The sequence below is a fragment of the Halomonas urmiana genome (assembly GCF_005780185.1).
GTDB lineage: Bacteria > Pseudomonadota > Gammaproteobacteria > Pseudomonadales > Halomonadaceae > Halomonas > Halomonas urmiana.
On the sequence record NZ_VBUI01000003.1, the window covers coordinates 112,363 to 168,027 of the forward strand.

Genomic DNA, 55,665 nt, shown 5'->3' on the forward strand with positions numbered 1-55,665 from the left:
GGCGATGTCGACCTGACCGCGGCCCTGGCCTATCACCACAGTCCCACCCTGCACAGTGCTTTCGGCGTCGACCTGATCGCCCCGACTGGTGACTATGAAGCCGGAAAACTGGCTAACATTGGTCGCAACTACTGGACGGTGCAGGGCGTCTATGCCGCCTCTCGGATCGATCCGGCTGGCCTCAATTGGGACATCAAACTGATGTACGACTACAACTTCGAGAACGAGGATACCGACTACCGTTCTGGCCAGGAGCTGCATGCAGACTATGCCCTCGGTTACGGCATCCATCCGAACTGGGTGGTGGGTGTCGGCGGTTATGCGTACAAGCAGATCACCGGCGATCGGCTCAACGGCGTGGATATCGGCAACGAGGGGCAGGCCTTCTCCATCGGCCCGTCCATCAAGCTGGACGCCGGCCAGGGCGCCTTCGTGGCGCTGAAGTACGAGCGGGAGTTCTTCGTCGAGAACCGCCCGGAGGGCGACGCCTGGTGGATCAAGGCGGCCTGGCCGCTCTAACGCCGAGTAGCAGGAGGGAATCACAAGGGCACGGGCTGTCGTAGATGGCTCGTGCCCTTTCTCGTTGGAGGGCATGAAAATGCCAGCTGAGGTGCCTGTGGCGGGTGCCGGGTGGCTCACATCAGTGCTGGATCGCCACACCCCGGCTGGTGAAGCGACCGATGGCCTGTGAGGGCCGTTCGCCGAAGCGCTTCTGGTAGTCCTTGGAGAAGCGGCCGAGCTGCAGGAAGCCACAGTCCATGGCGATGCTGGAAACGCTTTCCCTCGGGCCGGCATGCTCCAGGCGACGCTTCACCCAGTCGAAGCGCAGGTTGCGGAAGTAGGCAATGGGCGCGTTGCCGAAGTGGGCATGGAAGTCCTGGTAGAGGCGTTCCCGGGAGATGCCGGAGGCCCTCTCGAGATCCTCGAGGGTGAGCGGCTGGTCGAGGGATTCACGCATCAGGGCGTCGAGCTGGTCGAGGTAGCCCGGACGCTCCTGTTGCCGGCCGAGCAGCTCGCCCGAATAGTTGTGGGGCTGGGCGTAGAGCAGGCTGGTGATCAGGCTGTTCTCGAAGTTGCCCCACACTTCCGGCAGGTCGCACAGCGAGCCCTCCGCGCCGAGCAGGTCCTGCAGGTGGGCGACGGTCTTCCACCAGTCGCCGAGATGGCCCTCGAGCGGCATGCGCGGATCGAAGATCACCGGGGCCGTCACCCTGCGGCCGAGCAGCTGGCCGAGGCGGTGATGCACGGCCTCGCGGGACAGCCGCGCCAGCTGCTTGCGGCAGTCCTCGCCGATGTTCAGGTGCAGCGGCTGATTCGGGGAGATGATCGCCCCTACCCGGGTGTCCGAGGCGAATTCCTGTCGCGCGTATTCGATGTGCTGTTCGCCGGACAGCGGCAGGCTGATGCTGTAGCTGTGGGCCAGGTCGTCGACCCGGATGTTGACCCGGGTCGCGTACTCGATGATACCGAGGGCCACGTTGCCGAGCGCGGTGCCCTCGTGACGGAAGGCCAGCTCATGCGGCCGCGGGACTTCGAGCTCGTGGGGGCCGTTGATGCCACGCATCCAGCGACAGGCGTCGTCGGGCTCATGGATCAGGGTGGCGATCCGCTGGCGAGGCGAAGTTTGGGGCGCCAGTGTCATACAGTCTCCTCGCCTCCGGGGCCTGGCCGCTAGTCATGGCTTCTCGTTGGATATGTCGGGCCCAGCAGCGGAGGCTGATTTGTTCGCTTTGCGGTATAAAGTGCGTATTGCGAACTTTGTTGTGGAAGTATAGCACCTTTATGCCATATCTCGACTATCCAGGGGCGAGGTGTCAGCGGCCTTTCGCCAGTGTTGCGACCAAAGTCTAGCCGCCTCGGGCCGGCCTGGCAGGCGGGAGGCGGGAAGGCGCCGAAAAAGTGCATAGCGTTGGCCGAAGAAGCGAATAGTGGCGAGGCGGGAACCTGCCTAAGTTGGGTCACACCACGACAAGCAACAAGACGGTGATGACCGATGACGGCACAACGCTCTATCCCCGAGTGGCAGCAATTCGTCGAGAACTGTCTCGATTTCCGCCCCGATGACGGCGCCTACCGGATGGCCCGGGAGATGTTCACCGACGAGGCCCTGTTCGACCTGGAGATGGAACTGATCTTCGAGAAGCAGTGGATCTTCGCCTGCCACGAGAGCCAGATCCCGAACAACAACGACTTCATTACCATGCAGGCCGGTCGCCAGCCGATGATCATCGCGCGCGACGGCAAGGGTGAGCTGCGGGCCCTGGCCAACACCTGCCAGCACCGTGGCGCGACCCTGGTGCGCACCGAGTGCGGCAACCAGTCCACCTACACCTGCCCCTTCCACGCCTGGTGCTACAAGTCCGACGGACGCCTAGTGAAGGTCAAGGCGCCGAGCGAGTACCCGGCGGACTTCGACAAGTCGAGCCGCGGCCTCAAGCAGGCCCGCATCGAGAGCTACCGTGGCTTCGTGTTCATCAGCCTGGATGCCGAGGGCACCGATAGCCTCGAGGACTTCCTCGGCGACACCCGGCTGTTTTTCGACATGATGGTCGAGCAGGCCGAGGACGGTGAGCTGGAGGTGCTGCCGGGCAAGTCCACCTACACCTTCAACGGCAACTGGAAGCTGCAGAACGAGAACGGCCTGGACGGCTATCACGTCAGCACCGTGCACTACAACTACGTCTCCACCGTGAAGCACCGCCGCGAGCTCGAGGCGCAGAAGCACGGCGACAACGGCGACACCCTCGACTACAGCAAGCTCGGCGCCGGCGACAAGGACACCGACGACGGCTGGTTCTCCTTCGCCAACGGCCACAGCCTGCTGTTCAGCGACATGCCCAACCCCCAGGTGCGTCCCGGCTACGCCACCGTGATGCCGCGCATGCTCGAGAAGCACCCCCGGGAGCGCGCCGAGTGGACCATGCATCGCCTGCGCAACCTGAACATCTACCCGAGCCTGTTCTTCATGGACCAGATCAGCTCGCAGCTGCGCATCGTGCGCCCGGTCGCCTGGAACAAGACCGAGGTCATCAGCCTGTGTCTGGGCGTGAAGGGCGAATCCGACGCCGACCGCGAGAACCGCATCCGCCAGTTCGAGGACTTCTTCAACGTCTCCGGCATGGGCACCCCCGACGACCTGGTGGAGTTCCGAGAGCAGCAGCGCGGTTTCCGGGCGCGCGCCTCCCGTTGGAGCGACATCTCCCGAGGGCATCAGGACTGGCAGTACGGCGAGACTCACAACAGCCAGGTGCTCGGCATCAAGCCGGTGATCACCGGCACCGAGTTCACCCACGAGGGCCTCTACGTCAATCAGCACGGTACCTGGCAGCGGTTGCTGCTCGAGGGCCTCGAAAAGAAAGCACTCAAGCTCCAGGAGGTGTAAGCCATGACTCTTCAGCAATCCATCGAGCAGTTCATGTACCGCCTGGCCGAGCTCTGCGATGACCGCGACTGGGACGGCTATCTCGACCAGTTCGCGCCGGAGTGCGAGTTTCACATCCCGCAGTGGAAGAACGAGGATGAGATCACCCGCGACCCCAAGCGCGAGATGTCGCTGATGTACTACGCCGACCGCACCGGCATCGAGGACCGCGTCTTTCGCCTGCGCACCGGCAAGTCCGCGGCCTCCACGCCGCTGCCGCGCACCCTGCACCTGATCGACAACGTGCGCTGCACCGAGCAGGGCGATGGCATCGTCCAGGTGCGGGTCAACTGGGTGACCCACTTCTACCGCTTCGGCGAGAGCGGCCACTTCTTCGGCACCGCCGATTACACCCTGCGTGGCGAGGGCGATGGCTGGAAGGTTTTGCGCAAGCACAGCGTGCTGCTCAACGACAAGATCGATTCCGTGCTGGATTTCTACCACGTCTGAGTTTCGCTGGAGGGCGAGTCATGCATAACACCGCCGCCATCGTCTTTCGCGACGGCACCACGCGCTTCGTCAAGGTCGACGACAACGAGCTGCTGATGGACGCCGCCCAGCGTCACGGGGTCAACCTGCCGGTGGACTGCCGGGAGGGTGTCTGCGGCACCTGCCGTTGCCTGCGCGAGGCCGGCGAGGTCGACGTCGAATACATCGACGAGGAGGCGCTGACCGAGGACGAGGTCGAGCAAGGTCACGTGCTGGCCTGTCAGACGCGCCTGCGCTCCAACCACGCCTCCTTCTACTTCGACGTGGACTCCGGCGTGTGCAGCGTGGCCACCGAGGTCCACGAGGCCACCGTGAGCGCCGTGGAGCAGGTATCCGACGCCGCCGCCATCCTCGAGATCACCCTCGACGACCCCGCCCAGGCCCTGCAGTACCTGCCCGGGCAGTATGCGCGCCTCGAGGTGCCGGGTTCCGATGAATGGCGGGCCTACTCCTTCGCCACCTCGTCGGTGAAGGACGGCCAACTGCGCTTCCTGATTCGCCTGCTGCCCAGCGGGGTGATGAGCGACTACCTGCGCGAGCGCGCCAAGCCGGGCGATGCGATCTCCCTGGAAGCCCCGTTGGGCGCCTTCTACCTGCGCGAGGTGGAACGTCCCCTGTTGATGGTGGCCGGCGGCACCGGACTCTCGGCCTTCCTCGGCATGCTGGAGCGGCTCGAGGAGTCGGGCGAGACCGGCCAGCCGATTCGGCTGTGCTACGGCGTGACCGAGGAAGCCGACCTCAGCGAGCTCGATCGCCTGGATCGCTTCACCGAGGTGCTGCCCGACTTCGCCTACGAGACCATCGTGATGAATCCCTCCGAGGCCTGGCAGGGCAGGAAGGGTGTGGTCTGCGACCTGTTCGACCGGGAATTCCTGGCCCAGCCCTTCGACACCTACCTGTGCGGGCCGCCGCCGATGATCGAGGCCTCGAAGCAGTGGCTCGAGGAGCGCGAGGTCGGCGAGCACCGGGTGTTCTTCGAGAAGTTCGTCTCGAGCTGATGGCCACCGCCGGGTGGCGTCCCGCCCGGCCCCAGCGACTTTCATTGCATGCAAGCGGCGCCCCGAGGCGAGCCGCCTGGAGACACTCATGTCCGACATCCTGATCCACGAGGTCGAGACCCTGCTGGTCGACCTGCCGACCATTCGACCGCACAAGCTGTCGATGACCACCATGGCCTGCCAGACGATGGTCATCATTCGCCTGCGGTTGTCCGATGGCACCGAGGGTCTCGGCGAGGCCACCACCATCGGCGGCCTGGCCTACGGCCCGGAGAGTCCCGAGGGCATCAAGCAGACCATCGACACCTACCTGGCGCCGCTGCTGATCGGCCAGCCGTGTCACAACCTCAACGCCCTGCGCGCCCGCCTTGACCGCCATGCCCGCGGCAACAGCTTCGCCAAGTCGGGGCTCGAGACCGCCTTGCTCGACGCCGAGGGCAAGCGCCGTGGCTTGTCGGTGGCCGAGCTTTTGGGCGGCGCCCGCCAGACGCACCTGCCGGTGCTGTGGACCCTGGCCAGCGGCGATACCCGGAAGGACATCGACGAGGCCTTCCAGCGCCTCGAGGAGCGCCGCCACTGCGACTTCAAGCTCAAGATCGGTGCCAACCCGGTGGACCAGGACGTGCGCCATGTGGCGGCGATCAAGGCGGCGCTGGGCGACCGGGCGAGCGTGCGGGTCGACGTCAACCAGGCCTGGGATGAGGCCACCGCGGCCCGCGGCATCGACGCCCTTGAGGCCGCCGGCATCGATCTCATCGAGCAGCCGATTCCGGCCCGGGAGTTCGCCGGCCTGACCCGGCTGGCGCAACGCTTCGTGGTGCCGATGCTGGCCGACGAGGCGGTCCACGATGCCCGCGACGGCTTCACCCTGGCCGCCGGCGGCTTCGGCGATGCCTTCGCGCTGAAGATCGCCAAGGCCGGTGGGCCGCGCAGCGTGCTGGCGCTGGCCCACGTGGCCCGGGCCGCCGGCATCGGCCTGTACGGCGGCACCATGCTCGAGGGCACCATCGGCACTGCCGCCTCCCTGCATGCCTGGGCGACCCTCGGCGAACTGACCTGGGGCACCGAGATGTTCGGCCCGCTGCTGCTCAAGGACGACATCGTCGTTAAGCCGCTGCACTACCACGAATTCGGCGTCGACCTGCCGGCCGGCCCCGGGCTCGGCATCAGCCTCGACGAGGACAAGCTCGACCATTACCGGCGCCGCGACTGAGCCGCGCCCAGCTTCCCAAGGAGACCCCCATGCTCTTCCAGGTGGAAATGACCGTGAAACTGCCGCCGGAGATGCCGGTCGAGCGGGCCGCCGAGATCAAGGCGAGCGAGAAGGCCTACGCCCAGGACCTGCAGCGCGCCGGCAAGTGGCGCCACCTGTGGCGGGTGGCCGGCAGCTACTCGAACGTCAGCATCTTCGACGTCGAGGACAACGCCGAGCTGCAGGATCTGGTCTCCAATCTGCCGCTGTTCCCCTACATGGAAATCAGCGTCAAGCCGCTGTGCCGCCACCCGTCGTCGATCCGCGACGACGATTCCTGATTCACGGAGGACGCCGGGCACGCGTGCCGGCCGTCACACAGACGACAACAACCGAGGAAATGACCATGACCGTGAAGATTTTCGACACGCCCGAGGTTCAGGACTTCCTGAAGGCCGTCAGCGGCTTCGACCAGGACGGCGGCAACGAGCGCGCCAAGCAGATCCTGCATCGCCTGCTCTCCGACCTGTATCGGCTGATCGACGACTTCGATGTCAGCCCCGAGGAGTTCTGGAGCAGCGTCAGCGTGCTCAACGCGCTGGGCCAGGGCACCCAGTTCGGCCTGCTGGCCCCGGGGCTCGGTTTCGATCACTACCTGGACATGCGCCTGGACGCCGCCGACGCCGAGGCCGGCCGCACCGGCGGCACGCCGCGCACCATCGAGGGCCCGCTGTACGTGGCCGGCGCCCCCGAGCTCCAGGGCAGCGGGCGCATGGACGACGGCAGCGACACCGACGGCGAGGCGATGTGGCTGACCGGCCAGGTGCGCGACACCGACGGCCAGCCGGTCGCCGGGGCCAAGGTCGAGATCTGGCACGCCGACTCCAAGGGCGGCTACTCCTTCTTCGACCCGTCCCAGAGCGAATACAACCTGCGCCGCTCGATCATCACCGACGCCGAGGGCCGCTACGCGGTGCGTAGCATCGTGCCCTCCGGCTACGGCGTGCCGGAAGGCGCGCCCACCGATCAGGTCCTCAAGGCCCTGGGCCGCCACGGCCAGCGCCCGGCGCATATCCACTACTTCGTCTCGGCGCCGGGGCATCAGCACCTGACCACCCAGATCAACCTGGCCGGCGATCCCTACACCTTCGACGACTTCGCCTTCGCCACCCGCGAGGAGCTGGTGGTGGAAGGGCGGCGCATCGAGGATGCTGCCGCCATCGCGGCACGCGGCTTCGAGGGGCCGTTCACCGAGGTGGTGTTCGACGTCGCGCTGTCGGCGACCGCTGAAGCGGAGCTTCAGCAGCGCCACAAGCGCCCGCGGGCCAAGGAAGACGCGCAGGACCAGGCCAGCCAGCAGGCCGCTACCGCCAGGGTGTAACGCCCCGCATTGATGGCCGGCCCCTCGGGGCCGGCGGCATCCCGCCAGACGACAACAACAGAGGCATCCCCATGAACAAGCTCAAGACCCTGATGACGGCCGCCGTGGCGGCGTCGCTTTCCGTCACCGCTTTCACCGCCCAGGCGCGCGACTTCCGGCTCGGCCTGATCACGCCGCAGTCGCACATCTGGGCCCAGGAGGCCCAGGGGTTCGCGGATGACCTGGCCGAGCGTTCCGACGGCGAGCACAGCGTCAGCATCTTCCCCGCCCAGCAGCTCGGCACCGAGGCGCAGATGGTCCAGCAGCTCCAGGCAGGCTCCCTGGACATGGCCTTCCTGACCATCGCCGAGATCTCCAACCGTATCCCCGACTTCGGCGCCCTCTACGCGCCCTTCCTGGTGGAGGACATCGATCAGGCCGCGGCGCTGCTGCGCTCCAATACTGCCGCCGAGCTGCTCGAGCAGATGCCGGCCCGCACTGGCCTGGTGGGCGTGGGCTACGGCATGGCCGGCATGCGCCAGATCCTCAGCCGCGAGCCCATCGAGTCCGCCGAGGACCTGAGCGGGCTCAAGGTGCGCATCACGCCCTTCGACCCGATCCGCGACTTCTACGCCGCCGCCGGGGCCGCGCCCACGCCGCTGCCGCTGCCCGCGGTCTACGATGCCCTGGCCAACGGCCAGGTCGATGCCATCGACATGGATTACGATTCCATTCGGTTGCTGAAATTCTACGAGCAGGCCGAGAACCTGGTGGTCTCCAACCACATGATGTTCCCCATGGTGGCGGTGGTCTCCGGGCGCGTCTGGGCGCAGCTCGACGGGGCGGATCGCGAGCTGATCCGAGCCAGCATGGCCGAGCACGCCGACAACGTCATGGCCCGCTTCCAGGAACATCACGCCGCCTGGGGCGAGGACCTGCGCCAGCAGGACATCACCGTCACCGAGATTGATCCCGCCTTCTTCGCCGAGGCCACCGAGAAGTGGGAAGGCGTCTGGGCGCCCAAGGCTCCGTCGCTGGCCGCGCTTCGCGAGACGGCCGCCGAGCTGGCCGACTGACCCCCCATCCACCTGCCATCGCCCCGGCCCGGCGCCGGGGCGTCCGGAGGCCGTCATGTTCAAACGACTCTCGTCCGACATTGCCCGCTGCGAGGGGGCCATCGCGGCGGGACTGGCGGCGCTGGTCACCCTGCTGATCCTGCTCAACATCGCCACCCGCGCCCTCGGCCATGCCCTCTACTGGACCGACGAGCTGGCCATCCACGCCATGATCTGGATGACCTTCTTCACCACCTCGGCGACGCTCAAGCGCCGCGAGGGCGTCGCCGTGACCCTGCTGCTCGATGCCCTGCCGGCGGGCCTGCGGCGATTGCTGGCGCTGGCTGTGGATGCGCTGGTGCTGTTCTTCGCGCTGTTCCTGGCCGCGCTCTGCTGGCGCTGGTACGACCCGGCGACCCTGTGGGCCAGCGGCTTCGATATCCAGGCCTTCCAGGGAGAGACCTTCAACTTCATGTACTCCGAGACCTCACGCACGCTGGGCATTCCCAAGTTCTGGGTGTGGCTGTGCCTGCCCATCTTCGCCGTCTCGCTCGCCCTGCATGCCGTGGTCAATCTGGGCGAGGGGCTCAGGAACCTGGCCGCCGCGCCGAGGAGGTACGCATGACGCTCGTCGTCTTCGCCGCGCTGCTGCTGGGTGCGGTGCCCATCGCCTTGGTGCTGGCGCTCACCGCCGCCTGGTACATCGCCGACTCCGGCAACACCCTGCTGTTCGCCTCCTATCCCCAGCAGCTGTACGGGGCCATCGAGAACTATGGCCTGCTGGCGATTCCGCTGTTCATGCTCGCCGGCGAGCTGATGAACGAGGGCGGGCTGACCCGGCGGTTGATCGACCTGGCGCGGATCCTGGTCGGCGGCTTCCGCGGCGGGCTGGTCTACATCAACCTGGTGGCCAACATGATGATGGCGGCCATCGTCGGCTCGGCGGCCTCGCAGATCGCCATCATGTCCCGGGCCATGGTCCCGGCCATGGAAGAGGAGGGCTATGACAAGCCCTTCGCCGCGGCGATCACCGCCGCCGGCGGGCTGCTGTCGCCGATCATTCCGCCGTCGATGCTGTTCGTGCTCTACGGGGTGATGGCCCAGGTGCCGATCGCCGACATGTTCATCGCCGGGATCCTGCCGGGGCTCATGATGGGCGGGCTGTTCTTCCTGGCCATCGCCGCGGTGGGCCTGGTGCAGCAGTATCCGCGCGGCCAGTGGCCGAGCCGCGCCCAGGCCCGGCGCTTCCTGCTGATGGGCCTGCCGGCGATGAGCATCCCGCTGATCATCATCGGTGGCATCCTCGCCGGGCTGGCCACGCCCACCGAGTCGGCGGCGCTGGCCTCCCTGGCGGCGCTGCTGATCGGCCGCTACGTCTATCGCGACCTGACCTTCGCCAGGCTGCCGGAGATCCTCAAGCGGACCGCCTTCAATGCCGGCCTGGTGATCATGCTGATCGCCGCCGCCGGGGTGTTTGGCTGGGTGATCGTCTACGAGGAGCTGCCGCAGATGGCCGCCGCCTGGATCGCCGGGATGACCGACGATCCCTTCGCCTTCCTGCTGCTGGTGGTGGGCATCCTGTTGCTGGTGGGGATGATCGTCGACGGCATCGCCGCGCTGATCCTGGTGGTGCCGATCCTGCTGCCGATCGCCCAGCAGCAGTTCGACATCAGCGCCTACCAGTTCGGGGTAGTGGTCTGCCTGACCCTGGTGCTGGGCCTGCTGACGCCGCCGGTGGGGGCGGGGCTGTACATCGGTTCGTCGATGACCGGGGTGCCGCCGATGCGGATCTTCCGTGCGCTGTGGCCCTTCCTGTTGATGAGCCTGTTGGCGCTGGTGCTGCTGGCCTGGCAGCCCTGGCTGACCCTGGCGCTGATCGGATGACCGCCATGACGATGACGACCCTTGGGGCCGTGGCGGCCCTGGACGACGACTCTCCGGCGGCCAGGGCGGCCGCCTATCGCGATGCGGCGGTGGTGCTGCTCGGACGCCTCAAGGCCGCACGGTGCTCGCCGGCCGGCATGGCGCGGCTGACCGTGACCTCGCCGGGGGGCCGGCTGGTTCCCCGTGACCCGGCCTGCGACCGGCGTTGGCGAGAGGTCTTCGGTGGCTTCAAACCGGCGGAGTTCACGATCGAGTCGGCGTCGGCGCCGCGGGTGACGTTGGCCTTGGCACTGCATCAGGGGACGACAGCGCCGCCGCGTGACGAGCCGATGTGGCGCGGTATGACCGCGGCCGAGATCGACGCGGCCTACAGCGCCCGGGCGGCCGTGCCCGAGCATCTGGCGATCTTCGAGCGCTGGCGGGACGCGGGGGAGCGTGTCCTGGCGTCGCGAGACGCGCACCGGGACCTGCCTTATGGCGAGGCGCCGCTGCAGCGCTTCGACTTCTTTCCCGTGCCGCGGCCGAACGCGCCGCTGCTGGTATTCATCCACGGCGGCTACTGGCAGGCCATGGACAAGGCCGAGCACGCGTCGCTGATCGAGGGCCATCTCAACGCCGGCTGGGCGGTGGCGCTGCTCAACTACCGGCTGTGCCCGGAGGCGACGATCGCCGACCAGGTCGAGGACGCGCGGCTGGCGTTGCGCCACCTCTGGCACGGCGCCGAGCGGTATGGCGTCGACCGGTCGCGGATCCAGGTCTGCGGGCACAGCGCCGGGGGGTACCTGGGGGCCTGCCTGGCCAGCACCGACTGGCCGGCCCTGGACCCGGCCATGCCCGTTGCGCCCCTGCACTCCGCGCTGCTGGTCAGCGGGCTGTTCGAGCTCGAGCCGATGCGCCACATGAGCTTCGGTCCTCTGCTCGGCCTGCCGGACGCCGAGACGGCCCGGGCGTTGAGCCCGATGTTCGCGACCCCCAACCCCGGGATGCGCCTGCACCTGACCGTGGGGGAGCGGGAAAGCGAGGAATTCCACTGGCAGTCCCGGGAACTGGCCCGCCGCTGGGGGGCCCGTCTCGAGGCTATCGAGGTCTCGAGCGTGCCTGGTACCCATCACTTCTCGGTTATGGAGAGCCTCGCCAAGGGGGGCCTGCTCGAGGCGTCGCTGGCCATCGGCTAGGTGTGATCTCTCGGTAGGTCGTTCATCCGGAACCTACCCGGACAATTGGAGGTGCGACCCAAACCAACCTCCAAGAGGCCCGGATGAACACCCATAAGAATGTCCGTCTCACACCGCATGGTCGAGCCCTGTTGGTCCAACGAGTCGTCGAGGGAGGGCTTCGGCCAACGGAGGTCGCCCAGGCTCAAGCATCAGTATGAGAACGGTCTGCACGTGGCCACTTCGCTACCGGGAGGAAGGTGCTGCGGGGCTCCAGAACCGCTTCTCTTGCTCAGGCCGCTGTCCTCATGTGACCGCGGACGAGCTTCGCTAGCAGGCCATCGGGCGCCGCCGGTAGCACCAGCTTGCCGAGCAGGTGGGTAGATGCACCACCTGGTGGAAATGCGACATGTCGAAGGCTTCGATCTCAGGCTTGATGTCATACTTCAGCATCTCGTCGGCGAGCCACCCCACCAGCTGCAGCGAGTTCTCATACACTTGAATAGGGGGCGTTGGCGCCGGCCGCGAGCTGGCCATGTCGGGCTTGAGCGGCAGTATGGCGCCAAGGAACTCGCTTGGCGTGCCTGGTTAGTGTCAAGGGTGCGATCGCGGCCCGATCATCGTCGTCGACACTGAGGTGCCGTTTGCAGCCGGGAAGGACACCCTGGTCATCGGCCAGCCGTTGGGCCGGCCGTGGAAAGGGGGCAAGTGCTTGTCAGGCGGATGACGGGAATGCGGTCAGCAGCGTCTCGGCGAACCGCGCCGGGACCTCCACGGAGGGCACGTGGCCGACGCCCTCGAGGATCTCCAGGGGCGCCCCGTCGAGCTCGGCGGCGAGTGCCTCGAGGCTGGCCGGCGGGGTCGCCAGGTCCTCGCTGCCGCCCAGCAGCTGCACCGTGACGCCCTTGCCCGCCAGCTTGCCGGTGAAGGCGTGGCGCCCGAGCATCTTGCAGAGCCGGGCATAGGATTCGTCGTCGCCGCGGCCCATCTGGGTGCACCAGCCCGCCTTCAGGGCCGGCTCGGCCTCGAAGCAGGCCGGGGCGAACCAGCGCGGCACGATTTCGGCAGATATGGCCGCTAGCCCTTCCTCGCGCACCCGGGCGGCGCGGGTGGTCCACAGCTCGGCATTGCCGATCACCGCCCCGGTGTTGGTCAGGGTCGCGGACAGCAGGCGATCGCCGTGCTCGGCCACCAGTTGCTGCCCGACCACGCCGCCGATGGAGGTGCCGACGAAGTGGAAACGCTCGGCGCCGGCCCGGTCGGCCAGGGCCAGGGCCTCGGCGGCGAGCGCGGCGGGGGTGATCTCGCCGCCGTCGGCGGGCCAGGCCTCGCTGGCCCCGTGACCCGGCAGGTCCCAGGTGAGCACCCGGTAGGACGGCAGCAGCGCGGGCAGCAGCTCGTCCCAGACCGCCTGGGTCATGCCCAGCGGATGCGCCAGGATCACCAGGGGCCGGGTTGCGTCGCCCAGCAGGCGATAAGCCACGGCGCGGCCGTCGATGTTCAGAAATGCCATGTATGACTTCCCTCTTTCGTCTTGTCTCTTCGACCTGGGGCTCAGGCCCTCTCGATCAGCGTGGCGATGCCTTGCCCCACGCCGACGCACATGGTGCACAGGGCATAGCGCTTGCCGCTCTGCTGCAGTTCATGGGCCGCGGTCAGCAGCAGGCGGGCGCCGGACATGCCCAGCGGGTGGCCCAGGGCGATGGCGCCGCCGTTGGGGTTGACCCGCGGGTCGTCGTCCTCGAGCCCCAGGTCGCGCATGCAGGCCAGCGCCTGGGCGGCGAAGGCCTCGTTGAGCTCGATGACGTCGACCTCGTCGAGGGGCACGCCGGTGCGCTCGAGCAGCCGCTTCACCGCCGGCACCGGGCCATAGCCCATGATGGCGGGCTCCACGCCGGCGGTGGCCATGCCGAGGATCTTCGCCATGGGCGTGAGGCCATGGCGCTGCACCGCCGCCTGGCTGGCCACCAGCATCGCCGCCGCGCCGTCGTTGACCCCGGAGGCGTTGCCGGCGGTGACGCTGCCGCCCTCGCGGAAGGGCGTGGACAGCTTGGCGAGTTTCTCGAGGCTGGTCTCGCGCAGGTGCTCGTCCTGGTCGAAGAGCAGCGGCTCCTGCTTGCGCCGCGGGATCTCGATGACCGTGATCTCGCGGGCGAAGCGGCCGGCCTGCTGGGCGGCGGCGGCCTTCTGCTGGGAGCGCAGGGCGAAGGCGTCCTGGTCCTCCCGGGCGATGGCGAAGCGCTCGGCCACGTTCTCAGCGGTCTCCGGCATGGAGTCCACGCCGTAGGCCTTCTTCATCTGCGGATTGACGAAGCGCCAGCCGATGGTGGTGTCCTCGATCTTCTGCCCGCGGGAGAAGGCGGTCTCGGCCTTGCCCATCACGAAGGGCGCGCGGGACATGGACTCCACGCCGCCGGCCAGCGCCAGGTCCATCTCGCCGGCCTTGATGGCGCGGAAGGCGGTGCCCACCGCATCCATCCCGGAGCCGCACAGGCGGTTCAGGGTGGTGCCGGGCACCGAGGTCGGCAGGCCCGCCAGCAGGGCGGACATGCGAGCCACGTTCCGGTTGTCCTCGCCGGCCTGGTTGGCGCAGCCCATGAAGACTTCCTCGATGGCGGCCGGATCGAGATCGGGGGCCTCGGCCAGCACCGCCTGGAAGATGGTGGCGGCGAAGTCGTCGGGGCGCACGCCGGCCAGGGTGCCGCCGAAGCGGCCCACGGCGGTGCGCCGGGGATGACACAGGTAGACGTCACTCATCGGGGGCTCCTCTTATTCGCCGGCGTGTTGACGGGCGGTACGTTCTTTCAGGTCGCGCAGGATCTCGAGCTCGTGGGCCGAGGGCTCGGGGGTGGTCTCGAGCGCGTCGGCGAAGCGGATCTCCCAGCCGGTGGCCTCCTGGACGTCCCGGGCGGTCACGCCGGGATGCATCGAGACGACCGTGAGCTCTTTGGTCTCGGGGTCGGGCTTCATCACGCACAGGTCGGTGATCACCCGGGTCGGGCCACGGCCGATGTTGGGCACGCCGTCGCGGCCCTTGCCGTCGCGACCGAAGCCCAGGGTGGTGACGAAGTCCACCTCGTCGACGAACGCCCGCTTGGAGTGCTTCAGGGTGATGAAGACCTCGCCGGCGTTGGTGGCGATCTCCGGGGCCCCGCCGCCGCCCGGCAGGCGCACCTTGGGCTCTCGATAGTCGCCGATCAGCGTGGTGTTGAGGTTGCAGTAGCGGTCGATCTGGGCGGTCCCCAGGAAGCCTACATTGATCTTTCCGCCCTGCAGCCAGTAGCGGAACATCTCGGGCACCGAGACGGTGGTCAGGGCCGTCTCGGCGAGCTCGCCGTCACCGATGGAGAGCGGCAGCACCTCGGGCTTGGTCTGCAGGGTGCCGGACTCGTAGATCAGCACCACGTCCGGGGCATGGGTCAGGCGCGCCAGGTTGGCGGCCTCGCTGGGCAGGCCGATGCCGACGAAGCAGGTGGTGCCGTTCTCCAGCGCCCGCGCTGCGGTCACCGTCATCATCTCGGCGGAGGTGTAGTCGTTACTCATCAGGCGTTCCCCCCTGCGTTCATGACGTTCTCATCGATCCACTTGGTGAAGGCGTCGCGATCCCGGGCGATGGCGTCCCACTCCTTGTAGAAGCGGTTGTTGCGCGGGTAGTAGCCATGCGCATAGGAGGGCAGCGAGCCTTTCTCGGCCACGGCGATGGCGTCGATGGCCCAGCCGGGGATCACGCAGGCATTGGGGTGATAGTCCGGCAGGGCGGTCAGGTCGTCGACGATCTCCTCGACGGTGACGATGCTCTGCTTCGCCGCCAGCACCGCTTCCTTCTGCACCCCGACGATGCCCTCTACCAGCACATTGCCGGCGCGGTCGGCCTTCTGGGCATGGACGATGGAGACGTCCGGGCGCACCGAGGGCACCGCGGCCAGGCGCTCGCCGGTGAAGGGGCAGTCGATGAACTTGATCTGATCGTTGACGCTGGGCAGCTCGCTGCCCACATAGCCGCGCAGCACGGCCAGCGGCAGGCCGGCGGCGCCGGCCTCGAAGGCGCAGGCCATGGCGGCGTGGCTGTGCTCGAGGATCTCGACCTTGTGGGGCCAGCCCTTCTCCACGGCGTCGCGCAGGCGATGCAGGGAGCCCACGCCCGGGTTGCCGCCCCAGGAGAAGATCACCTTCTTCGCGCACCCCGCGCCGATCAACTGGTCGTAGACCAGGTCGGGGGTCATGCGGATCAGGGTCAGGTCGCGCTTGCCCTGGCGGATCACCTCGTGGCCCGCGGCGAAGGGGATCAGGTGGGTGAAGCCCTCCATGGCGACGGTGGCGCCGTCCTGGACGTAGCGCGCGACCGCGTCATGCAGGCTGAGAAACTCGGCCATGATGGTGCACCTCTGTTGGGGGTGGACTCGGAGGCCGCTGCCCGCCGTGGACAACCGCCTGGATTGTTCGATTTGCGAACATCAATTTGTTATGCGAACAATTTAGCGCCGCCCGGGAGGTGGGTCAAAGTCGTTGGGTGGTATCGGTCATGCGATGCCTGGCCCAGGGAGACGCTAACCCTCCGGCGGGAAAGGGGGTTCGAGATCGCTCCAGTGTCGCGGAATGCGACTAAGGTCTAAGGTGGCAGGAGGCTTTTCGGGGCAGAGGGGTACGGATGTTCGCTTAGCGAACGGGTGTGATAGATTGAATCCCGGACGGCGTCGTCTCGGCGCTATCATCCGGCAGAGGGGAGGACGGGATGCAGGAAGAGGTATTGGGCCCGGACGACCGGGACTTCGTCACGGCACTGGCCAGTGGGCTGGAGGTGATCCTGGCCTTCGACGAGGAGCATCCGCGCATGACCCTCAGCGAGGTGGCGGCCCGCACGGGAATGAATCGGGCCCGTGCCCGGCGCTTTCTCCTGACGCTCCATTCCCTGGGCTATGTGCGCAAGACCCAGCGCCACTTCGAGCTGGCGCCCCGGGTGCTGCAGCTGGGGTATGCCTTCCTCTCGGCCAACGGCTACCAGAGCGTCATCCAGCAGGTGCTCGAGGACATCACCGCCGAGTGCGGCGAGTCGTCGTCGCTGGGCGTGCTGGACGGCGACGAGGTCACCTACGTGGCGCGCTCGGCGGCCAAGCACCGGCTGATGGCCATCAGCCTCGCGGTGGGGACTCGCTTGCCGGCCGCCCATACCTCCATGGGTCGGGTGCTGCTGGCCCAGTTGCCCGACGATGAGCTCGAGGCCTTCCTGGCGCGGGTGACCCTCGAGCGCTACACGGACAAGACCGTCACCGACACGGCGGCGCTGCGCGAGCGCATCCTCGAGGCGCGTCGGCAGGGCTATGCCGTCGCGGACCAGGAATTGGATTCCGGGCTGCGCTCCCTGGCGGTGCCGGCCTTCTACGCCACCGGCCGGCTCATCGGCGCCATCAACATCAGCACCAACGCCGCGCGCGTGGACTTCGACACCCTGCTCGGCGAGTACCTGCCGCTGCTGCAGGACAAGGCCCGCCAGATCCGCCAGCAGGTACGCTGACCGCCGCGACTCATTAACCAGGCAAGCGTTTATGCCGGGTTAATTGCGGCACAGGGACGTGCCGCCGCCGGCCGTCAGGTCGGCGCGGGCGACGATCAAAGAGATCAGGATGATCTCTTTGATTGCCAGCTTAATAGCTCGCCTCGACCTTCAGCGGGCCATTGGTCTTGAGGGTGTCCATAGCGACCTGGGTGGCGACGTCGCGCAGCCCCTCGAGGGGGCTCACGGCCTCGGAGAGGAAGCGCGACAGCGCGCCGAGGTCCTCGATCACCACCTTGAGGATGAAGTCGTGGTTGCCGGTGATGGCATGGCACTCGATGACCTCGTCCCGGGCCAGCAGGGCGGCCACGGCCTGCTGGGGCGTGTTCATGCGGTGCTTGTCCACGGAGACGAAGATGAAGGCGGTCACCGACAGGCCCAGGGACGCCGGGTCCAGCCGCAGCGAGTAGCCCTGGATGACACCCTCTCGCTCGAGGCGGGCGATGCGCCGCGAGCACTGGCTGGCCGAGAGGGCCACCGTCTCGGACAGGGTTCCCAGGGTGAGGCGGGCATCCTGCTGCAGGGCGTGCAGGATCTTCAGGTCGAAGCGGTCGAGGGAAAGCATTTTTCGTTTTACGCATAATGTATGCAAGATGTTTGCGCATACGCTGGCCGGTAGGAGCGCAAAACGCAACCCCGCCGCGCGCCTCTGCCTCTAGAATGCCGATATTCAACCCAATATCGGCATGGCCCCGGAGGCTTCAGATGGGCGTATCCCTCGACCACGCACGCGAACTCGATCGCCAGGACCCCCTGGCCGGCTTCAAGCCGCACTTCGCCCTCCCCGAGGGCGTGCTCTACCTCGACGGCAATTCCCTGGGCGCCCAGCCTGTGAGCGCCCGCGAGGCGGTCGCCGGCACCCTGGACCAGTGGCGCGACGAGCTGATCAAGGGCTGGAACCAGGGCTGGTTCGATGCCCCGGAACGGCTCGGCAACCTGCTGGCGCCGGTGATCGGCGCCGGCCAGGGCGAGGTGGTCGTCACCGACAACATCACCCTCAACATCTTCAAGCTGCTGGGCTATATCACCGGCCAGCGCACGGATGGCCGGCGGGTGGTGCTCAGCGAGGGCGGCAACTTCCCCACCGATGGCTACATCGCCCAGGGCTTCTGCCGCTTCGGCGACTTCGAGCATCGCTTCCTGCCCGAGGGAGCCGAGCTGGCCGACCACCTGGACGGTGTCGCCGTGGTGGTGCTGAGCCAGGTCAACTACCGCACCGGCCGGCTGCGCGACATGGCGGCGATCACCCGCCAGGTGCACGAGCGGGGCGCGGAGGTCATCTGGGACCTGGCCCACTCCGCCGGGGCCCTGCCGGTGGACCTCAACGCCTGCGGCGCCCGCTATGCCGTGGGCTGCACCTACAAGTACCTCAACGGCGGCCCCGGCGCGCCGGCCTTCCTGTACGCCCATCGCGACCATCAGGGCGGCGGCTGGCAGCCGCTCTCCGGCTGGCACGGCCATGCCGCGCCCTTCGCCTTCGAGGACGACTATGCGCCGGCCGGCGATATCACCCGCTTCCGCACCGGCACCCACTCGGCGCTGATCTACAGCGCGCTGGAGGCCTCGCTGACGATGTGGGCCGACGTCGACATGGCGGCCCTGCGCGAGAAGAGCCTGGCGATGACCGAACTGTTCCGAGACTGCCTGGCCGACCTGCTGCTCGTCCACGGCATCGAGGACATCACCCCGGCGGCGGGGGAGCGGGGCAGCCAGGTGTCGCTGGTGGATACCGAGAACGGCTTCGCCATCGTCCAGGCGCTGATCGCCCGGGGGGTGATCGGTGACTATCGGGAGCCCGGCCTGATGCGCTTCGGCTTCACGCCGCTCTACCTGAGCTTCGAGGACGTCTGGCAGGCGGCCCGTCACTTCCGTGAGATGCTGGAAAGCGGCGAGTATCGGGAACCGCGCTTCCACGTCCGTTCCGCGGTGACCTGAGCAGGAGCGCACGCCATGACCCTGCAGGGCCTGGATCGCGACTATTCCCCCAGCCTGTTCGCCCGTGACGCCGAGGCCACCCTGGCCCGCCAGGCCGCCGAGGGGCGAGCGCTGGCGGCCCGTCGGCGGCCGCTGGCGCTGGTCGACGACGACGAGCCGGCGGCCCGGCTGGAACTCTTCGTGCCCGAAGGCGCGGGGCCCTGGCCGCTGATGGCGTTCATCCACGGCGGCTACTGGCAAGAGCTCGACCATACCGCGACCGACTTCCTGGCCGAGCGCTACCTGAGCCGGGGCATGGCCTTCGCCTCACTGGGCTACGGGCTGGCGCCGGCGACCTCGATCGAGGCCATGGCGACGCAATGCCGGCGTGGCCTGGCGCTCGCCCTGGCGGCGCTGACGGACCGCGGCGGCGCCGGGCGAGTGACCCTGGGGGGCCACAGCGCCGGCGCCCAGCTGGCCTGCCGGGTGGCCGCCGCCGAGGCGGCCGGGCCGGGCGGGGTGGAGATCGCTTCGCTGCTGCTGGTCAGTGGCGTCTATGACCTGACGCCGCTGGTCGACACCTACGTCAACGCGCCGCTGGGCCTCGATCCGGCCCGGGCACGCTCGTTGAGCCCGCTGTTCGACGACCTGTCGCGGCTGCCGCCCCGGCGGGTGGTGATCGCCGAGCGGGATCCGCCCGCCTTCCGGCGCCAGGGCCGCGACTACCATGCCGCGGTGCAGGCCGCGGGCGGCGCCTCGACGCTCAAGGACCGGCCGGGCTGCGATCACTTCGACGTCCTCGACCATCTCTAGGCCGCCGGGAGGCGGCACACCACAACAACGACAGCGGAGTCGCGACACGACTCCTCGGGATCTCATCGTCATGACCAAGACAAGAGCGCAGTTCTCTTCCCGCTTCGGCTTCCTGATGGCCGCGGCCGGCGCCGCCGTGGGCCTGGGCAACGTCTGGAGCTTTCCCTCCATGGCCGCCAACAACGGTGGCGGGGCCTTCCTGCTGCTGTACCTGGTGATGGCCTTCATCCTCGCCTATCCGGCGCTGATGGCCGAACTGACTCTGGGGCGCTACGCCCAGAGCGGCATCATCGCCGCCATGAGCCGGGTCGGCGGGCCCGGCGGGGCCGGTCGCCTGGGGGCGGCCATCGGCGGGCTGGCCATCCTCACCGCCTGCCTGGGCCAGGCCTTCTACGCCATCGTCACCGGCTGGCTGATCGGCGACACCCTGATCCCGCTGCTCGACCTGCTGGGCCTGGAGGCCTGGGCGACGCGCCTCGACGGGGCCGGCTTCTGGAAGGACTGGGGGCTGGCCAGCCTGGCCATGCTGGTGACCGTCGGCGTGGTACTGGCCGGCGTCAACAAGGGCATCGAGCGTTGGTCCAAGCGCCTGATGCCGCTGCTGATCGTGCTGATGCTGGCGCTGATCGGGGTAGTCATGACCCTGCCCGGCGCCACCACCGGGCTCGCCGCCTACCTGGTGCCGGATGTCTCCCAGGTGTCCGGCCAGCTGGTGGTGGACGCCATGGGGCAGGCCTTCTTCTCGCTGTCCATCGGTGTCGGCGCCATGGTGATCTACGGCTCCTACCTGAGCCGTGAGGCCAGCCTGCCGAAGACCGGCGCCCAGGTGATGTTCATCGACATGGGCGTGGCCTTCATCGCCGGCCTGCTGATCGTGCCCTCGATGTTCGTGGCCGACGAGCTGGGCGTGGACATCTTCGACGCCGGCGGCCAGTTGCAGAGCTCCTCGACGCTGCTGTTCGACGTAATGCCGGCGATGTTCGCCCAGTTGGGCGGCCTGGGGGCCGGCCTGGAGATCCTGTTCTTCGCCCTGCTGGCGATCGCCGCCCTGACCTCCATGTTCCCGGTGCTGGAGGTGCCGGTGGCGACCATCGTCGAGACCGGCCGGGTCTCGCGGGGGCGGGCGACCCTGCTGATGGGGGCGGTGATTTTCGCGATCTCCACGCTGATCCTGATGAACTTCGAGGTGCTGTTCGGCTGGGCGATCACCGTCACCATCACCTACAACATGCCGCTGATCGGCGCCCTGGTGTGCCTCTACGTGGGCTGGCTGCTGTCCCGCAACGCCAAGCTGCAAGAGCTACGCCGGGGCTCACCGGAGATCGAGGACACCCTGTTTTGGAAGCTGTGGCCCTGGTACATCCGCTTCGTCTGCCCGGTGCTGCCCCTGGTGGTCCTCGTCAACAGCCTCTAGGAGGCCTGGCTCGCCGCGTCGGGGGAGGGGTTGTCCCGGGCGACGGTGGCTGCTTGACTGGCGAGGGCCGCGGGATCGCGGTCCTCGTCTGCCACCGGGAGTCTCTGCATGTCGCCACCCCTGACGCGCCACAATCGTCCCCGCCAGGTCCTCGACGCCGTTCAGGCGGCCAACGCCGCCCTGGACGAGGGCGACCGCCACGCCAAGTACGCCAAGCTGGCCGAGTCGCCCTATCGCTTCTTTCGCGGCACCAACCATCTCTACTGGCGGGACGTCTGGCACGACTGGCGTTTCGCGCTGTTCGGCGGCCTGCCGGAGACCCAGACCTGGCTACAGGGTGATGCTCATGCCTACAACTTCGGCGCCTATGGCCACCATGACGATGCCGTGCGCTACGGCATGGACGATTTCGACGACGCCATGATCGGCGACTACCAGTATGACCTGTGGCGCCTGGCCATCAGCCTGGTGCTGGATGCCCGGGAGAATACCGGCCTGTCCGGCAAGGGGATTCGCAAGGCGCTCAAGGCGCTGGTCACCAGCTACCATGACGAGCTGGCCGGCCACGTGGAGGGCGAGGTGCCCGGCGCGGTGACCCTGGCCACCGCCAGGGGGCCGCTCGAGCCCTTCATGAAGAAGGTGGGCAGGAAGAAGAGCCGGGCGAAGATGCTCGACAAGTGGACCGTCGTGACCGACGACGGCCGGCGCTTCGCCGAGCGCCCCGACAAGCTGGCGGCCCTGCCGGCGCACCTGGCCAGCCAGCTGCGCAAGGCCGTCGAGGAGGAGTATCGCCAGACCCTGGGCGGTGTTCGGCACGAGGTCGAGGAGGATCACTTTCGCGTCAAGGACATGACCCGGCGGCTCGATGCCGGCACGGGCTCGCTGGGCCTCGAACGCTTCTACGTGCTGATCGAGGGCGGTCAGGACCATGAGCACGACGACGTCATCCTCGACGTCAAGCAGCAGACTCCGCCGGAGGGCTGGGGGCTGATGGACGGCGCCGAGAAGCGCGCCTGGCGACGCGCCTTTCCCCACGAAGGGGTGCGCCACGCGGCGGCCTTCAAGGCCATCGCCGAGCACCCCGACCCCTACCTGGGCTGGCTGCACCTGGGCGATACGGTGTTCTCGGTGCGTGAGCGCTCGCCCTACAAGGAGGACTTCCCGACCCACAAGCTCGACGGCGCCAAGCCTTACCGCCAGCTGGTCAAGCAGTGGGGGCGCATCCTGGCCCGGGAACACCTGCGCGGCGCCCATGCCCTGAACCACGACGATCCCGGGTGCTTCGCGCGTTCCGTCGTTACCTGCGTCGAGGGTCGGCTCGAGCGCTGCGTGGACATGGTGACGACCCTGGCGGTCAGCTATGCCGACACCGTGCGCCAGGACTATCGCACCTTCCTGGCATGGCACGACGAGCCCACCTCATAAGCGGTTGGTGGCGCCTGTGGTGGGCGGGCCTTGGGACAACTTCGGTTGGCTGCATCTGGCCCTGGAGCGCCTCGTGCGCTCTGGGGCGCTGCAAGGTGGAGAACACGTCTTACGCGGATTGGTACAGGGCCACAGGGCTCGGCGATGGCCGGTCGGGCGGTTACCATCGAGGCACCTTCATCAGCGATCGGAGAAACGTCCATGAGCGACTACCTGCTGGACGAGCACGGCCTGAGCCCGGGCAAGATCTACCGGCTCTTCGCGGGCAGCATCTGCCCCCGGCCCATCGCCTGGGTCTCGACCCGGGACGCCGCAGGCAACGACAATCTGGCGCCGTTCTCCTTCTTCAACGTGGTGAGCGTGAATCCGCCGGTGCTGGGCTTCTCGCCGCTGCTCGACGGCGACGGCAACGCCAAGGACACCATCCACAACCTGGACGAAGTGGCGGAGTGCGTGGTGCACATCGGCGGCGAGGGGCTCGTGGAAGAACTGAATGCCACCAGCGCGGGCTTGCCTCGCGATGAGGACGAGTTCACCCATGCGGGGCTCGACAAGCACTCGATGCCGGGCGTGTCGGTGCCGCGGGTGGCGGGCGCACCGGTGGCCTTCGGCTGCCGCCTGCGCGAGATCATCCGCTTCGGCGATCAGCCCCTGGCCGGCAACTTGGTGCTCGCCGAGGTGGTGTCGATCCACGTCGACGATGCCCTCTGGGACGGCCGCCACGTCGACCGCGAGGGCCTCAGGCCCATCGGGCGCATGGCCGGCAACGACTATGCCCGCACCACGGATCTCTTCGTGGTGGAGCGTCCGGCCTCGGGCGGCGCCATGAGTCAGAAGCAAGGCGGCCGGTGAGCCGACGCATGGAGACCGAGCGTGTCGACCTCGATGCCCCAATCGGCGTGATCGCCGATACCCACGGCACCCTGCGCGACGAGGCGCTGGCGCTGCTCGAGGGCAGCGGGCTGATCCTGCATCTCGGTTACCCCGGCATTACCGTCATCACTTCGAGTGCGAGGCGAACTGCCGAAACGAGATACTAGACCGGTGCTTGCCGGGTTCGGTCACACGCTAACGCCTTGGCTTCGGCTTGAGCATTCATCGGGAGGTGGCGGTCAGTGCGCGCTGCGGCGCACAGCAAAGATGCCCTTCTCCCGGCACGGTGATGACTTGGCTCCCGGGGATAGCGAGGGCCGCCTCCACGAAGTTATGGGGTGGTACCGTTTTATCATCGGCGCCGAACAGGAACACTCTTTCCACCCCTTCGCGCCAATTGGCCTGAGCGGCCGGATTGAGCGAGTCGAACAATCGAGTGTGACCATGAAGATCGGCCCAGGCCTCTGTGTCCACCGGGGTTGCCAGGGCCAGAACTCGGTCCGCACGTGCGAGGTGCTCCGCCAAGAGCAACGCGAGCACGCCGCCACCGGAATGTCCCACCAGCGTCAGTGACTCGATCGTCTCATTGGCGTCCAACCAGGTTTCGGCAGCCTCGACCAGCGCGTCCAGTACCTCCTCAGAGTAGCGCGAGAACGTCCATAGCGCGGGATGACAGGGGGGAGTGGGCCCAAGGCCAAAATAGCAGGGGCGCCCCAGATAAAGGGCCGGCCCCGGGTCTTGGAGCATCCAACGACGCACCAGTGGATTTCGTGGAGTGGGATCCTCGGATACTCGTGTGCCGCCGGCTAGCCACGGGCGCCCGTCTCCCTCGAGGTAGAGTCTGGCACGCTGGCTCGTCGTGCGATGTGCGATGGCCAGCAGGTCAAACTCGCCGCCCTGGACGATGCTCACCCGAATGTCCGGGCGTGAAGCAAGGGAGTCACGGAGTTCGTCATGATATTGAGGCGTCAGGGTACAGCTCGATAACAGGGCGAGGCACCCCAGCCAGAAGAACAGGACCGGCAGCTTGGCTGCCGGCCCTGGTGCTTTCTCGGTCATTCGCGCAGCAACACTCAGAATTCTTGGCGGAACTGTAACTCTACGCCATATTCTGCATAGTCGCTGTGGCCGAACAGCGCCTCGCCGTTCATCGACAGAGTGCGATTCAGCCCCAGGCCTTTGGAGAGTCCCACGCCCAAGCGACCGTAATCATTGTCCGAATCCGGGGTCTCAACGTTGAAGACATTGTTGGGTGAGTTGACGAAGGCCGTAGCGACGGATGAGCCGGAGTTCTTGAACTCATGCTCCCAGGCTAGCGACAGCGTTCCGGTCAGGCTCTCGGTCATTTGATAGGCGGCACTGGCTCCCAGCTCGGAGGTCAGCGATTCGAGGCGGTTATCGCCGATGCGCAGTGCCGTGGCGGTGCCGCTTTCCTCGAATCCGTCAATCTCGACATGGATGTAGTTGAGATAGGCGAAGGGCTGAACCATCAGCCGGCGATTAAGGTTGTAGTCGCGAAGCAGGCCCAGTGAGGCGAAGGTCGCCTCGCCATCGGTATTGCCGTGAGCGGTACCGAAGCCCGTGTCGCGCTCGGTGTCGAAATCCACCCAGCTGTAGCCCAGGCTGGCCTCCAGGTACGTGTCGGGCATCAGAGTCCGGGAGCCATACAAGGTCAGACCGTAGGTGTCGCTGTCGGTGCCTCCGGAAGACTGGTCAAAATCGGCATCGCTGGTTGCGTAATTGAGCGAAGCCCCCAGCTGGGTCTTGTCATTGAGATAGCGATCGACACCCGCTACCAGTGAATAAGTGGAGGAGTCGAAACCGTTGGCTTCGGCGGTGGTGTCCTGGTCGCCATGGGTGTACTTACCACGGAGGAAGTAGCCCACTCCCCCAAGGTCACCGGAGGCGGCCCCACCCCGTAGCTCTCGCATCTTGGCGGTGGTGTCGGAGTTCAGCGCGATGTTGCCGTCGTAGTAGTCCATCAGGTTGATATCGGCTACGTTGGCGCCTGCCTGCCGCAGGAGCGCCAGGCGGTTACGCAAGGTGCTCATCACCGCCCGGCTGTTCTGCATCGCGGTCTGCAGCATCTGATTGACTTGGTACTGCGTCAGCTGGCGGTATTCCTCCGCAGTCTTCGTCTCGCCGGCCACTTCCTGCAGTTCTTCGCTCGATGAATTCGCCAGCGCGGCGCAGATCGATGCCACCTTGCCGCTGGCATTGCTACAATCGACCCCGATCACCGGCGCCGTGCCCTGTGTGATCTCGGCCACGAGGCTGGCGAGTTCACCGGTCAAGGCATTGAGAGCATCGGCATCGTCATAGACACTGCGGAGCGCATCGATGTCCATCACGGTCCCCCCCGAGGCCAGCGCCAGCTCGCTGTAATCCCCTTGGGTGGTGCCGTACCCCGTCGCTATTTTGTATCCCTGCACCTTGATGATGCGACCCTGATCGTCCCTGACATAGGCATGGCCGGTCTTGGGGTCCGCGCCCACCACGGCCACGGCTTCACGTCCCTTCAGGTCGGTAAACACCTGATCGACCACCGCATGGACCACGGTGTTGTTCTGAGCCAGCTGGTCCTGGATATAGGCCTTGTCCAGCTCAGTCATACCTTGCGGCAAGTGCCCGGTCTCCAGGCTGGTGGTGTCGTTATCGCGGTCCTCATCGGAGATCAGCATGATGGAGGAGCCGGCGCTACCGCGGAAGGTGAAATTGCGATAGGTGTAGTCGATGGCCCGGTAACCGTCTTCGGTACCCCCGCTGGTGTTCAGCTCTGCGGTCGCGGCGTCGAACTCGGAAGCATCCCCCCAGACATCGGCCGGGGTATTACCCAGCAGGAAGTGGCGGTAGAGCGCTGCCCCTGTTTCACGCCCGGCTTCATTGGTCGCCGAATCTGCGGAGGCACTGCCGCCGAAGCCGACCAGGCCATATTGGTTGAGGGTGACATTCTGTTCTTGGAGCAACTGGTCCAGGTTGCTGACGTAGGAGCCGATGAAGGCATGCTCGCCGGACATGGAGCCTGATTCATCGATCACCACGGCCATGTCAAGCGTGGCAGAGCCGGCTGCTTGGCCATGGGCCTGGCCGGCGATGGTGGCACCGATGGCGACGGCCAACCAAGAAGGCTTGAAGTGTTTCATTGTTGAGTTCCCTGTGATGTTCCCTGTTCAAATCCTTGACGGGGGCTGGTGCGCAGCTGGCCTGCGGCTGCTGCACCACCGGCGAGGCGGTCAGGCCGGCCGGATGTGCTTCGCTTGTGGTACGACTCTTTTTATTGCCCCCGCCCTGAAGCGGACATGGCGCGAACCTGAGGCAATGGTGAACTGGCTCTGCTCGACATCCATGTCAGTGAAGTCGTTTATTCAGCACAAGCGAAACTGGTTTAGCTTATATAGTCATGCTGCATAAAACCAATTAGCGAAGGTTGTTAAATACTTCACTTTTTGTAGGAAAAAGCAGACAGTCTATGCAAGAGATCCGCTCATATCGCACGCCCGCTATTAGGGAAATCGAACAAGGTGGGTCTCATGGCAGAGCAAGGCTCTCTACCCGGCTGGTCATGACGGGATCAGGTCGGGCAGCCTGCCTTGGCGGGAGTTATTGTGCTCATGGCGAGGAGGCAGACCTGGGCACCAGGTTGCGCAGATCCTTGGTCTTGTCGTCTGGGGATAGTCGCTCCAGGACCTCTCAGTACGGCCTTTACGAGATATCCACGGCCGCTGGGCAAGATCAGGCACGCCAGTTCGATGGGAACGTTCTCATGGAGTGCGTCACTTTTGTGTTTGACGCCCCGATCGGGGTGATCGCCGACACCCACGGCACGCTGCGCGACGAGGCGCTGGCGCTGCTCGAGGGCAGCGGGCTGATCCTGCACCTCGGCGACGTGGGCAGCCGGGACCGGGACGAGGCAATCCTCGCGCGGCTGGCCGAGCTGGCGCCGGTTTACGCCGTGCGCGGCAACGTCGATACCGCCGCCTGGGCCGAGCGGCTGCCCTGGCATCTGGACCTCGCGATCAACGGCTGGCGGCTGCACCTGGTGCACGATATCGCCGACTTCGACGTCGCCACCTCCTGCGATGCCGTGCTCCACGGCCACTCCCACAAGGCGCGCAACGAATGGCGCGACGGCCGGCTGCTGTTCAATCCCGGCGGTGCCGGCCGTCGCCGCTTCTCGCTGCCGCTGACCCTGGGGAAGCTGTGGGCCGACGAGCGGGCCCTGCGCGGCGCCACCCTGCATCTGCCGCTGTGATCCGCCTCCGGTGTCCCATCCCCGGCGTCTTTACCTAGACTGATGACAAACACGGCCGCTCCGGGGAGTGGATGCGATGGGCGCGATCATCGACCGCGACGCCTTCTCGGTGTCGGACTATCAGCGCTTCGGCAAACGCCTGCGGGACAGCGTCGAGGTGCTACGCGAGCTGCTCGCCCAGCCGGGCTTCGGGGCGGGGCTACCCAGCATCGGCGCCGAGCTGGAGGCCTACATCGTCGACGACCGGGGCCGAGTCGCGCTGCTCAATCAAGCCCTGGTCGAGGCCCTGCAAGACCCCCAGCTGCAGCTGGAGCTCAACCGCTTCAACATCGAGTACAACCTGGCGCCGCTGCCGCTCGCGGGCGGCCCGCTGCAGGCCCTGGAGCGCCAGCTGCTCGAGGCCCTGGCGCGGCTCGAGGCGGCCGCGGCGCCTCACCGGGCCCACGTGGTGCCGATCGGCATCCTCCCCACCCTGCGCCGGACGGACCTGGGGGAGCACGCCATGAGCGACCTGCCGCGCTATCGCGCCCTGGAGCAGGGCCTCAAGCGGCTGCGCGGCGCGCCCTTCGATGTCGAGATCCGCGGCGAGGACAGCGTGCGGGTCAGCAGCGACCATGTGGTCCTGGAGGGGGCCAACACCTCCTTCCAGCTCCATTTGCGGGTGCCCCCCGAGCGCTTCGCCGCGACCTTCAACACCGCCCAGGTCGTCACCCCGCTGGTGCTGGCGCTCTCCGCCAATTCACCGCTCTTCCTGCAGCGCCGGCTGTGGGACGAGACCCGCGTCGCCCTGTTCAAGCAGGCGGTGGACTGCCGGATGCGCGGTGCCGACCGCTGGCAGCAGCCGGGGCGGGTGAGCTTCGGCCAGGGCTGGGTGCGCGAGGGCGCCGGCGAGCTGTTCGCCGAGGCGGTGGCCCTCTACCCGCCGATCCTGCCGCTCACGTCCGACGCCCGTCCCGAGGATCCTCCGCCCGGCACCACGGCGCCGGGGCTTTCCGAGTTGCGGCTGCACATGGGCACCGTCTGGTCCTGGAACCGGGCGGTCTACGATCCCGCCGATGGCGGCCACCTGCGGGTAGAGATGCGCGCCCTGCCGTCGGGGCCGACCGCCGTGGACATGGTGGCCAACGTGGCCCTGCTGCTGGGGCTGGTGGCCGCCCTGCGCGACGACATCACCGAGTGGCTGAGCGCCATGCCGTTCCGCTATGCCGACTACAACTTCTATCGCGCCGCCCAGTCGGGGCTGGACGCCCGGCTGATGTGGCCGCATCGCAAGCACCATCGCCTGGAGGAGACGCCGGTGGTGACGCTGCTCGAACGGCTGCTGCCCGAGGTCCCGCGGGGGCTGCGTGCCCTGGGCGTGGCGGATGCCGACAGCCATCGCTACCTCGGAGTGATCGCCGAGCGCCTCCAGGCGCGGACCAGCCCTGCCCGCTGGCAGCGTCGGAAGCTGACGCATCTCGAAGCGCAGGGCCTGTCCCGCGGCAAGGCCTGTCATCGACTGCTCGACGCCTACCGCACGGCGGCGGCAACCAACCGGCCGGTGGCGCGCTGGCCGCAGGAGGAGTGAATGGAGGGACTGTCGCTGCCGGTCATCACCGATCCACCGGATGACCATCGCGAAGTCGAGGCCTGGCTCCAGACCCTCGGCGGGCCCGTCTGGCTCATGCTCGAGGGGGAGGATGACCGGTGCTGCCGGGTGGTCACCACCCTGCTGCACGGCAACGAACCCTCCGGCACCCTGGCGCTGCACCGCTGGCTGGTGGAGCGCCCTCGGCCCCGTACCCGGCTGGTGGTGTTGCTGGCCAACGTCCGGGGAGCGCTGTCGCATCCGGCCTTTACCCATCGCCATACCCCGGACGACCGGGATCTCAATCGCTGTTTCCAGCCCCCCTTCGACGGGCCGGCCGGGGAGCTTGCCTGGGCCATCATCCAGGACCTGGAGGCCTGGGCGCCGGAATGCATCATCGACCTCCACAACACCTCCGGCAACGGGCCCGGCTTCGCCGTGAGCACTCGTCGCCACCCGGTCATCGAGACCCTGACCGGGCGTTTATGCGAGCAGTTGGTCGTCACCGACCTGCGGCTGGGCAGCCTGATGGAGCTGCCGCTCTGGAGGCCGCGGCTGGCGGACTGTCCCGTCTTCACCCTCGAGTGCGGCGGCGCCCTGCAACCCGCCGCCCGTGACGTGGCCGAGGGTCTGTATCGGCTGCTCGCTGAGTGTCCGGACCTGACGGCCCTGCCCGCTGCTTCGGGGCTCGAGGTGCTGGTGCATCCGCTGCGGGTGGAACTGCGACCCGGGGCCAGCGTCGCCTACGACCGCTCGCCCTGTCCCGACGTGGACGTGACGCTCTGGGCGCGGATCGACGAGCACAACCGTGGCGTGACCACTCCGGCCGCCACCCTCGGCTGGCTGGGCCCCAGGGGCCTTTCCTGCCTGCAGGCGCGTGACGGGGAAGGCCGGGAGCATGTCGGGGAGCTGCTCTGCGTGCGGCAGGGACGGCTCCATGCTCGCCGCCCGCTGCGCCTGTTCATGGCCACCACCAACAGCGATATCGCCCGCAGCGATTGCCTCTTCTATGCGGTTCCTTTCGCGTAGGCGAGGCGACCATCGAGAGTCCCGGAGGCCCCTTTACCATGAGCGCCTCGACGCCCCTGACCACGCCGGACGGCCGCTACCCAGTGGTGCGCGGCCGCCTCTGGCGCTGCACGAATCCCGAACTGCCCGAGGCGCAGCGCCAGGCGTGGATGATGAGCCAGTCGCCTGACTGGCGAGCTGTCCAGGCTTGCCCCCCTCCTGGTGCCGTGGACTATGCTGGGAAGCAGGCCGCGGTATGGCCTTGATTGATCGTTGGAAATTCTCAGGAGGCATGCATGGCACACATGATTTCCTTCGCCAGGGGCGCCTCGTGCACCTTGACTGCTGCCTTGTTGCTGGCGGCGGGGCCCGTCCTGGCAAGTGAAGGGCACGATCTGACTTTCTCAGGGGACGGCACCTTCGTGGCCCCGCATGGAGGCCAGGCCATTCAGGTGGCGCTCTACGATGTGACGGCCGGGGAGGTCGTGGCTACCGACGTCGGCACGGTGTCGGCAGACGAGCCGCCGGCCTTTTCCTTCACCTTCACCGGGGCCCTGAAGGAGGACCGGCTCTATGATGTGCACTACTGGATCGACTCCAACTTCGGCGGCGGCAGCGAAGGCAGCTGCGATCCGGTCAACGTCGATCACCAGTGGCGCGTGGCGCTTACCGATATCAGCGAGTCGCTCACTGTCGAGGTGATCCACGATCCTGCCGAGCAGGCACCCGTCTGCACCAGTTTCGAATAACCCGCTGACTGCTCCTCGGGTCAATCAACTCAGCGCGAAGGGCACCTCGCCGGCTTCGTGGGCCAGTAGCCACTGCTTGCGGCCGAGGCCGCCGGCATAGCCGGTGAGGCGGCCGTCACTGCCGATTACCCGATGGCAGGGCACCACGATGGCCAGCGGGTTCTTGCCGTTGGCCGCCCCCACCGCGCGCTGGCCGCCGCGGCAGTGCAGCTGTTCGGCGATTTCGGCATAGCAGCGGGTCTCGCCGAAGGGAATGGTGGCAAGTGCCTGCCAGACGCGCCGCTGGAAGTTGGTTCCCTCGGGCGCGAGCGGCAGGTCGAAGGCGTGGCGGGTGCCGGCGAAGTACTCGTCGAGCTGGGCGCGGGCCTGCTCGGTGGCCGCGCCGGGACGGGCCGGCTCCTCGGCCTCCCTCACGAAGGCGATCTCGGTGAGGCCGTCGGCGCTGGCGCGCAGGCGGATCAGGCCGAGGGCGTCGGATTCCGGTGGGCGATAGTAGTCCAGGGCGTGGTCCGTCATCGTCGTGGCTCTCTGTTGAGGCGACCCGGGTCGCGGGGCGTGTCTTTTCAGTCTAGCCGCTGCTCCCCGCCGAACCGAATGAAAAAGGGCCCCGCCGGCAGCTGCCGGCGGGGCCCTTCGCGTGGCGGTGACGGGTCACACGAGCTCGCGGTGCTCGCGCTTGGCAGCCCGGCGGTCGCGCAGCACGGCGCGGCAGATCAGCACCAGCACGCCCAGGGTCAGGGCGGGCCAGACGAGCACATAGAAGCCGTAGAGCAGGGTCATGGTCGTTCTCCTCATGGCGACGCCGATGGCCGGCGCCACGGTGGATGGTGTCCGGCTCAGCGCTGGCCAGCCAGGGTGGCGGAGGTCGGCGCCGCAGCCTGGCCAGGTGCCGCCGCGGGCTCGGCGTGGGCCTGGTCGTAGTCGCCTACCCGCTCGCCGATGGTGGCGAAGTCGAAGCGCTCCTGGCGGCTCGCCAGGCTCATCACCACGCACACCAGGGTGCTGGTACCGTAGGCGGTCAGTGAGGCCAGCAGCACGGTGTACTCGCGCAGGAAGCCGGTGGCGAAGACCAGCATCGCCAGCAGGGCGAGGCCGCCGGCGAGAAAGCCCATCGCGCGGCCGAGGAAGCCGAAGGCCATCAGGCCGATGATCACGCCGCCGCCGATGCTCGCCAGCAGCTCGAAGAGCAGGCCGGTGGCGCCGTCGAGCGGCAGCCACTCGAAGCGCGCCAGGCAGAACATCACCATGGCCACCAGCACCGAGGTGGTGAAGGCGGCGTTGGTGATGCGATCCCAGAAGCAGCTGGCGATCACCGGGAAGACGATGGCGCCCCACAGCGCGCCGACGAAGACCAGCATCACCAGGATATCCAGCGAGAAGCTGGCGAAGACGATGCCCACCGCGGTGGCCACGATCATGGTCAGGCGGCCGACCAGCAGCATGCGCTGGGGGTTGGCCTTGCCTCGGGCGAGGTTCTTGCCGTAGACGTCGGCCATCATGATCGCCGACAGCGCCGAGAGATCGGAGTCGGCGGTGGAGGAGAGCGAGCCGATCACCAGGATGAAGAACAGCGCGATGAACACCGGCGGCAGGTAGCCCGAGACCATCTGCGGGATCAGGTTGTTCATGTCACCGTTCAGGGGCTCGATGCCCAGCGTCAGCGCCATCAGCCCGATCATGCCGAGGCCGATGACGATGGCGCCGTAGCCCACGGTGGCGGTGAGGAAGGTCGGCTTGATGTGCTCCTCGTTCACCGCGAACAGGCGCTGGGAGATGGTCTGGTTGCCGATGGCGTAGGCCAGCACGGCGACGAAGAAGGGCGCACCCTGGTGGAGGATGGCGTCCATCGAGAAGAAGTCGGCCTGCTCGACCGTCAGGTTGTCGAGGCCGGCGACCAGCTCGCTGGGGCCGCCCATGGCGAAGAACACCGCGGGAATGATCACCACGGCGATGGCCATCAGCGCCACCAGCTGGGCGAAGTCGGTCATCACCGAGGCGCGAAATCCCGACCACAGGGTGTAGAGCAGCACGCCGACGCCGGCGATGATCACTCCGGCCTGGAAGGAGAGCGGCGAGAGCACCGAGACCAGGGCGCCGGCGGCGGTGAAGTTGACCATCAGGCTGATCACGCTGCCGAGCACGTTGGAGAGCGCCAGGATCAGCTGGCTGGAGCTGCCGTGGCGGGCGTGGATCAGCTCGCCCAGGGTGTGAGCATTGGGGGCGAGCTTGCGGAAGCGCCGGCCGAACGGGTAGATGAAGAGGATCATCAGCGCCCCCCAGAGCCCGTAGTGGATGGGGCCCGAGACGCCGTAGGTGTAGCCGGAGGTGGCGGCGGCGTAGAAGGACGCGGCCCAGATCCAGGTGGCGGTCATGCTGGCCGCGCCGATGCCGAAGCCGATGCGGTGGTTCGAGACCATGAAGGCGTCGGCGTCTTCCTTCTTCTTGCGGATGCCGAGCGTGAGCAGGTAGGTGCCGCCATAGAAGGCGAGCATCAGCAGGATGACGGTCAGGGTCGAGAATTGATGGAGCGATGCGCTGTTCAAAAGCAGTCCCTCGGTGAGTGGAAAGGGCGCGTCACGGGGTGGCCGCGCAGGGGGCGGCTGCCCGACGCGATGGTCGGTCAGGGGAGGGGGGATCGCGCACGCGGCGTCGGTATCGGGCCTGAGGCCGATAGGGTCTGTATCAACGCGTCTAGATCAGCGCTCAAGGCAAGCGCGACTCAAACAGCGCGGTCTGTCAGCAGACGGTGCAGAGGCGCACGGGCCGTCGGTGGCGGCGCCGCGTGGCGTTACCCGGGGAAGGAGCGGGCTGGCGGCGGGCGGCGCGGCATGCAGCGGCCCTGTTCGGCGTAGTGGGGCGACATGGATTCCTTCTCTATCGATGGCGTCGGCGACGGACAGTCGAAAGTGCCGGCGATCCAGTCTGCGGTGAAGCGAGACCAGTCGGTCACGGAGGTGACCGCCTCGAAGGCGCGGTGGGGAGACCGCGTCGAGGCGACATTACCCTACTGGCCCGGCGAGAAGATGTCCAATCTGTCACGAGATGGCGGGCAATTGCGTCCAGCGTCTCGAAAAACGAGCAACGCCTCGCCGGGGCGAGGCGCGTGGCGCAAGCGGCGGCCCGTCCGGGCGCTCAGCGCGTCGAGGCCGTGACGCTTCCCCACAGCACCAGCCCGGCGGCCAGCGGCAGTCGCCAGTCCGGCGAAGTGACCCCGGCGATCACCAGGAAGAGGGTAGCCAGCACCGGCACGGCGTGGGCCAGGTTGCCCAGCCGATGCGCCTGCGGGTCGCCGAGGGCGCGGTCCCAGGCGAGCATGGCGATGCCGTAGGGGCCCAGGCCCAGGGCGGCGGTGGCCAGCAGCTCCCGTGACGAGGGCAGCTCGCTCACCCCTTCCAGCGCCAGGCTGGCGATGCCGGTCATGACGCTGGCGATCAGCAGCAGGTGCGGCATGCGCTCGCCGAAGCGGAAGCTCGGGACCTGGCTCGCCAGCGAGAAGAGGGCCCAGCACAGCGCCGTGCCGAAGGCCAGCAGGTAGCCGCCCCAGGCGCCGGAAACGCCGCTGCTCAGTGCCTGGGGCACCACCAGCAGGGCGGCGCCCGAGAAGGCCAGCAGCGCGCCGCCGAGGGTGGCCAGTGGCAGGCGCCGCAGCACCATCCAGCGGCTCGCCAGCAGGAAGATGACCGGCCAGGTGTAGGTGATCAGCGCGGCCTCGGCGGGCGGCGCCAGGGAGAAGGCGGCGAAGCAGGCGCCCACGGCCCCGGCCATCAGCAGCGCGCCGAGGAGGTTGATCGCCACGCCCTGGATCCGCGTGGGCATGGCCGCGCGCGGCCGCCGGCGGCGCGCCATGGGCAGGGTGCCCAGCGCGCCGGCCAGCAGCGCCATGGCCGAGAGGCGCAGCGGCGGCAGGTCGCCGGCGGCAATCATCAGCAGCGGCACCAGCGCCCAGAGGATGATGGCCAAGCCGGCGGCGCCGGCACCAGGCCAGGGAAAACGGGAAACGCCTAACGTATGGCCCAGCATGATCGCTACCTCCTTGCCCAGTGAGTGACGAGGGCATGCTATCCGGTCCATGCTCATCACAAAATCAATCCTTATTGATGCGACCTATCAAGGATGGTGATGTATATGCGCGCCCCGACCCTCGACCTCGGCCTGTTACGAACCCTGGTGGCGGTGGCCGATACCGGCAGCGTGACCGCTGCTGCGAGACGCCTGGCCTACACCCAATCCACCGTCAGCATGCAGCTGCAGCGCCTGGAGAGCGCGCTGGGCGTGACCCTGCACGAGCGCGAGGGGCGGCGGCTGCGCTTCACTGCCGAGGGCGAGCGGCTGCTCGGTCATGCCAGGAAACTGCTGCTGCTCAACGACGAGGCGCTCGCCGACATGCGCACGCGCCGGGTCACCGGCGATCTCAACCTAGGCATCCCCGAGGACTACGCCAGCCTGCTCACCTCGGTGTTCTCCTGGTTTCACCAGCTCTACCCCGAAGTGCGCCTGCAGGTGACCTGTGGCACCAGCGCCCACCTGATGGAGCAGGTGCGGGCCGACGAGCTGGATCTGGCGCTGGTGACCCGCCAGCGCCGCTCGCCGGGCGGTGAGTTCATCCGTCGCGAGCCGCTCGCTTGGGCGGTGGGCCTGCAGCACCAGCCTTCGCTGACCGACCCCCTGCCGCTGGCGCTCTACTCACTGGGCGCCGACCTGTTCAGGGAAGTGGCCGAGCAGTCGCTGGCCGCGGCGGGCCGCGACTGGCGAGTGGCCTACACCAGCCAGTCGATGGTCGGCCTGGGCCCGGTGGTGCAGGCGGGCCTCGCCATCGTGGTGGTAACGCGCAGCATGCTGACGCCCCAGCTGCGCGCCTTGGACGAGTCGAGCGGCCTGCCGGCGTTGCCGGCCGTGGAGCTGGCGCTGCACCGCGCCGCCCGGCGACCCACCGAGCCCGCCCGGCGCCTGGCCGAGCTGATCCGTGAGGAGCTCGCCCTGGGGGAGGGGTGAGGTGCAGGACAATGGCCGTGGCGGCGTTGACCTCCCTGCTCGAGGCGACACGGCGCGGCCAGGGGGGCGGTTAGTCGGGTCTGGACGTGGCGTTGTCGCCTAAACTCAGGGTGTCACTGGCCGTTCTCGACGGGGGCGGTATATGGGGTCGATCATCGAACGTGATGCCTTCACGGCAGCCGATTTCCGGCTGTTCAGCAGGCGCCTCAGGGCCAGCCTGGGCATCCTCCGGGAGTGGCTGGCCCAGCCGGGGGCCGGTACCGGCCCCGTGACGATTGGGGCGGAGCTGGAAAGCTATCTTGCCGATGATGGCGGCCGGGTGCTGAATATCAATCAGGCGCTCCTGGACGAGCTGCAGGATCCCCAGCTGCAGCTCGAGCTGAACCGCTTCAATATCGAGTACAACCTTGCTCCCCTGTCGCTCCAGGGGGGGCCGCTGCATGCCCTCGAGCAGCAGCTGCTGCAGGTGTTGGCGCGGTTGCAGGCAGCCGCCAAGCGCCACCAGGGGCGAGTTGTCCCCATCGGCATCCTGCCTACCCTGCGTGCCGAGGACCTCGGCGAACATGCCATGACCGATCTGCCGCGCTACCGGGCCCTCGAGCGAGAGCTCAAGCGCCTGCGCGGCGAGGATTTCAGCGTCGAGATCCATGGGGACGATACCATCAAGGTCAGCAGCTCCCACGTGGTGCTGGAGGGGGCCAATACCTCCTGCCAGCTCCACCTGCGCGTCTCTCCCGAGCGCTATGCCGATACCTTCAACGCCATCCAACTGGTCACCCCGCTGGTGCTGGCACTCAGTGCCAATTCGCCGCTGTTTCTGCAGCATCGCCTGTGGGAAGAGACCCGCATCGCCCTGTTCAAGCAGTCGGTGGACTGCCGCATGCGCAACCGTGGGCGCTGGCGTCAGCCGTCCCGCGTGGCCTTCGGCCAGGGCTGGGTGCGTCGCGGTGCCTGGGAGCTGTTCGCCGAGACGGTTGCCCTGTATCAGCCGATCATGCCCGTGAACAGCGAGGGGCCGTTCGGCGGCTGGCAGCCCGGCACCAGTGCCCCGGCCCTACCGGAGCTACGCCTGCATATGGGTACCGTCTGGCCCTGGAATCGGGCCGTCTACGATCCTGCCTTCGGCGGACACCTGCGGGTGGAGATGCGTGCCCTGCCTTCGGGGCCCACCGCCGTGGACATGGTGGCCAACACTGCCCTGATGCTCGGCCTGGTGGCCGGGCTGCGCGAGGACATCGAGAGTTGGTTGAGTGCCATGCCCTTCCGCTATGCCGAGTACAACTTCTACCGAGCCGCCCAGCATGGCCTGGCGGCGCGGCTGTTGTGGCCTCATCGCCGGCACCAACGGCTCGAGGAAACGCCCGTCGTGGCCTTGCTGGAGCGCTTGCTGCCCCATGCCCGCCAGGGCTTGCGGTGGCTGGGGGTGGAGGAGGCCGACAGCGCCCCCTATCTGTCGACGATCGAGCATCGCCTGGCGGCGCGCCTCAACGGTGCGCGCTGGCAGCGCGAGGTGATGCAGGGCTTCGAACGGCAGGGCCTCGGCCGGCTCGAGGCCTGCCACCGGATGCTGGCGCGCTATTGTGAGGCGTCGCTGGCCAACCGGCCGGTGTCCAGCTGGTCGAGGGAGGTGTGAATGGTTACGACGCGCTTGCCCGTTCTCCGCGACCCGCCGGTCGACCACGACGATGTGGGCACCTGGGTGGCATCCCTGGGCGGGCCCACCTGGATCGTCCTGTCGGGAGACGACGCGCGACGCTGCCGGGTGGTCACCACCCTGCTGCATGGCAACGAGCCCTCCGGGGTCATGGCGCTGCACCGCTGGCTGGCGACCCAGCCCCGTCCGCGCACGCGGCTGGCGGTACTGGTGGCCAATGTCGGTGCCGCCCTGACGCCGCCGCACTTCACCCACCGCAGCGTCCCTGGCGAGCGTGACCTCAACCGCTGCTTCCGGCCGCCCCATGCAGGGGTCTCCGGGGTGCTGGCCGCGGCGATCGCCGAGGATATCCAGGCCTGGGCGCCCGAGTGTGTCATCGACATGCACAACACCTCGGGCAATGGCCCGTCCTTTGCCGTCGCCACCGTACGTGACCCTTTTCTCGAACGGCTGGCGGGGCAGTTTTGCGACCGGCTGATCGTCACCGACTTCCGTCTCGGTAGCCTGATGGAGCTGCCCTTGGTCGTGCCGGCTCTCGCCCCTTGCCCGATGCTGACCCTGGAGTGTGGTGGTGCCCTGCAACCCGCGGCGCGGGAGGTGGCCGGTACCGTCTTCCGTCGACTGGCCGAGTGGTCGGACCTGACGGCGCTGGAGCCCCATCCCGACCTCGATGTGCTGGTCCACCCGTTGCGCGTGGAGCTCCGCCCCGGGGCCAGCATCGCCTATGCGCGCGAGCCCCAGCCCGGGGTGGACGTGACACTCTGGGCTCGCATCGACGAGCACAATCGCGGCCTGACGCTGCCGGACACCTTCCTCGGCTGGCTGGGGGAGGAGGGTCTGGCGTGTCTGCAGGCCTGCGATGCGCGGGGACAGGACCACCTCCACGAGCTGCTCTGCGAACGTCAGGGCCGGCTCTATCCCCGCTGCCCGATGCGCCTGTTCATGGCCACCACCAACGTCGAGATCGCCCGCAGCGATTGCCTGTTCTATAGCGTGCCGCTTTGAGCCTCGCCCGCGGTCGCTCGGCTCCCGGCCCCTTTGCCGCGCAGGGAATGTTGGCCGCCGTTCCCTGTCCCTGTAGGGTAAGCAGCCTGTCGGACTCGAAATCCGTGATACTCGCGACGACCGGTCAAGCCCGACAGGCTGCTAGGGCCCGACCACAGGAGGCGCCATGTTCCCCACCTTCACCCTGCGCTACGCCCGCCTGCCGGACCGCTTCTTCGTGCGCTTCGATCCTGTGCCGGTGGAAGCGCCGCGGCTCTTGGCCTTCAACCGGCCGCTGGCCGAGGAGCTGGGCTTCGATCTCGATGCCTTCGATGAGCAAAAAGCTACCGAGGCGCTGGCCGGCAATGTCGTGCCGCAAGGCGCCGAGCCGCTAGCCCAGGCCTATGCCGGTCACCAGTTCGGCCACTTCAATCCGCGCCTGGGCGACGGCCGGGCCGTGCTGCTGGGCGAGGTGACCGACCGCGAGGGGCGGCTGCGCGACCTCCAGCTCAAGGGCGCCGGTTGCACACCCTTCTCCCGCGGGGCCGACGGGCGCGCGCCGCTCGGCCCGGTGCTGCGCGAGTACCTGGTCAGCGAGGCGATGCACGTGCTGGGCATTCCCACCACCCGCGCGCTGGCCGCGGTGAGCACCGGCGAGCGGGTCTTTCGCCGGGTGCCCGAGCCCGGCGCCGTGCTGACCCGGGTGGCCTCGAGCCACCTGCGCGTGGGCACCTTCCAGTACTTCGCCGCACGTGGCGATAAGGAGGCCATTCGCTTGCTGGCGGACCTGGCCATCGAGCGGCACCATCCGCATCTCGCTGCACTGCCCCCGGAGACGCGCTATCTCTCGCTGGTGGAGGCCGTCCAGGCTGGCCAGGCCCGGCTCGTCGCCGGCTGGATGGGGCTCGGGTTCATCCACGGCGTGATGAATACCGACAACGCCTCGATCGCCGGCGAGACGATCGACTACGGCCCCTGCGCCTTCATGGAGGCCTTCGATCCCGAGCAGGTGTTCAGCTCCATCGATGAGGGTGGCCGCTACGCCTATCGCAACCAGCCGTGGATCGCCCAGTGGAACCTGGCGCGCTTCGCCGAGACCCTGATCCCGCTGATCGACGATGACGCCGACCGCGCCGTGGAGCGGGCCACCGCGGTGATCCAGGCCTACCCGGCGCAGTACGAGGCCGAGTGGCTGGCGGTGATGCGCAAGAAACTGGGGCTGGCAGGTGAGGAAGAGGGCGACCGCGAACTGGTCGAGGCCTTCCTCGAGGCCCAGAAGGCCGGCCGCGCCGACTTCACCCTGGCCTTCCGCACCCTGGCCGATGCCGTCGAGTCCGGGGCGGGCAGGGGCGAAGGCGAGGGGGCGCTGCTGGGGCTCTTCGAGTCCCGGGAGGTCATCGAGGCCTGGCTGCCCCGCTGGCGGACGCGGCTGGCCCGGGAAGAGGCGTCACCGACGACGATCGCCGCGCGGCTGCGCGCGACCAATCCGCTCTATATCCCGCGCAACCAGCGGGTGGAAGAGGCGCTGGCCGCGGCCGCCGAGGGCGACCTCGCGCCCTTCGAGACGCTTGCCGAGGTGCTGGCGCATCCCTTCGAGGCCCAGCCCGGCCGCGAGGCCTACGCCCGGCCGGCGCCGGCCGGCGAGGCCGTCTTCCGCACCTTCTGCGGGACCTGAGTTGGCAGCCATGTCTACCAGCCGTGGCTATTGATCAAGGCCGGATGGCCTTTCCGTGTCCTGCATACCATAGTTCTACGCAGAGTCGGTGTTTGAGCAAGAGGTATGGAGAGGCTTCATGTTGCAGACCGTCTGCCCCTCTTCCCGGTGGGGCGGTGGTCATGGCGCGCGCAGGTGTCGTGCCGCAGTGTTGCAGAGATGCGTTCCTGTGGTGATTTGACAGTCGTGAAACGGCGCACTCATATTGACGTGGCGGAATAATAAAACTCACCAACACGCGAGAATGCCATGAAAGGAATAAAAGCATCGCTTTTGCCTGCCGCCCTGATGGGAACCATGGTCATCGGCAGCGGACTGGCCACGACCGCCTTTGCACAGGATCCCTACACGGTTGGTGTGGAAGCCTCCTTCCCGCCTTGGGCCTATGTGGAGGGGGGAGAGTTCAAGGGCATCGCCATCGACGCCATGGAAGCGATCGCCGAGGAGGTCGGCATCGAGATCGAGTTCCAGGACATGCCTTTCCCGTCTCTGATTCCGGCACTGGCGGCGGAAAAGATCGATATCCTCGCCACCGGCCTCACCGTCACCGAAGAACGTAGCGAAAACATCGATTTCACTATCCCTTGGTGGGAAACCAACGACGTCGTACTGGTGCCCGAAGACTCTGATCTCAATGTCTTTACCGCCGTATGCTGCGGAGCCCGTATTGGCGTTCAGGGCGGCTCTTCACAGCAGGCCTGGATGGAAGAGAACGTGGTAAATTCCAGCGATATCGACGTCGAGCTGGCCAAATACGACAATTACGTCACCGCCGTGGATGACATGGCGATCGGTCGTATCTCCTCGGTCATTGTCGACGATACCTCCGCTCAGGAGTACATCAATGCTGGCAAGCCGGTGAAGATGGCGGGCAAGATCTTTATCCGCGCACCGCTGGCGCTAGCGGTATCCAAGAACGACCCCCAGGAGATCCTCGGCGACCTGAACCAGGGGATCCTGGCCATCTATGAGTCCGGCGAGTGGGGCGAGATCGTCGACGAGTACATCCCCGGTGTCACCGTCCCTGCCATTCCGGGGCACATGCCGGACTTCGTTGACACCTACCAGAAGCCAGTGGCCGGTCTTCCCGAGCTGGGTAACTAACAAGTTGCGATGACGTCGGGCGTCCTTCCTGGTGGGAGGGCGCCCGTCACGTTAGGGAAGTCGGCATGGATATCTACGACGTACTGCTACGCGATTTTCCCTTCCTGTTGAAGGGGCTGGGGGTGGCCATCGTGCTGTTGGCCGCCCTGTTGACGATCGGCTTCGTGCTGGGCATGGCGATCTGCCTGGTGCAGCTCTATGGCCCAAGGGCCCGACTGGTGCAGTGGCCACTGACCCTCTATGAACGTGTGTTCAGGGGTGTGCCGATCATCATCATGCTGTTCATCTTCTTCTATGGCATGTCGGGTGTTATCGACATCTCGGCCTTCGGTGCCGCCATACTGGCCATGGGACTGCGTTCGGCGGCCTACCAGTCGCAGATATTCCGCAGTGCCTTCCAGTCGGTGCCAGCCGGGCAGATGATGGCCGCCCGAGCCATGGGCATGTCCAAGATCAAGGCGATTCGACACATCGTCTTTCCTCAGGCGGCGCGGCATGCCATCGGCCCCTGGACCAACGAGTTCTCCTCGGAGATCAAGGAGACCTCCCTGGCTTATGTCATCGGAGTGGTTGAGCTGACCCGGCAGGCGCATTACATCATTACCAGTACCCAGGGCAACGTGTTGACGGTGTTTGCCGTGGTGGCGCTGCTGTATTTCATCCTCAATCGGACAGGCAACAGCCTGCTGTATGCCCTTGAACGCAAGCTGGCCGTGCCGGGCTTCGAAAAATGATGCGAGAGGAATGCCGATAATGGCCGACGATCTGATTCTGGACGTGCAGGATGTGAAGAAGGCTTACGACGGCCTCGAGGTGCTCAAGGGTATCGGCTTCAGTCTGAAAAAGGGTGAGACCAAGGTGCTGATCGGCCCCTCTGGCTCGGGCAAGAGTACCCTGCTGCGCTGTATCAATCACCTCACGGTGCCGGACGCCGGGCGCATCTATCTCAACGGCGATGAGGTGCTGGATTCCAATATCGACGCCATGCGATCGCGGATGGGATTCGTCTTCCAGGACTTCAACCTCTTCTCGCACCTGACGGTGCTCGACAACGTGCGCCTCTGTCAGATCAAGGTCAACGGTACGGACAAGGAAACCGCTACCCAGCGGGCGCATCGTGAACTGGAACGGGTCGGCCTGGGTGACAAGGCCGCGGCCTATCCGGCCGAGCTCTCCGGTGGCCAGCAGCAGCGCGTCTCCATTGCCCGGGCCCTGGCGATGGACCCCGACGTGCTGCTGTTCGACGAGCCCACCTCGGCGCTGGACCCGGAATTGACCGGCGAGGTGGTGAGGGTGATGCAGCAGTTGGCCATCGAGGGCATGACCATGGTGGTGGTTACCCACGAGATGAGCTTCGCTCGGCAGGCCGCCGACGAGATCATCTTCATGGAGAATGGCGTCATCGTCGAGCAGGGGTCACCTGAGAGCATGTTCACCGAGTCCACGCACGAGAGGACCCGGGCCTTCCTCAACGTCATTGCGGAGCACGGGTGAGCCATGCGGGAATTTTTCGAGTTTGGCATCGAGTGGCTGCCCGAGCTGCTGAAGGGGGTGCCAGTCACGCTGGCACTGTGGGTGATCGCCATCACTCTGGGGTTTTTCCTGGGGCTGGTGCTTTGCTGGGCCAGGGTCTACGGCAATCGTCTCTTCTACTGGATCAGCACCGTCTACGTGGAGCTGTTTCGCGGTACGCCGATGCTGGTGCAGATGTTCTTCATCTACCTGGGGCTTCCCCATGTGGGCATCGTCTTCGACGCCTTCACTGCCGCAGTGATCGCGATCACCCTCAACAGTGCTGCTTACCAGGCCGAGTATTTCCGCGGCTCGGTGCTCTCGGTGCCCAAGGGGCAACTAGTGGCCGCAAGGGCTTGCGGCATGAGCCAATGGCAAGCGATCCGTCACATCATGCTGCCCCAGGCGCTGCGGCGCGTGATTCCACAGTGGTCCAACGAAGCGATCATCGAGCTTAAGTTCACTTCCATCGCCTATACCATCGGCGTGGTCGAGATCACTTCCATTGCCTCGGATATCGGCTCGCGCACACTGGACTTCTTCATGGTCTTCGTTTGGGCAGGGGTGATTTACCTCGTGCTCACCTCCACGGTGGCGAGCCTGCTGGGGCTCCTGGAGCGGCGGACATATGTGCCCGGGGTGACAACCCACTGACACTCCCGGGCTAGCCGAGCGATCTTCCTGGCCGGGCAAGAGGTCACGCAGAGGGGTAACAAGAAGACGCCCGGGTGCAGCACCCGGGCGTCTCTGTAGTGGCCGGGCTGGGTGCCCGGCTTGGCCCACTATCAGGCCTGGAGCTTCTCCAGGTCGAAGCGGTCGGCGTTCATCACCTTGGTCCAGGCCTTGGCGAAGTCCTTGACGAACTTCTCCTGGTTGTCGTCCTGGGCGTAGACCTCGGCGTAGGAGCGCAGGATGGAGTTGGAGCCGAATACCAGGTCGATGCGGCTGGCGGTCCACTTCACCTGATCGCTCTTGCGGTCGCGAATCTCGTAGAGGTTGTTGCCCGCGGGCTTCCAGGTGTTGCCCATGTCGGTCAGGTTGACGAAGAAGTCATTGGTCAGCTGACCCTCGCGGTCGGTGAACACGCCATGCTTGGTGCCGCCGTGGTTGGTGCCGAGCATGCGCATGCCGCCGATCAGCACGGTCATCTCCGGGCCGGTCAGCCCCATCAGCTGGGCCCGGTCGAGCAGCATCTCCTCCGGCTTGACCACATAGTCCTTCTTCTGCCAGTTGCGGAAGCCATCGGCCAGCGGCTCCAACGGCTCGAACGAATCGACGTCGGTCATCTCGTCGCTGGCGTCGCCGCGACCCGGCGCGAAGGGCACCAGGATGTCGTGGCCGGCGGCCTTCGCGGCCTGCTCGATGCCCACGCTGCCGCCCAGTACGATGACGTCGGCCACGCTGGCACCGCTGTCGGCGGCGATCTTCTCGTAGACCTTGAGCGCCTTGGCCAGGCGGTCCGGCTCGTTGCCTTCCCAGTCCTTCTGCGGGGCCAGGCGGATACGCGCACCGTTGGCGCCGCCGCGCATGTCGGAGCCGCGGAAGGTACGGGCGCTGTCCCAGGCGGTGCTGACCATCTCGCCGATGGAGAGGCCGCTCCCGGCGATTTGCTTCTTGACCGCCTCGATGGAGTAGTCGGTGCTGCCGGCCGGTACCGGATCCTGCCAGATCAGGTCCTCCTCGGGTGCTTCGGGGCCGATGTAGCGCGACTTCGGCCCCATGTCGCGGTGGATCAGCTTGAACCAGGCGCGGGCAAAGCAGTCCTTGAAGTACTCGGGATCCTTGCGGAAGTCCTCGAGGATTCTGCGGTAGTCAGGATGGACCTTCATGCCCATGTCCGCGTCGGTCATGATGGGGTTGTGGCGGATGGACGGGTCGCTGGCGTCGACCGGCTTGTCCTCCTCCTTCATGTCCACCGGCTCCCACTGGTTGGCGCCGGCGGGGCTCTTCTTCAGCTCCCACTCGTGGTCGAGCAGGGCGTCGAAGTAGCCCATGTCGAATTCGAGGGGTTTCTTGGTCCAGGCGCCCTCGATACCTGAGGTGATCGCGTTGGCGGCCTTGCCGCCCATGTTCGGGTTATGCCAGCCGAAGCCCTGGGCCTCGACGGCGGCGGCTTCCGGCTCCGGGCCGAGCGCTTCGGCATCACCGTTGCCGTGGCACTTGCCGACGGTATGACCGCCGACGGTCAGCGCCGCGGTCTCCTCGTCGTTCATGGCCATCCGGGCGAAGGTCTCGCGGACCTGCTCGGCGGTCTTCATGGGATCCGGCTGGCCGTTGACGCCCTCCGGGTTCACGTAGATCAGGCCCATCTGCACCGCGGCCAGCGGATTCTCCATGGTGTCGGGCTTCTCGACGTTGCCGTAGCGCTCGTCTGAGGGGGCCAGCCACTCCTTCTCGGCCCCCCAGTAGATGTCCTTCTCGGGGTGCCAGATGTCTTCGCGGCCGAAGGAGAAGCCGAAGGTCTTGAAGCCCATGGACTCGTAGGCGACGTTGCCGGCCAGGATGATCAGGTCGGCCCAGCTGATCTTGTTGCCGTACTTCTTCTTGATCGGCCACAGCAGGCGGCGCGCCTTGTCGAGGCTGGCGTTGTCCGGCCAGGAGTTGATGGGCGCGAAGCGCTGGTTGCCCGTGCCACCGCCGCCGCGTCCGTCGGCGATGCGGTAGGTGCCAGCCGCGTGCCAGGCCATCCGGATCATCAGGCCGCCGTAGTGCCCCCAGTCGGCCGGCCACCACGCCTGGCTGTCGGTCATCAGGGCGTGCATGTCCTTCTTGAGCGCATCGAAGTCGAGCTTCTTGACCTCCTCGCGATAGTCGAAGTCCTCGCCCATCGGATCGGTCTTGCGATCGTGCTGATGAAGGATGTCCAGGTTCAGGGACTCCGGCCACCAGTCGGTGTTGGAATGACCGCTGGCGGTCTGGCCTCCGTGCATCACCGGACACTTGCCGGCGTTCTGCTGATCACCCATGTCGCTCTCCAATCTGGCTTCGTTGTGTTCACTGCTACCTGTGTATAGACGATGGCAGTCCTGCGGAACAATGAGGGCGGTCAACCATCGGTCTCCAGCAGGCCTGATGGCTGGCCCTCCTTGTCCTGTGAGTTCAAGTTACGCCCCGGCGGTCCATTAGCTCAATGTGACATTGCCGACCATGTCGATAGCGAATCTTTATCGTGCCGTCCATGCCTCGCCTGACGAGGGATTTCGGGCCGGGTCGCGGGAAGGAAGGGACCGATCGGGGCAGGCCCCGATCGATCCTCTGTCGTCGCGCTGCCAGGGCGTCAGCTCATTCGGGCTGGGAGACCATGATGGGCTCGCCCTTGGGGCCCACCTGGAAGACGACGAAGCTGGCGCCATCGCTGCTCATTGTCCTGGCGACCATCGGGCGATCGGGGGGTTCCTGGAAGCCCTCGCCGGCCGATATGCTCAAGGGCTCCTGGCCTTCAACATCGACCTCGATGGTCCCCTCGATCACGTAGACGAAGACGTGTCCCGGATGGATGTGGCGATCCGTCACCCAGTCCTCGCCCACATCGAAGCGCACGATGTTGGCCTCCATCTCCTCCTGGCCCTCGAGTGTCGATTTCAGTATCGAGGTCGTCTCGCCGGCGGCGAGCAGGGGCATGAAGGCCAGGGCAGCGACCAGGGCAGAGGCGGCGCCCATGGCTGTCCGGTGTGGATTCATGATTTCCTCCTTCCACCTGGGGTGGTAGTCGGATACGGGGGTGCCGTCGCGGGGAGCCACGGCCGGGCACGCCTGACGACTGCCGACCAGGAGCTCCCCACCGGCATTCCTCACTATAGTCCCGTCCAGGCGGGTTCGCCCTGCGGCAAGCCGCCGGTGGCTCGTGCCCGAAGTCCTCGTGCGTTCGCGCACCGGTACCCCGGTGGCATGCGCTCAGGAGGGGCTGACCTCGGGGACCACCATCGCCTTCGCCTCGCCCATCAGGAAGGCGCGGTTGGCCTCCAGCGCCTCGCGCAGAAAGTCCCAGAGCAGGCGTACCCGCGCCAGCCGACGCTGCTCCTGGCGGGCGGTGATCCAGAACTGGCGGTCGATCGCCACCTCGTCTTCCAGCACGTTCACCAGGGCGTCCGAGGTGCTCGCCATGAAGCAGGGCAGCACGGCGAGCCCGGCGCCCTGCAGGCAGGCGGCGTGCTGAGTGGTCACGCTGGTGCTGCGCATGGCGAAGTGCGGCCCGGGATGGCCGACCACCGCCGGGTCGAGCAGCGGCTCCAGGTAGCTGAGCTGCTCGCTGAAGATCAGGTCGTCGACATAGCCGATCAGCCGATGGGCGCCCAGCGCGGAGAGCCGCGCCGGGGTGCCGTGGCGGGCGAGGTACGCTTCGCTGCCGTAGAGGCGCAGCCGATAGTCGCAGAGCCGCGAGATGACGAGCCCCGGGCTCACCGGGCGCTCCACGGTGATGGCGAGGTCCGCCTCGTGGCGGCTCAGGTTGACGACCCGCGGCAGGGCCAGCAGGTCCAGGGTCACGCCCGGGTGTCGCTCGCAGAAGGCCGAGAGCAGCGGGGCGATCACCCAGGTGCCGAAGCCCTCGGTCACCCCCAGGCGGATCTGGCCGCTGATCTGGTGGTTCTTGTCGGTGAGGCTCTCGCCCGCCTCGAAGGCGTGGCGGGCCATCTCCTCGGCGTGGGCGAGCAGCTGCTGGCCGGCCTCGGTGAGGTGGTAGCCGTGGGTGCTGCGCTCGAACAGCTGGGTGTTGAGGGCCTGCTCGAAGCGCCTCGTGCGCCGCGACAGGGTGGAGTGATCCAGCCCCAGGCGCCGGGCGGCGTCGGTGAGCCGCTCGCTGCGGGCCACCTCGAGGAAGATCTGGATATCTTGCCAGTCCAGCATAGGTGGCGTCTCCTGCCGTTCTTGGTTGTGCATAGGTGCACAAGCAATGTGCCCGAGTGCGCGTTGTCAGGCCATCCGACCTCTGTATAGACTCGAAACTCTCAGGCTTCGTGCCAGCATGCACACAGTATCGAAAACACTCGTAATAACACTCTCGAACACGATCTCCCACAACCACAACGTCCAGGAGCACGATCATGTCCGTTCGCGAAACGCCGATGTACATCGACGGCCAGCCCGTCCAGTCCCAGAGCCAGGAGTGGCGCGACGTGGTCAACCCGGCCACCCAGGAGGTGGTCGCGAGGGTTCCGTTCTGCACCGCCGAGGAGGTCGAGCGGGCGGTGGCCAGCGCCAAGGAGGCCTTCAAGACCTGGCGCAAGGTGCCGCTGGGCAAGCGCATGCGCATCATGCTCAAGCTCCAGGCGCTGATCCGCGAGAACACCGATGAGCTGGCCGCGCTGATCAGCGAGGAGCACGGCAAGACCCTGCCGGATGCGGCCGGCGAGGTGGGTCGCGGCCTGGAAGTGGTGGAGCACGCCTGTTCGATCACCTCCCTGCAGCTCGGCGAGCTGGCAGAGAACGCCGCCAATGAGGTGGACGTCTACAGCCTCCACCAGCCGCTGGGCGTGGGCGCCGGCATCACCGCCTTCAACTTCCCGATCATGCTGCCCTGCTTCATGTTCCCGCTGGCCATCGCCACCGGTAACACCTTCGTGCTCAAGCCCTCCGAGCAGGACCCGACCTCCACCATGCGCCTGGTCGAGCTGGCCCACGAGGCGGGCGTGCCCGCCGGCGTGCTCAACGTGGTGCACGGCGGCCCGGACGTGGCCAACCAGATCGCCGATCACGCCGACATCAAGGCGCTCTCCTTCATCGGCTCCACCCACGTCGGCTCGCTGCTCTACGATCGCGCCGCCGCCGCCGGCAAGCGCATGCAGGCGATGATGGGCGCCAAGAACCACTGCGTGGTGATGCCGGACGCCAACCGCAGCCAGGCCATCAACAACCTGCTGGGCTCCGCCTTCGGCGCCGCCGGACAGCGCTGCATGGCCAACTCCGTGGTAGTGCTGGTGGGCGAGGCCCGCGAGTGGCTCGAGGACATCGCCGAGGGCGCCCGCAACATGAAGGTCGGCCCCGGCACCCAGACGGACGCCGACCTCGGCCCGCTGGTCTCCCCCCAGGCCAAGGAGCGCGTGGAGCGCCTGATCGCCACCGGCGAGCAGGAGGGCGCCAAGCTGCTGGTCGACGGCCGCGGCTGCCAGGTGGAGGGCTACCCGAACGGCAACTTCGTCGGCCCGACCCTGTTCAGCGACGTGACCCCGGAGATGACCATCTACCGCGAGGAGATCTTCGGGCCGGTGCTCTGCGTGCTTAGCGTCGAGACCCTCGACGAGGCGATCGCCTTCATCAACGCCAACCCCAACGGCAACGGCACCTCGATCTTCACCAACTCCGGCTGGGTGGCGCGTCGCTTCGAGAGCGACATCGACGTCGGCCAGGTGGGCATCAACGTGCCGATCCCGGTGCCGGTCGCCTACTTCAGCTTCACCGGCTCGCGGGGCTCCAAGCTTGGCGACCTGGGCCCCAACGGCAAGCAGGCGATCAGCTTCTGGACCCAGACCAAGACCGTCACCGCCCGCTGGTTCGAGCCGGAGAACGTCTCCAGCGGCATCAACAGCACCATCTCGCTGGGCTGATCACGACTCGCCCCGCGGGCATCGGCGGCCCCGTCTCGAGAGAGGCGGGGCCGCTCTGTCATCTCGGGGGCGGTGCTATCGCTCGGGCACCCCGAGGGCGGCGAACAGCGCCGCGAGTTCCGGGTCCTGCCGTCTGGCCCGCAGGAGGGCGGGGTCCACCACCGAGAAGCGGCCTGCAGTGGCTAGCAGGTACACCTGGCCGGTTGTCGCGTCGACGAAGCGGACCTCCGGCACCTTGGCGAGGCATTGCTTGAGGAAGCCACAGTTCCGGCCGACCGCCAGGCCGTCGTGGTCGGGATAGACCTCCGCCGGGCAGGTCGCCCGGATGTTGATCCGCTTGTAGCGCTCGATGTTGACCAGGCCCAGGGGCGCCAGGATGTGCAGGACCTCGCGGTTGCCATAGGCGATGGTCGTCGGCGGGGTGTGCTTGGGGACGCTGTTGTCGAGGAAGCGGTACTCGAGCCGGGGATGCCGGTTGTCCAGCCACTTGAACAGCAGCCTGGGCATGCCGTCGTAGGCCTCCACGCAGTGCCCCAGGAAGTCCTCCACCGCCTTGTAGCGTCCCCGTGCCAGGCCTCGCTCCCAGCCCCGTTCCACCGTCGCCTCCGGCGGGGTGACGATGAAATAGAAGTACATGGTGGCGACATACTTCGCATAGGTGGCATCCAGCAGCCGCGGCACCCTGTCCAGGGAGAAGCTGTCGAAACGGAACCGGTCGATCAGCAGGTTCGGGATGGAACGGTCCCGCCGAGCCTTGTCGCGGATGTAGCGATCCAGCTTGGCATCGATGAGCTTGACCTCCTTGCCAGCGAGGCGGCCGGCATACTTGTAGGCCTCGCCCAGGGCGTCATAGTCGAGCAGCAGCCGGCGCCAGATGTCGGGGGAGATGGTGCCGTACTGGTCCGGCCGGATGCCCAGGTCCCTCAGCGTGTCCTTCAGGAAGGGGCGCAGCGAACTCTTGCCGGCTGCCGAGGCCCCCTTGAGGCTGATCAGGACCGGCTCCCTGGCGTTGGGCAGCCGGCTGTAGCCCTCGTTCTCCACGGCGCGCGCGACATGGGGGGCGATCTTCTCGCCGAGGTAGAGGCTGCCGAAGTCGTTGCACACCCGCCGGGTGATCAAGCTTGCCAAAAGCGCCCTGTCTACCCCGATATGACCCTGGCGGCTGGCGATCGAGTTCAGGACACGGTAGGTGCTCTTGTAGATGGCCCGTTCCAAGTCGCCACGGGCGGCCAGCCCCGTGTCCTTGATGCCCTGGATCACCTCATGGTGCCGTTCCTCGATGGACCGGTTATCCGCCTGCCGTGGCGGGGGCCGGCGTTGGCTGAACCAACGCGATAGCCAGAAGGCGGGTTCGGGCGCGCCCGGCGTCGGTTCGGGCGCGAAGGCCGAGGAGAGGATGTCGCCCACTCGGGCGTGGACCTCATCATACAGTCGGGCGTGTTCCTGGCGAAGCGTCGGCAGATCGGGAGCCAGGTAGTCGAGGAGGATCTTGCGGGCGATGTCGCGGAAGTGCAGCCCCAGCAGCTCTTCCTCTTCCCCCTCCAGGACCACGATATCGGCCGTCACCTGCACGATCACCTCGTGCAGCACCAGGCGGTCCGCCTTGAACGCGACCAGTTCCTCCTCCGCGAGCCCGGTGAGGGCGCTCAACTCGGGGATATCGGCAAGGCGCGAGTCGACATTGGCGGTGTGATGAATCGTCTCCAGGGCCCGGTAACGGCGGGGCAGGTCGGCCTCCAGGCCGGGGTGCCACGCCGAACAGTCGGGGCCGGCTCGCTCGAGCATATCGATAGTCCCTGCGTGCGGCAGTGAGGCGGGGGTGATGTGGAGCCGGACGGCGCCGCCTCGTGATCCTCGCGACCCCCAGGGCTGCGGGTGATGCACAATGCCCGTCGGGGACGTCGGGAACGGGCCTGGCTCCCCCGCCCGGGCAAGCGGGCCGCTCATCGAAAAATAATGACCGAGCCCGGCTCGAGGTGCAATCCTCGTGGGGGCGGTGACCTGGTGACCCCGGACGTCTCGGAGACGGGCTGCTCGCCCTGACGCCTCCCGCCCCTCCCGGGCGGCCTGCCTGACCCACCGGGGAGTCCACTATGCAGAGCTTCATTGCCGCACCGCTGAATAGCCTCGACATCGCCTTGCTGCTCTTCGTCATAGCCGTCGGCCTCAACATCATCTTCGGCGTGCTCAACGTCATCAACTTCAACTTCGCCCATGGGCCCTCTACATGCTGGGCGCCTACTTCGCCTACACGGCGATGATGCTGCGCCTGGCCTCGCGCGACCGCGAGATCATCGACGAGGCCTATGGCCTTCTCGAACGGCTAGGGCTCGAGGCCATGGCCGAGCAGCGAGCCGGGGTGCTCAGCTACGGCGACAAGCGGCTGCTCGAGATCGCCGCCCGCACCTGCTGCTGCTCGACGAGCCCAACGAGGGTCTGGCGCCGGTCATCGTCCACCAGATCGGTGAGCTGATCGACGACCTGGCGAGCACCACCACGATCCTCTTCACCGACCAGAGCGTGCCCTTCGCCCTGCGCCATGCCCAGAAGGCCTACATCCTGCAGAAGGGGCAGGTCGCCTATGCCGGCACCACCGCCGAGCTGCGCGAGAACCCCGACTTCCAGGAGCGCTACCTCTCCGTGGCCTGAGCGGGGTGGTTCGATTACGTCGAAGGGACCATGGCCAAGAGCCTGACGTTGACGTTAACTGGCAGATGGCCCAAGACAACAACCACAACGTCAGGAATCATCATGTCCGCGCCGATCAGCCGCTTCCCCATCCCCGAATCGATCCACGACCTGCCCGACGACCTCCGCGACGCCATGCTGGCGGTGCAGGAGAAGGCCGGCTTCGTGCCCAATGTCTTTTTGATGCTGGCCCACCGTCCGGCCGAGTTTCGCGCCTTCTTTGCCTACCACGACGCCCTGATGGAGCGGGAGTCCGACACGCTGACCAAGGCCGAGAAGGAGATGATCGTGGTGGCCACCAGCGCCCGCAACCGCTGCCTCTACTGCGTGGTGGCCCACGGCGCCCTGGTGCGGATCTACAGCAAGGATCCGCTGCTCGCCGACCAGGTGGCCATCAACCACCGCACCGCGCCGATCAGCGAGCGCCACCGCGTGATGCTGGACTTCGCCCTCTACTGCGGCCTGGAGGTGGGGGAACTCACCGACGAATGGGAGGCGCGCCTGAAGACCGCCGGCTTCACCCACGACGATATCTGGGACATCGGCGCCATCACCGCCTTCTTCGGCCTCTCCAACCGGCTGGTCACCCTGACCGGCACGCCGCCCAACGAGGAGTTCTACCTGATGGGAAGGGTGCCGAAGGAGAAGTAGGAGAGGTAAGAAGCCGGTTTTGACAGGCGAGTAGTGCCGCAGGTGTCTAAAGAAAGGCGATTGCTGTTACCTTCAGTGGCAATTGCAGGGAAGGAGGTAGGTAACACATGGATCGGCTACCGGAAGGCCTCTACGAACGGCTGCTCGATGAGGAGCTCAAGGTGCAGCTGGATGCGCACCCAGATCTCAGGCCGGTGCTCCGCGCGCTCGATGACGAAACGGCGCCCCACGCCTACTCGCAATTTATCAGCCAGTTGCTCCACCGCGCCCTGCGGATCGTAGACGCCAAAGATCGGCTGCCACTGATTAACCGCATCATCGAGATTGTATCGGCCACAGACGGGCTCGATTACCTGACTCGCAAACGGCTGATTAGCCGCGACAAGCCCTTACTCACCGAGATCGGTCATCTCGGTGAGCCGCTACCCCGACCGCATACACCGCTTGCCACCAGTGCATTGCTCACTGGCCTCGGGCATGACCCGCCTCTTGAGCATGAACTGCGGGCAGAGATGGCCACGGCAGATGGCGTCGATATTCTGGTCTCGTTCATAAAGTGGTCCGGACTGCGGCTACTGATGCCGGCCCTAGAATGCCTGGCCGGTCGGGGCGTCCCGGTGCGCCTGATTTCCACCAGCTACATGGGTGCCAGCGACCCGACGGCACTGGAGTGGCTGACCCGCCAGCCTAACGTCACCGTTCGCGTTTCCTACGATACTGGTGGCACTCGTTTGCACGCCAAGGCCTACCTTTTTCGGCGGGATAGCGGCTATTCCACGGCCTATATTGGTTCGGCGAATATGTCCCATTCGGCGATGACCCAGGGACTGGAGTGGACCGTCAAGGTCACCGAGCAGGATATGAGGCATATTCTGGAACGGTTTGCTGCCGAGTTCTCCGCCTACTGGGAGAGCGACGAGTTTGAACCTTACACCGAGGCGGATTTCACCCGTTTCCGGCAAGCGATCGCGGCACATAAAGAGCGTGATCGACGTGGGGTGACCTTCTTTGCCGAGATAACGCCGCGGCCGTTTCAGCTGCGGATTCTGGAGGCGATCGACGCCGCGCGTCAGCGTGGCTCCTACCGAAACCTAGTGGTAGCAGCCACCGGCACCGGAAAAACCGTGATCTCGGCGCTGGATTATCGACGGATCTGCGAGCGTGAGGGGCGCCAAGTGGCGCTGTTGTTTGTCGCCCACCGCAAGGAGATACTCGAGCAGGCTCAGGCCTGTTTCCGCACCGTGCTGCGCAATCAGAACTTCGGCGAACTCTGGGTAGGCGGGCAGACGCCGACAGAGCACCGCCACCTATTTATCTCGGTGCAGACGCTCAATCGGCAGCGGCCTTGGGAAAGTCTTGGTGCTGAGCACTTTCATTATGTGGTTATCGATGAGGCCCATCATGGTGCTGCCAGCAGCTATCGGGCGCTGTTCGATGAGCTGAGTCCGAAACTGTTGCTAGGCTTGACCGCTACACCAGAGCGGACGGATGGCAGCAGTATCCTGCCGGACTTCGGCGGTGACTTCGCCGCGGAGATTCGACTCCCCGAGGCGCTGGAAGAAAAGTTGCTGTGCCCCTTTCATTACTTCGGCGTTAGCGACAGCATCGATCTCGGTGATGAAAGCCTATGGCGGAATGGGCGATATGACGCCCGACAGCTCGAGAACCTGCTAACCGGCGACGACTTTCGTGCTCGCCAGCGCGTCGATACCGTCAGGCAGGCGTTGGAACGCTATCAGCCTGATCTCCGTGGCTTGCGTGCGGTGGGGTTCTGCGCCGGCGTGCGGCACGCCGAGTATATGGCTCAGAGCTTCAACGCACTTGGCAGCGAGTATCGGGCCGCCGTGCTGGTCGGCGATACCCCGGCGGAGCTCCGTGCCGAGCGTCTGCGGGAGTTTCGCGAGGGCAAGTTGCCATTTCTGTTTACCGTGGATGTTCTCAGCGAGGGCGTCGACGTTCCCGATATCAACCTGGTGATGTTCCTGCGACCCACCGAAAGCCTGACGGTGTTCCTACAGCAGCTGGGGCGAGGACTACGCCATGCCCCGGGCAAGGAGTGCCTGACCGTGTTGGACTTCGTGGGCCAGACCCACCGGCGCTACCGGCTCGATACCAAGTTCACTGCATTGCTTTCCGGCCAGCGGCAGCGCCTGGATCGCGAGGTAGAGGCTGACTTCCCGAGCCTGCCGCCGGGGTGCAGCATCCAGCTCGAGCGGGTCGCACGGGAAAGAGTGCTAAGCAAGATTCGTGCGGTGTTGAGTGATTTGAATCAGTTCATTCCTGAGACCCTTCGCACTTGGGCGGAAGAGGTGGGCAAGCCTCTCACCTTTGGACGATTCCTGGAAGTTACGGGGCTCTCTCCCGTTCAGGTGCTGGCGCGCCGTAGCTGGTCGGAGTGGAAGGCCTCGGCTGAGCGTCAGCCGCCGCCCAACGATCCAGATATTGATCAGGCCCGTAAGGCGCTGTCACGCATCGCTCTGCGTAGCGATCCCGCGCTGCTGTCGGCCGTCGAAACACTTGGCCGCCGGGATAGCAGTGTTAATGAAACTCTGGAGCGCTATGACACCGCGCAGCAAACGGCGCTGCACTATCTGCTGTGGGGGAGAAAGGGCGGCCTGGTCGGTGTAGACAGCCTCAAGCAGTCGCTGCAGAAGTGGCGTGACAATCCTAGCGTAGCCGCCGATGCCGCGGAGATCGCTGCTTGG

General features: G+C 66.9%; 55 protein-coding genes (2 of these 55 cut by a window edge). 38 read left to right on the forward strand and 17 right to left on the reverse strand.

Features of this window, described 5'->3' with window-relative positions:
- Positions 1-519: the 3' portion of a SphA family protein gene (locus FEI13_RS02885; protein ID WP_204758337.1), read on the forward strand. It extends 375 nt beyond the left edge of the window; the window shows 519 of its 894 coding nt (coding positions 376-894); the start codon falls outside the window, past its left edge; the stop codon is at positions 517-519.
- A gap of 121 nt (positions 520-640) precedes the next feature.
- Here FEI13_RS02885 and FEI13_RS02890 read toward each other — a convergent pair whose 3' ends face one another.
- Positions 641-1,642, reverse strand: coding sequence for an AraC family transcriptional regulator (locus FEI13_RS02890; RefSeq protein ID WP_138179342.1), 1,002 nt, complete (start codon positions 1,640-1,642; stop codon positions 641-643).
- 351 nt (positions 1,643-1,993) lie between these two features.
- Between FEI13_RS02890 and antA the strand changes: the two genes are divergently transcribed.
- The 11 genes from antA to FEI13_RS19710 all read left to right on the forward strand — a co-directional run bounded on the left by antA (position 1,994) and on the right by FEI13_RS19710 (position 11,774).
- Positions 1,994-3,382 (forward strand): anthranilate 1,2-dioxygenase large subunit, encoded by a 1,389-nt coding sequence (gene antA / locus FEI13_RS02895; protein ID WP_138179344.1) that lies wholly within the window; start codon positions 1,994-1,996, stop codon positions 3,380-3,382.
- A 3-nt stretch (positions 3,383-3,385) separates the two neighbouring features.
- The gene (gene antB, locus FEI13_RS02900) at positions 3,386-3,871 is read left to right on the forward strand and encodes an anthranilate 1,2-dioxygenase small subunit (protein ID WP_138179346.1); all 486 of its coding nucleotides are present in this window, start codon (positions 3,386-3,388) and stop codon (positions 3,869-3,871) included.
- Positions 3,872-3,891: 20 nt separating this feature from the next.
- Positions 3,892-4,908, forward strand: a complete 1,017-nt coding sequence (gene antC / locus FEI13_RS02905; RefSeq protein WP_138179348.1) for an anthranilate 1,2-dioxygenase electron transfer component AntC — start codon at positions 3,892-3,894, stop codon at positions 4,906-4,908.
- 88 nt (positions 4,909-4,996) lie between these two features.
- Positions 4,997-6,121: a muconate cycloisomerase family protein gene (locus FEI13_RS02910; RefSeq protein ID WP_138179349.1), complete on the forward strand. Its 1,125-nt coding sequence runs from the start codon at positions 4,997-4,999 to the stop codon at positions 6,119-6,121.
- A gap of 29 nt (positions 6,122-6,150) precedes the next feature.
- A complete protein-coding gene (gene catC, locus FEI13_RS02915) occupies positions 6,151-6,441 on the forward strand; it encodes a muconolactone Delta-isomerase (RefSeq protein WP_138179351.1) in 291 nt (96 codons plus the stop codon).
- Between the two features lie 65 nt (positions 6,442-6,506).
- Positions 6,507-7,481 carry a catechol 1,2-dioxygenase gene (gene catA / locus FEI13_RS02920; protein ID WP_138179353.1) on the forward strand — a complete coding sequence of 325 codons (975 nt, stop codon included), beginning with the start codon at positions 6,507-6,509 and terminating at the stop codon, positions 7,479-7,481.
- Between the two features lie 71 nt (positions 7,482-7,552).
- Complete coding sequence (locus FEI13_RS02925) at positions 7,553-8,536, forward strand: TRAP transporter substrate-binding protein (RefSeq protein WP_138179355.1); 984 nt, start codon at positions 7,553-7,555, stop codon at positions 8,534-8,536.
- 55 nt (positions 8,537-8,591) lie between these two features.
- Positions 8,592-9,140, forward strand: coding sequence for a TRAP transporter small permease (locus tag FEI13_RS02930; protein ID WP_138179357.1), 549 nt, complete (start codon positions 8,592-8,594; stop codon positions 9,138-9,140).
- Positions 9,137-10,399 carry a TRAP transporter large permease gene (locus tag FEI13_RS02935; RefSeq protein WP_138179359.1) on the forward strand — a complete coding sequence of 421 codons (1,263 nt, stop codon included), beginning with the start codon at positions 9,137-9,139 and terminating at the stop codon, positions 10,397-10,399. The genes FEI13_RS02930 and FEI13_RS02935 overlap by 4 nt, the downstream gene beginning before the upstream one ends.
- Before the next feature lie 5 nt (positions 10,400-10,404).
- The gene (locus tag FEI13_RS02940) at positions 10,405-11,574 is read left to right on the forward strand and encodes an alpha/beta hydrolase (protein ID WP_158294506.1); all 1,170 of its coding nucleotides are present in this window, start codon (positions 10,405-10,407) and stop codon (positions 11,572-11,574) included.
- An 83-nt stretch (positions 11,575-11,657) separates the two neighbouring features.
- A complete protein-coding gene (locus tag FEI13_RS19710; protein ID WP_138179363.1) occupies positions 11,658-11,774 on the forward strand; it encodes a leucine zipper domain-containing protein in 117 nt (38 codons plus the stop codon).
- 109 nt (positions 11,775-11,883) lie between these two features.
- Here the strand turns inward: FEI13_RS19710 and FEI13_RS02950 are convergent, their stop codons facing one another.
- The 5 genes from FEI13_RS02950 to FEI13_RS02970 form a co-directional block, all read right to left on the reverse strand.
- On the reverse strand, positions 11,884-12,111 hold the full coding sequence (locus FEI13_RS02950) for a 3-keto-5-aminohexanoate cleavage protein (RefSeq protein ID WP_338035070.1): 228 nt from the start codon (positions 12,109-12,111) through the stop codon (positions 11,884-11,886).
- Positions 12,112-12,268: 157 nt separating this feature from the next.
- On the reverse strand, positions 12,269-13,066 hold the full coding sequence (locus tag FEI13_RS02955) for an alpha/beta fold hydrolase (protein ID WP_138179367.1): 798 nt from the start codon (positions 13,064-13,066) through the stop codon (positions 12,269-12,271).
- A gap of 41 nt (positions 13,067-13,107) precedes the next feature.
- Positions 13,108-14,310 carry a 3-oxoadipyl-CoA thiolase gene (gene pcaF / locus FEI13_RS02960; RefSeq protein WP_138179369.1) on the reverse strand — a complete coding sequence of 401 codons (1,203 nt, stop codon included), beginning with the start codon at positions 14,308-14,310 and terminating at the stop codon, positions 13,108-13,110.
- A 12-nt stretch (positions 14,311-14,322) separates the two neighbouring features.
- The gene (locus tag FEI13_RS02965) at positions 14,323-15,096 is read right to left on the reverse strand and encodes a CoA-transferase subunit beta (RefSeq protein WP_138179371.1); all 774 of its coding nucleotides are present in this window, start codon (positions 15,094-15,096) and stop codon (positions 14,323-14,325) included.
- Positions 15,096-15,926 (reverse strand): CoA transferase subunit A, encoded by an 831-nt coding sequence (locus FEI13_RS02970; protein ID WP_138179373.1) that lies wholly within the window; start codon positions 15,924-15,926, stop codon positions 15,096-15,098. The genes FEI13_RS02965 and FEI13_RS02970 overlap by 1 nt, the downstream gene beginning before the upstream one ends.
- A 359-nt stretch (positions 15,927-16,285) precedes the next feature.
- On the opposite strand from FEI13_RS02970, the gene FEI13_RS02975 reads away from it, so the two are divergent.
- A complete protein-coding gene (locus FEI13_RS02975; RefSeq protein ID WP_138179375.1) occupies positions 16,286-17,065 on the forward strand; it encodes an IclR family transcriptional regulator domain-containing protein in 780 nt (259 codons plus the stop codon).
- Positions 17,066-17,195: 130 nt separating this feature from the next.
- Here FEI13_RS02975 and FEI13_RS02980 read toward each other — a convergent pair whose 3' ends face one another.
- Positions 17,196-17,669, reverse strand: a complete 474-nt coding sequence (locus FEI13_RS02980; protein ID WP_138179377.1) for an Lrp/AsnC family transcriptional regulator — start codon at positions 17,667-17,669, stop codon at positions 17,196-17,198.
- A 140-nt stretch (positions 17,670-17,809) separates the two neighbouring features.
- Between FEI13_RS02980 and kynU the strand changes: the two genes are divergently transcribed.
- From kynU to FEI13_RS03010, 6 genes are all read left to right on the forward strand, one after another.
- Complete coding sequence (gene kynU, locus FEI13_RS02985; RefSeq protein ID WP_138179379.1) at positions 17,810-19,039, forward strand: kynureninase; 1,230 nt, start codon at positions 17,810-17,812, stop codon at positions 19,037-19,039.
- A gap of 15 nt (positions 19,040-19,054) precedes the next feature.
- Positions 19,055-19,831, forward strand: coding sequence for an alpha/beta hydrolase (locus FEI13_RS02990; RefSeq protein ID WP_138179381.1), 777 nt, complete (start codon positions 19,055-19,057; stop codon positions 19,829-19,831).
- A gap of 70 nt (positions 19,832-19,901) precedes the next feature.
- A complete protein-coding gene (locus FEI13_RS02995; RefSeq protein WP_138179383.1) occupies positions 19,902-21,245 on the forward strand; it encodes a sodium-dependent transporter in 1,344 nt (447 codons plus the stop codon).
- Between the two features lie 108 nt (positions 21,246-21,353).
- Positions 21,354-22,670 carry a DUF2252 domain-containing protein gene (locus tag FEI13_RS03000; RefSeq protein WP_138179385.1) on the forward strand — a complete coding sequence of 439 codons (1,317 nt, stop codon included), beginning with the start codon at positions 21,354-21,356 and terminating at the stop codon, positions 22,668-22,670.
- A gap of 201 nt (positions 22,671-22,871) precedes the next feature.
- The gene (locus FEI13_RS03005) at positions 22,872-23,522 is read left to right on the forward strand and encodes a flavin reductase family protein (protein WP_138179387.1); all 651 of its coding nucleotides are present in this window, start codon (positions 22,872-22,874) and stop codon (positions 23,520-23,522) included.
- 8 nt (positions 23,523-23,530) lie between these two features.
- Positions 23,531-23,710, forward strand: coding sequence for a hypothetical protein (locus FEI13_RS03010; protein WP_420841556.1), 180 nt, complete (start codon positions 23,531-23,533; stop codon positions 23,708-23,710).
- A gap of 55 nt (positions 23,711-23,765) precedes the next feature.
- Here the strand turns inward: FEI13_RS03010 and FEI13_RS03015 are convergent, their stop codons facing one another.
- A complete protein-coding gene (locus FEI13_RS03015; RefSeq protein WP_138179389.1) occupies positions 23,766-24,602 on the reverse strand; it encodes an alpha/beta fold hydrolase in 837 nt (278 codons plus the stop codon).
- 14 nt (positions 24,603-24,616) lie between these two features.
- On the reverse strand, positions 24,617-26,686 hold the full coding sequence (locus FEI13_RS03020) for an autotransporter family protein (protein ID WP_138179391.1): 2,070 nt from the start codon (positions 26,684-26,686) through the stop codon (positions 24,617-24,619).
- 620 nt (positions 26,687-27,306) lie between these two features.
- Here FEI13_RS03020 and FEI13_RS03025 point away from each other — a divergent pair.
- From FEI13_RS03025 to FEI13_RS03045, 5 genes are all read left to right on the forward strand, one after another.
- Complete coding sequence (locus FEI13_RS03025; RefSeq protein ID WP_138179393.1) at positions 27,307-27,795, forward strand: metallophosphoesterase family protein; 489 nt, start codon at positions 27,307-27,309, stop codon at positions 27,793-27,795.
- Between the two features lie 76 nt (positions 27,796-27,871).
- A complete protein-coding gene (locus FEI13_RS03030) occupies positions 27,872-29,362 on the forward strand; it encodes a glutamate-cysteine ligase family protein (protein ID WP_138179395.1) in 1,491 nt (496 codons plus the stop codon).
- Positions 29,363-30,391 (forward strand): M14 family metallopeptidase, encoded by a 1,029-nt coding sequence (locus FEI13_RS03035; RefSeq protein WP_138179396.1) that lies wholly within the window; start codon positions 29,363-29,365, stop codon positions 30,389-30,391.
- 38 nt (positions 30,392-30,429) lie between these two features.
- On the forward strand, positions 30,430-30,636 hold the full coding sequence (locus FEI13_RS03040; protein ID WP_138179398.1) for a hypothetical protein: 207 nt from the start codon (positions 30,430-30,432) through the stop codon (positions 30,634-30,636).
- 30 nt (positions 30,637-30,666) lie between these two features.
- Positions 30,667-31,119, forward strand: a complete 453-nt coding sequence (locus tag FEI13_RS03045) for a hypothetical protein (RefSeq protein WP_240036406.1) — start codon at positions 30,667-30,669, stop codon at positions 31,117-31,119.
- 24 nt (positions 31,120-31,143) lie between these two features.
- Here FEI13_RS03045 and FEI13_RS03050 read toward each other — a convergent pair whose 3' ends face one another.
- The 4 genes from FEI13_RS03050 to FEI13_RS03060 form a co-directional block, all read right to left on the reverse strand.
- Complete coding sequence (locus FEI13_RS03050) at positions 31,144-31,635, reverse strand: methylated-DNA--[protein]-cysteine S-methyltransferase (protein WP_138179400.1); 492 nt, start codon at positions 31,633-31,635, stop codon at positions 31,144-31,146.
- A gap of 135 nt (positions 31,636-31,770) precedes the next feature.
- Positions 31,771-31,899: a putative transporter small subunit gene (locus FEI13_RS19365; RefSeq protein ID WP_240036407.1), complete on the reverse strand. Its 129-nt coding sequence runs from the start codon at positions 31,897-31,899 to the stop codon at positions 31,771-31,773.
- A gap of 56 nt (positions 31,900-31,955) precedes the next feature.
- Positions 31,956-33,662: a sodium:solute symporter family protein gene (locus FEI13_RS03055; RefSeq protein WP_138179402.1), complete on the reverse strand. Its 1,707-nt coding sequence runs from the start codon at positions 33,660-33,662 to the stop codon at positions 31,956-31,958.
- Between the two features lie 589 nt (positions 33,663-34,251).
- Positions 34,252-35,139, reverse strand: coding sequence for a DMT family transporter (locus FEI13_RS03060; RefSeq protein WP_138179404.1), 888 nt, complete (start codon positions 35,137-35,139; stop codon positions 34,252-34,254).
- 105 nt (positions 35,140-35,244) lie between these two features.
- Between FEI13_RS03060 and FEI13_RS03065 the strand changes: the two genes are divergently transcribed.
- From FEI13_RS03065 to FEI13_RS03100, 8 genes are all read left to right on the forward strand, one after another.
- Positions 35,245-36,111 (forward strand): LysR substrate-binding domain-containing protein, encoded by an 867-nt coding sequence (locus tag FEI13_RS03065; protein ID WP_138179406.1) that lies wholly within the window; start codon positions 35,245-35,247, stop codon positions 36,109-36,111.
- A gap of 142 nt (positions 36,112-36,253) precedes the next feature.
- On the forward strand, positions 36,254-37,744 hold the full coding sequence (locus FEI13_RS03070) for a glutamate-cysteine ligase family protein (protein ID WP_138179408.1): 1,491 nt from the start codon (positions 36,254-36,256) through the stop codon (positions 37,742-37,744).
- Entirely contained in the window at positions 37,745-38,770 is a 1,026-nt protein-coding gene (locus FEI13_RS03075) for a M14 family metallopeptidase (RefSeq protein WP_138179410.1), read from the forward strand. It begins immediately after the preceding gene.
- 166 nt (positions 38,771-38,936) lie between these two features.
- Positions 38,937-40,424 (forward strand): protein adenylyltransferase SelO, encoded by a 1,488-nt coding sequence (locus FEI13_RS03080; RefSeq protein ID WP_138179412.1) that lies wholly within the window; start codon positions 38,937-38,939, stop codon positions 40,422-40,424.
- Between the two features lie 288 nt (positions 40,425-40,712).
- Entirely contained in the window at positions 40,713-41,567 is an 855-nt protein-coding gene (locus tag FEI13_RS03085) for an ABC transporter substrate-binding protein (RefSeq protein ID WP_138179414.1), read from the forward strand.
- A 65-nt stretch (positions 41,568-41,632) separates the two neighbouring features.
- Positions 41,633-42,301: an amino acid ABC transporter permease gene (locus FEI13_RS03090; RefSeq protein WP_138179416.1), complete on the forward strand. Its 669-nt coding sequence runs from the start codon at positions 41,633-41,635 to the stop codon at positions 42,299-42,301.
- 19 nt (positions 42,302-42,320) lie between these two features.
- Positions 42,321-43,061, forward strand: a complete 741-nt coding sequence (locus FEI13_RS03095) for an amino acid ABC transporter ATP-binding protein (protein ID WP_138179418.1) — start codon at positions 42,321-42,323, stop codon at positions 43,059-43,061.
- Between the two features lie 3 nt (positions 43,062-43,064).
- Complete coding sequence (locus tag FEI13_RS03100) at positions 43,065-43,733, forward strand: amino acid ABC transporter permease (RefSeq protein ID WP_138179419.1); 669 nt, start codon at positions 43,065-43,067, stop codon at positions 43,731-43,733.
- A 131-nt stretch (positions 43,734-43,864) separates the two neighbouring features.
- On the opposite strand, the gene katG is transcribed toward FEI13_RS03100, so the two are convergent.
- The 3 genes from katG to FEI13_RS03115 all read right to left on the reverse strand — a co-directional run bounded on the left by katG (position 43,865) and on the right by FEI13_RS03115 (position 47,924).
- Positions 43,865-46,045: a catalase/peroxidase HPI gene (gene katG / locus FEI13_RS03105; protein WP_138179421.1), complete on the reverse strand. Its 2,181-nt coding sequence runs from the start codon at positions 46,043-46,045 to the stop codon at positions 43,865-43,867.
- Between the two features lie 316 nt (positions 46,046-46,361).
- Positions 46,362-46,760: a cupin domain-containing protein gene (locus FEI13_RS03110; RefSeq protein ID WP_138179423.1), complete on the reverse strand. Its 399-nt coding sequence runs from the start codon at positions 46,758-46,760 to the stop codon at positions 46,362-46,364.
- Between the two features lie 213 nt (positions 46,761-46,973).
- Positions 46,974-47,924: a LysR family transcriptional regulator gene (locus tag FEI13_RS03115; protein WP_138179425.1), complete on the reverse strand. Its 951-nt coding sequence runs from the start codon at positions 47,922-47,924 to the stop codon at positions 46,974-46,976.
- A gap of 197 nt (positions 47,925-48,121) precedes the next feature.
- Between FEI13_RS03115 and FEI13_RS03120 the strand changes: the two genes are divergently transcribed.
- The gene (locus tag FEI13_RS03120; protein ID WP_138179427.1) at positions 48,122-49,621 is read left to right on the forward strand and encodes a CoA-acylating methylmalonate-semialdehyde dehydrogenase; all 1,500 of its coding nucleotides are present in this window, start codon (positions 48,122-48,124) and stop codon (positions 49,619-49,621) included.
- A 75-nt stretch (positions 49,622-49,696) separates the two neighbouring features.
- On the opposite strand, the gene FEI13_RS03125 is transcribed toward FEI13_RS03120, so the two are convergent.
- Positions 49,697-51,406, reverse strand: coding sequence for a DEAD/DEAH box helicase family protein (locus FEI13_RS03125; RefSeq protein ID WP_138179429.1), 1,710 nt, complete (start codon positions 51,404-51,406; stop codon positions 49,697-49,699).
- 308 nt (positions 51,407-51,714) lie between these two features.
- On the opposite strand from FEI13_RS03125, the gene FEI13_RS03130 reads away from it, so the two are divergent.
- The 5 genes from FEI13_RS03130 to FEI13_RS03140 form a co-directional block, all read left to right on the forward strand.
- Positions 51,715-51,882, forward strand: coding sequence for a hypothetical protein (locus FEI13_RS03130; RefSeq protein WP_204758338.1), 168 nt, complete (start codon positions 51,715-51,717; stop codon positions 51,880-51,882).
- Positions 51,849-52,094, forward strand: a complete 246-nt coding sequence (locus tag FEI13_RS19235) for an ATP-binding cassette domain-containing protein (RefSeq protein WP_204758339.1) — start codon at positions 51,849-51,851, stop codon at positions 52,092-52,094. Before FEI13_RS03130 ends, FEI13_RS19235 begins: the two co-directional genes overlap by 34 nt.
- Positions 52,095-52,141: 47 nt before the next feature.
- A complete protein-coding gene (locus FEI13_RS19600) occupies positions 52,142-52,270 on the forward strand; it encodes a hypothetical protein (RefSeq protein ID WP_275668704.1) in 129 nt (42 codons plus the stop codon).
- Between the two features lie 102 nt (positions 52,271-52,372).
- The gene (locus FEI13_RS03135; protein ID WP_138179431.1) at positions 52,373-52,960 is read left to right on the forward strand and encodes a peroxidase-related enzyme; all 588 of its coding nucleotides are present in this window, start codon (positions 52,373-52,375) and stop codon (positions 52,958-52,960) included.
- A gap of 107 nt (positions 52,961-53,067) precedes the next feature.
- On the forward strand, positions 53,068-55,665 hold the 5' portion of the coding sequence (locus FEI13_RS03140; RefSeq protein WP_138179433.1) for a DEAD/DEAH box helicase. It continues 522 nt past the right edge of the window; only the first 2,598 of its 3,120 coding nucleotides appear in the window; the start codon lies at positions 53,068-53,070; the stop codon falls past the right edge of the window.

What these genes read in the sequence shown, in the direction of transcription:
- FEI13_RS02940 (WP_158294506.1), top strand. Translation starts at nt 10,405, where the DNA reads ATGACGATGACGACCCTTGGGGCCGTGGCGGCCCTGGACGACGACTCT.
- FEI13_RS02980 (WP_138179377.1), bottom strand. Translation starts at nt 17,669, where the DNA reads ATGCTTTCCCTCGACCGCTTCGACCTGAAGATCCTGCACGCCCTGCAG.
- FEI13_RS19710 (WP_138179363.1), top strand. Translation starts at nt 11,658, where the DNA reads ATGAACACCCATAAGAATGTCCGTCTCACACCGCATGGTCGAGCCCTG.
- FEI13_RS03010 (WP_420841556.1), top strand. Translation starts at nt 23,531, where the DNA reads ATGGAGACCGAGCGTGTCGACCTCGATGCCCCAATCGGCGTGATCGCC.
- FEI13_RS03020 (WP_138179391.1), bottom strand. Translation starts at nt 26,686, where the DNA reads ATGAAACACTTCAAGCCTTCTTGGTTGGCCGTCGCCATCGGTGCCACC.
- FEI13_RS03095 (WP_138179418.1), top strand. Translation starts at nt 42,321, where the DNA reads ATGGCCGACGATCTGATTCTGGACGTGCAGGATGTGAAGAAGGCTTAC.
- catA (WP_138179353.1), top strand. Translation starts at nt 6,507, where the DNA reads ATGACCGTGAAGATTTTCGACACGCCCGAGGTTCAGGACTTCCTGAAG.
- FEI13_RS19235 (WP_204758339.1), top strand. Translation starts at nt 51,849, where the DNA reads ATGCTGGGCGCCTACTTCGCCTACACGGCGATGATGCTGCGCCTGGCC.
- FEI13_RS02990 (WP_138179381.1), top strand. Translation starts at nt 19,055, where the DNA reads ATGACCCTGCAGGGCCTGGATCGCGACTATTCCCCCAGCCTGTTCGCC.
- FEI13_RS02955 (WP_138179367.1), bottom strand. Translation starts at nt 13,066, where the DNA reads ATGGCATTTCTGAACATCGACGGCCGCGCCGTGGCTTATCGCCTGCTG.
- antC (WP_138179348.1), top strand. Translation starts at nt 3,892, where the DNA reads ATGCATAACACCGCCGCCATCGTCTTTCGCGACGGCACCACGCGCTTC.
- FEI13_RS03050 (WP_138179400.1), bottom strand. Translation starts at nt 31,635, where the DNA reads ATGACGGACCACGCCCTGGACTACTATCGCCCACCGGAATCCGACGCC.
- FEI13_RS03100 (WP_138179419.1), top strand. Translation starts at nt 43,065, where the DNA reads ATGCGGGAATTTTTCGAGTTTGGCATCGAGTGGCTGCCCGAGCTGCTG.
- FEI13_RS03130 (WP_204758338.1), top strand. Translation starts at nt 51,715, where the DNA reads ATGCAGAGCTTCATTGCCGCACCGCTGAATAGCCTCGACATCGCCTTG.
- FEI13_RS03135 (WP_138179431.1), top strand. Translation starts at nt 52,373, where the DNA reads ATGTCCGCGCCGATCAGCCGCTTCCCCATCCCCGAATCGATCCACGAC.
- FEI13_RS02930 (WP_138179357.1), top strand. Translation starts at nt 8,592, where the DNA reads ATGTTCAAACGACTCTCGTCCGACATTGCCCGCTGCGAGGGGGCCATC.
- FEI13_RS03080 (WP_138179412.1), top strand. Translation starts at nt 38,937, where the DNA reads ATGTTCCCCACCTTCACCCTGCGCTACGCCCGCCTGCCGGACCGCTTC.
- FEI13_RS02925 (WP_138179355.1), top strand. Translation starts at nt 7,553, where the DNA reads ATGAACAAGCTCAAGACCCTGATGACGGCCGCCGTGGCGGCGTCGCTT.
- katG (WP_138179421.1), bottom strand. Translation starts at nt 46,045, where the DNA reads ATGGGTGATCAGCAGAACGCCGGCAAGTGTCCGGTGATGCACGGAGGC.
- FEI13_RS19365 (WP_240036407.1), bottom strand. Translation starts at nt 31,899, where the DNA reads ATGACCCTGCTCTACGGCTTCTATGTGCTCGTCTGGCCCGCCCTGACC.
- FEI13_RS03060 (WP_138179404.1), bottom strand. Translation starts at nt 35,139, where the DNA reads ATGCTGGGCCATACGTTAGGCGTTTCCCGTTTTCCCTGGCCTGGTGCC.
- FEI13_RS03040 (WP_138179398.1), top strand. Translation starts at nt 30,430, where the DNA reads ATGAGCGCCTCGACGCCCCTGACCACGCCGGACGGCCGCTACCCAGTG.
- FEI13_RS03000 (WP_138179385.1), top strand. Translation starts at nt 21,354, where the DNA reads ATGTCGCCACCCCTGACGCGCCACAATCGTCCCCGCCAGGTCCTCGAC.
- FEI13_RS03115 (WP_138179425.1), bottom strand. Translation starts at nt 47,924, where the DNA reads ATGCTGGACTGGCAAGATATCCAGATCTTCCTCGAGGTGGCCCGCAGC.
- FEI13_RS03030 (WP_138179395.1), top strand. Translation starts at nt 27,872, where the DNA reads ATGGGCGCGATCATCGACCGCGACGCCTTCTCGGTGTCGGACTATCAG.
- FEI13_RS03035 (WP_138179396.1), top strand. Translation starts at nt 29,363, where the DNA reads ATGGAGGGACTGTCGCTGCCGGTCATCACCGATCCACCGGATGACCAT.
- FEI13_RS02890 (WP_138179342.1), bottom strand. Translation starts at nt 1,642, where the DNA reads ATGACACTGGCGCCCCAAACTTCGCCTCGCCAGCGGATCGCCACCCTG.
- FEI13_RS03120 (WP_138179427.1), top strand. Translation starts at nt 48,122, where the DNA reads ATGTCCGTTCGCGAAACGCCGATGTACATCGACGGCCAGCCCGTCCAG.
- FEI13_RS02935 (WP_138179359.1), top strand. Translation starts at nt 9,137, where the DNA reads ATGACGCTCGTCGTCTTCGCCGCGCTGCTGCTGGGTGCGGTGCCCATC.
- FEI13_RS02995 (WP_138179383.1), top strand. Translation starts at nt 19,902, where the DNA reads ATGACCAAGACAAGAGCGCAGTTCTCTTCCCGCTTCGGCTTCCTGATG.
- FEI13_RS03110 (WP_138179423.1), bottom strand. Translation starts at nt 46,760, where the DNA reads ATGAATCCACACCGGACAGCCATGGGCGCCGCCTCTGCCCTGGTCGCT.
- FEI13_RS02970 (WP_138179373.1), bottom strand. Translation starts at nt 15,926, where the DNA reads ATGGCCGAGTTTCTCAGCCTGCATGACGCGGTCGCGCGCTACGTCCAG.
- FEI13_RS02910 (WP_138179349.1), top strand. Translation starts at nt 4,997, where the DNA reads ATGTCCGACATCCTGATCCACGAGGTCGAGACCCTGCTGGTCGACCTG.
- antA (WP_138179344.1), top strand. Translation starts at nt 1,994, where the DNA reads ATGACGGCACAACGCTCTATCCCCGAGTGGCAGCAATTCGTCGAGAAC.
- FEI13_RS03065 (WP_138179406.1), top strand. Translation starts at nt 35,245, where the DNA reads ATGCGCGCCCCGACCCTCGACCTCGGCCTGTTACGAACCCTGGTGGCG.
- antB (WP_138179346.1), top strand. Translation starts at nt 3,386, where the DNA reads ATGACTCTTCAGCAATCCATCGAGCAGTTCATGTACCGCCTGGCCGAG.
- FEI13_RS03085 (WP_138179414.1), top strand. Translation starts at nt 40,713, where the DNA reads ATGAAAGGAATAAAAGCATCGCTTTTGCCTGCCGCCCTGATGGGAACC.
- FEI13_RS02965 (WP_138179371.1), bottom strand. Translation starts at nt 15,096, where the DNA reads ATGAGTAACGACTACACCTCCGCCGAGATGATGACGGTGACCGCAGCG.
- FEI13_RS03015 (WP_138179389.1), bottom strand. Translation starts at nt 24,602, where the DNA reads ATGACCGAGAAAGCACCAGGGCCGGCAGCCAAGCTGCCGGTCCTGTTC.
- FEI13_RS03125 (WP_138179429.1), bottom strand. Translation starts at nt 51,406, where the DNA reads ATGCTCGAGCGAGCCGGCCCCGACTGTTCGGCGTGGCACCCCGGCCTG.
- kynU (WP_138179379.1), top strand. Translation starts at nt 17,810, where the DNA reads ATGGGCGTATCCCTCGACCACGCACGCGAACTCGATCGCCAGGACCCC.
- FEI13_RS03075 (WP_138179410.1), top strand. Translation starts at nt 37,745, where the DNA reads ATGGTTACGACGCGCTTGCCCGTTCTCCGCGACCCGCCGGTCGACCAC.
- catC (WP_138179351.1), top strand. Translation starts at nt 6,151, where the DNA reads ATGCTCTTCCAGGTGGAAATGACCGTGAAACTGCCGCCGGAGATGCCG.
- FEI13_RS02975 (WP_138179375.1), top strand. Translation starts at nt 16,286, where the DNA reads ATGCAGGAAGAGGTATTGGGCCCGGACGACCGGGACTTCGTCACGGCA.
- FEI13_RS03070 (WP_138179408.1), top strand. Translation starts at nt 36,254, where the DNA reads ATGGGGTCGATCATCGAACGTGATGCCTTCACGGCAGCCGATTTCCGG.
- FEI13_RS03005 (WP_138179387.1), top strand. Translation starts at nt 22,872, where the DNA reads ATGAGCGACTACCTGCTGGACGAGCACGGCCTGAGCCCGGGCAAGATC.
- FEI13_RS03025 (WP_138179393.1), top strand. Translation starts at nt 27,307, where the DNA reads ATGGAGTGCGTCACTTTTGTGTTTGACGCCCCGATCGGGGTGATCGCC.
- FEI13_RS03045 (WP_240036406.1), top strand. Translation starts at nt 30,667, where the DNA reads ATGGCACACATGATTTCCTTCGCCAGGGGCGCCTCGTGCACCTTGACT.
- pcaF (WP_138179369.1), bottom strand. Translation starts at nt 14,310, where the DNA reads ATGAGTGACGTCTACCTGTGTCATCCCCGGCGCACCGCCGTGGGCCGC.
- FEI13_RS03090 (WP_138179416.1), top strand. Translation starts at nt 41,633, where the DNA reads ATGGATATCTACGACGTACTGCTACGCGATTTTCCCTTCCTGTTGAAG.